The sequence below is a fragment of the Mycobacterium sp. GA-1841 genome (assembly GCF_001954135.1).
In the GTDB taxonomy this organism is placed as follows: Bacteria; Actinomycetota; Actinomycetes; order Mycobacteriales; family Mycobacteriaceae; genus Mycobacterium.
Genome location: NZ_MBEQ01000110.1, coordinates 114,482 through 172,152 on the forward strand (window position 1 = coordinate 114,482; position 57,671 = coordinate 172,152).

52 protein-coding genes and 1 pseudogene (2 of these 53 running past the window's edge) are annotated in these 57,671 nt (G+C 67.0%); 34 read left to right on the forward strand and 19 right to left on the reverse strand.

Annotated elements, in window-relative coordinates; translation table 11 throughout:
- Nucleotides 1-149, reverse strand: partial view of a hypothetical protein gene (locus A5740_RS25215; RefSeq protein ID WP_076198650.1) — the 5' end (the start) only. Its footprint begins 355 nt before the window's first position; 149 of the gene's 504 nt are visible here — the first part of the coding sequence; it begins with the start codon at nt 147-149; its stop codon lies off the left edge, out of view.
- Nucleotides 150-294: 145 nt separating this feature from the next.
- Between A5740_RS25215 and arc the strand changes: the two genes are divergently transcribed.
- Entirely contained in the window at nt 295-2,097 is a 1,803-nt protein-coding gene (gene arc, locus A5740_RS25220; RefSeq protein WP_076198651.1) for a proteasome ATPase, read from the forward strand.
- Nucleotides 2,098-2,100: 3 nt separating this feature from the next.
- Here arc and A5740_RS25225 read toward each other — a convergent pair whose 3' ends face one another.
- Entirely contained in the window at nt 2,101-3,348 is a 1,248-nt protein-coding gene (locus A5740_RS25225; protein WP_076198652.1) for an amidohydrolase family protein, read from the reverse strand.
- Nucleotides 3,349-3,414: 66 nt separating this feature from the next.
- Nucleotides 3,415-4,311: a LysR family transcriptional regulator gene (locus A5740_RS25230; protein ID WP_076198653.1), complete on the reverse strand. Its 897-nt coding sequence runs from the start codon at nt 4,309-4,311 to the stop codon at nt 3,415-3,417.
- Between the two features lie 72 nt (nt 4,312-4,383).
- Here A5740_RS25230 and A5740_RS25235 point away from each other — a divergent pair, with 72 nt between their 5' ends.
- From A5740_RS25235 to prcA, 9 genes are all read left to right on the forward strand, one after another.
- Entirely contained in the window at nt 4,384-5,313 is a 930-nt protein-coding gene (locus tag A5740_RS25235; RefSeq protein ID WP_076198654.1) for a DMT family transporter, read from the forward strand.
- Nucleotides 5,314-5,708: 395 nt separating this feature from the next.
- The gene (gene ectA, locus A5740_RS25240; RefSeq protein WP_076198861.1) at nt 5,709-6,254 is read left to right on the forward strand and encodes a diaminobutyrate acetyltransferase; all 546 of its coding nucleotides are present in this window, start codon (nt 5,709-5,711) and stop codon (nt 6,252-6,254) included.
- Between the two features lie 48 nt (nt 6,255-6,302).
- Nucleotides 6,303-7,589: a diaminobutyrate--2-oxoglutarate transaminase gene (ectB, locus tag A5740_RS25245; RefSeq protein ID WP_076198655.1), complete on the forward strand. Its 1,287-nt coding sequence runs from the start codon at nt 6,303-6,305 to the stop codon at nt 7,587-7,589.
- Nucleotides 7,590-7,602: 13 nt separating this feature from the next.
- Nucleotides 7,603-7,995, forward strand: a complete 393-nt coding sequence (locus A5740_RS25250; protein ID WP_076198656.1) for an ectoine synthase — start codon at nt 7,603-7,605, stop codon at nt 7,993-7,995.
- Nucleotides 7,992-8,870 (forward strand): ectoine hydroxylase, encoded by an 879-nt coding sequence (gene thpD / locus A5740_RS25255; protein ID WP_076198657.1) that lies wholly within the window; start codon nt 7,992-7,994, stop codon nt 8,868-8,870. The genes A5740_RS25250 and thpD overlap by 4 nt, the downstream gene beginning before the upstream one ends.
- A 9-nt stretch (nt 8,871-8,879) precedes the next feature.
- Nucleotides 8,880-10,388 carry a depupylase/deamidase Dop gene (dop, locus tag A5740_RS25260; RefSeq protein ID WP_076198658.1) on the forward strand — a complete coding sequence of 503 codons (1,509 nt, stop codon included), beginning with the start codon at nt 8,880-8,882 and terminating at the stop codon, nt 10,386-10,388.
- A 105-nt stretch (nt 10,389-10,493) separates the two neighbouring features.
- Nucleotides 10,494-10,688, forward strand: coding sequence for a ubiquitin-like protein Pup (locus A5740_RS25265; protein ID WP_055114885.1), 195 nt, complete (start codon nt 10,494-10,496; stop codon nt 10,686-10,688).
- Entirely contained in the window at nt 10,685-11,524 is an 840-nt protein-coding gene (prcB, locus tag A5740_RS25270; protein ID WP_076198660.1) for a proteasome subunit beta, read from the forward strand. The genes A5740_RS25265 and prcB overlap by 4 nt, the downstream gene beginning before the upstream one ends.
- Nucleotides 11,525-12,256, forward strand: a complete 732-nt coding sequence (prcA, locus tag A5740_RS25275; protein ID WP_076198662.1) for a proteasome subunit alpha — start codon at nt 11,525-11,527, stop codon at nt 12,254-12,256.
- Here the strand turns inward: prcA and A5740_RS28860 are convergent, their stop codons facing one another.
- Both A5740_RS28860 and A5740_RS25280 read right to left on the reverse strand, forming a co-directional pair.
- The gene (locus tag A5740_RS28860) at nt 12,257-12,403 is read right to left on the reverse strand and encodes a hypothetical protein (protein ID WP_175616356.1); all 147 of its coding nucleotides are present in this window, start codon (nt 12,401-12,403) and stop codon (nt 12,257-12,259) included. It lies immediately after the preceding gene.
- A gap of 9 nt (nt 12,404-12,412) precedes the next feature.
- Nucleotides 12,413-13,537 (reverse strand): hypothetical protein, encoded by a 1,125-nt coding sequence (locus A5740_RS25280; RefSeq protein WP_076198664.1) that lies wholly within the window; start codon nt 13,535-13,537, stop codon nt 12,413-12,415.
- 222 nt (nt 13,538-13,759) lie between these two features.
- Here A5740_RS25280 and pafA point away from each other — a divergent pair, with 222 nt between their 5' ends.
- From pafA to A5740_RS25315, 7 genes are all read left to right on the forward strand, one after another.
- Nucleotides 13,760-15,118: a Pup--protein ligase gene (gene pafA / locus A5740_RS25285; RefSeq protein ID WP_090510317.1), complete on the forward strand. Its 1,359-nt coding sequence runs from the start codon at nt 13,760-13,762 to the stop codon at nt 15,116-15,118.
- A gap of 18 nt (nt 15,119-15,136) precedes the next feature.
- Nucleotides 15,137-16,126 (forward strand): YafY family protein, encoded by a 990-nt coding sequence (locus tag A5740_RS25290; RefSeq protein ID WP_076198668.1) that lies wholly within the window; start codon nt 15,137-15,139, stop codon nt 16,124-16,126.
- 136 nt (nt 16,127-16,262) lie between these two features.
- Complete coding sequence (locus tag A5740_RS25295; RefSeq protein ID WP_076198670.1) at nt 16,263-17,243, forward strand: YafY family protein; 981 nt, start codon at nt 16,263-16,265, stop codon at nt 17,241-17,243.
- A gap of 30 nt (nt 17,244-17,273) precedes the next feature.
- On the forward strand, nt 17,274-17,513 hold the full coding sequence (gene tatA, locus A5740_RS25300) for a Sec-independent protein translocase subunit TatA (protein ID WP_076198672.1): 240 nt from the start codon (nt 17,274-17,276) through the stop codon (nt 17,511-17,513).
- A gap of 76 nt (nt 17,514-17,589) precedes the next feature.
- A complete protein-coding gene (gene tatC / locus A5740_RS25305; RefSeq protein WP_076198674.1) occupies nt 17,590-18,534 on the forward strand; it encodes a twin-arginine translocase subunit TatC in 945 nt (314 codons plus the stop codon).
- Complete coding sequence (locus A5740_RS25310) at nt 18,524-21,289, forward strand: RNA helicase (protein WP_076198676.1); 2,766 nt, start codon at nt 18,524-18,526, stop codon at nt 21,287-21,289. Before tatC ends, A5740_RS25310 begins: the two co-directional genes overlap by 11 nt.
- 38 nt (nt 21,290-21,327) lie before the next feature.
- Nucleotides 21,328-22,131 carry a DUF4333 domain-containing protein gene (locus tag A5740_RS25315; protein WP_076198678.1) on the forward strand — a complete coding sequence of 268 codons (804 nt, stop codon included), beginning with the start codon at nt 21,328-21,330 and terminating at the stop codon, nt 22,129-22,131.
- 118 nt (nt 22,132-22,249) lie between these two features.
- Here A5740_RS25315 and A5740_RS25320 read toward each other — a convergent pair whose 3' ends face one another.
- Nucleotides 22,250-23,212, reverse strand: coding sequence for a 5'-3' exonuclease (locus A5740_RS25320; RefSeq protein ID WP_076198680.1), 963 nt, complete (start codon nt 23,210-23,212; stop codon nt 22,250-22,252).
- Nucleotides 23,209-24,072 (reverse strand): hypothetical protein, encoded by an 864-nt coding sequence (locus A5740_RS25325; RefSeq protein ID WP_076198682.1) that lies wholly within the window; start codon nt 24,070-24,072, stop codon nt 23,209-23,211. Before A5740_RS25325 ends, A5740_RS25320 begins: the two co-directional genes overlap by 4 nt.
- 86 nt (nt 24,073-24,158) lie before the next feature.
- Between A5740_RS25325 and A5740_RS25330 the strand changes: the two genes are divergently transcribed.
- Nucleotides 24,159-25,283, forward strand: coding sequence for a Xaa-Pro peptidase family protein (locus A5740_RS25330; protein ID WP_076198684.1), 1,125 nt, complete (start codon nt 24,159-24,161; stop codon nt 25,281-25,283).
- Nucleotides 25,284-25,293: 10 nt separating this feature from the next.
- Here A5740_RS25330 and A5740_RS25335 read toward each other — a convergent pair whose 3' ends face one another.
- Nucleotides 25,294-25,719 (reverse strand): F420-dependent biliverdin reductase, encoded by a 426-nt coding sequence (locus A5740_RS25335; protein ID WP_076198686.1) that lies wholly within the window; start codon nt 25,717-25,719, stop codon nt 25,294-25,296.
- 35 nt (nt 25,720-25,754) lie between these two features.
- Between A5740_RS25335 and A5740_RS25340 the strand changes: the two genes are divergently transcribed.
- The 4 genes from A5740_RS25340 to A5740_RS25355 are packed head-to-tail and all read left to right on the forward strand — an operon-like array spanning nt 25,755 to nt 29,240.
- The gene (locus A5740_RS25340) at nt 25,755-26,522 is read left to right on the forward strand and encodes an SDR family NAD(P)-dependent oxidoreductase (RefSeq protein ID WP_076198688.1); all 768 of its coding nucleotides are present in this window, start codon (nt 25,755-25,757) and stop codon (nt 26,520-26,522) included.
- Nucleotides 26,523-26,551: 29 nt separating this feature from the next.
- Nucleotides 26,552-27,766 carry a precorrin-6y C5,15-methyltransferase (decarboxylating) subunit CbiE gene (cbiE, locus tag A5740_RS25345; protein ID WP_254849336.1) on the forward strand — a complete coding sequence of 405 codons (1,215 nt, stop codon included), beginning with the start codon at nt 26,552-26,554 and terminating at the stop codon, nt 27,764-27,766.
- Entirely contained in the window at nt 27,763-28,518 is a 756-nt protein-coding gene (gene cobM, locus A5740_RS25350; protein ID WP_076198692.1) for a precorrin-4 C(11)-methyltransferase, read from the forward strand. The genes cbiE and cobM overlap by 4 nt, the downstream gene beginning before the upstream one ends.
- A complete protein-coding gene (locus A5740_RS25355; protein ID WP_076198694.1) occupies nt 28,518-29,240 on the forward strand; it encodes a cobalt-precorrin-6A reductase in 723 nt (240 codons plus the stop codon). Before cobM ends, A5740_RS25355 begins: the two co-directional genes overlap by 1 nt.
- 458 nt (nt 29,241-29,698) lie before the next feature.
- Here A5740_RS25355 and A5740_RS25360 read toward each other — a convergent pair whose 3' ends face one another.
- The 5 genes from A5740_RS25360 to cobG form a co-directional block, all read right to left on the reverse strand.
- Nucleotides 29,699-30,760: a phosphotransferase family protein gene (locus A5740_RS25360; RefSeq protein ID WP_076198696.1), complete on the reverse strand. Its 1,062-nt coding sequence runs from the start codon at nt 30,758-30,760 to the stop codon at nt 29,699-29,701.
- Nucleotides 30,757-31,407 (reverse strand): TetR/AcrR family transcriptional regulator, encoded by a 651-nt coding sequence (locus A5740_RS25365; protein WP_076198698.1) that lies wholly within the window; start codon nt 31,405-31,407, stop codon nt 30,757-30,759. The genes A5740_RS25360 and A5740_RS25365 overlap by 4 nt, the downstream gene beginning before the upstream one ends.
- An 88-nt stretch (nt 31,408-31,495) precedes the next feature.
- Nucleotides 31,496-33,010, reverse strand: coding sequence for a precorrin-2 C(20)-methyltransferase (locus A5740_RS25370; RefSeq protein ID WP_076198700.1), 1,515 nt, complete (start codon nt 33,008-33,010; stop codon nt 31,496-31,498).
- A gap of 37 nt (nt 33,011-33,047) precedes the next feature.
- On the reverse strand, nt 33,048-33,674 hold the full coding sequence (locus tag A5740_RS25375) for a precorrin-8X methylmutase (protein WP_076198702.1): 627 nt from the start codon (nt 33,672-33,674) through the stop codon (nt 33,048-33,050).
- 9 nt (nt 33,675-33,683) lie between these two features.
- The gene (gene cobG / locus A5740_RS25380) at nt 33,684-34,802 is read right to left on the reverse strand and encodes a precorrin-3B synthase (protein WP_076198704.1); all 1,119 of its coding nucleotides are present in this window, start codon (nt 34,800-34,802) and stop codon (nt 33,684-33,686) included.
- Between the two features lie 353 nt (nt 34,803-35,155).
- On the opposite strand from cobG, the gene cobN reads away from it, so the two are divergent.
- From cobN to A5740_RS25415, 7 genes and pseudogenes are all read left to right on the forward strand, one after another.
- A complete protein-coding gene (gene cobN, locus A5740_RS25385; RefSeq protein WP_175616357.1) occupies nt 35,156-38,770 on the forward strand; it encodes a cobaltochelatase subunit CobN in 3,615 nt (1,204 codons plus the stop codon).
- 20 nt (nt 38,771-38,790) lie between these two features.
- Nucleotides 38,791-39,174 carry a PPOX class F420-dependent oxidoreductase gene (locus tag A5740_RS25390; RefSeq protein WP_076198708.1) on the forward strand — a complete coding sequence of 128 codons (384 nt, stop codon included), beginning with the start codon at nt 38,791-38,793 and terminating at the stop codon, nt 39,172-39,174.
- A gap of 6 nt (nt 39,175-39,180) precedes the next feature.
- Entirely contained in the window at nt 39,181-39,618 is a 438-nt protein-coding gene (locus A5740_RS25395) for a PPOX class F420-dependent oxidoreductase (protein WP_076198710.1), read from the forward strand.
- Nucleotides 39,619-39,624: 6 nt separating this feature from the next.
- Nucleotides 39,625-40,128 (forward strand): FxsA family protein, encoded by a 504-nt coding sequence (locus tag A5740_RS25400; RefSeq protein ID WP_076198712.1) that lies wholly within the window; start codon nt 39,625-39,627, stop codon nt 40,126-40,128.
- A gap of 17 nt (nt 40,129-40,145) precedes the next feature.
- Nucleotides 40,146-41,741, forward strand: coding sequence for an amidohydrolase (locus A5740_RS25405; protein ID WP_076198714.1), 1,596 nt, complete (start codon nt 40,146-40,148; stop codon nt 41,739-41,741).
- Nucleotides 41,731-43,641: an apolipoprotein N-acyltransferase gene (gene lnt / locus A5740_RS25410; protein WP_083654415.1), complete on the forward strand. Its 1,911-nt coding sequence runs from the start codon at nt 41,731-41,733 to the stop codon at nt 43,639-43,641. The genes A5740_RS25405 and lnt overlap by 11 nt, the downstream gene beginning before the upstream one ends.
- 50 nt (nt 43,642-43,691) lie before the next feature.
- Nucleotides 43,692-44,426 (forward strand): annotated as a pseudogene (locus A5740_RS25415) (polyprenol monophosphomannose synthase); the annotation flags it as partial.
- Between the two features lie 74 nt (nt 44,427-44,500).
- Here the strand turns inward: A5740_RS25415 and rbpA are convergent.
- Nucleotides 44,501-44,839: an RNA polymerase-binding protein RbpA gene (rbpA, locus tag A5740_RS25420; RefSeq protein ID WP_011559900.1), complete on the reverse strand. Its 339-nt coding sequence runs from the start codon at nt 44,837-44,839 to the stop codon at nt 44,501-44,503.
- A 124-nt stretch (nt 44,840-44,963) separates the two neighbouring features.
- On the opposite strand from rbpA, the gene A5740_RS25425 reads away from it, so the two are divergent.
- On the forward strand, nt 44,964-45,305 hold the full coding sequence (locus A5740_RS25425; RefSeq protein ID WP_076198718.1) for a hypothetical protein: 342 nt from the start codon (nt 44,964-44,966) through the stop codon (nt 45,303-45,305).
- Nucleotides 45,306-45,310: 5 nt separating this feature from the next.
- On the opposite strand, the gene A5740_RS25430 is transcribed toward A5740_RS25425, so the two are convergent.
- Nucleotides 45,311-45,922: a hypothetical protein gene (locus A5740_RS25430; protein WP_371454809.1), complete on the reverse strand. Its 612-nt coding sequence runs from the start codon at nt 45,920-45,922 to the stop codon at nt 45,311-45,313.
- A gap of 169 nt (nt 45,923-46,091) precedes the next feature.
- Between A5740_RS25430 and A5740_RS25435 the strand changes: the two genes are divergently transcribed.
- From A5740_RS25435 to A5740_RS25445, 3 genes are read left to right on the forward strand one after another with little or no spacing between them, the layout of a single operon-like run.
- Nucleotides 46,092-47,600 carry a carboxylesterase/lipase family protein gene (locus A5740_RS25435; RefSeq protein WP_076198722.1) on the forward strand — a complete coding sequence of 503 codons (1,509 nt, stop codon included), beginning with the start codon at nt 46,092-46,094 and terminating at the stop codon, nt 47,598-47,600.
- A gap of 46 nt (nt 47,601-47,646) precedes the next feature.
- Nucleotides 47,647-49,602 carry a primary-amine oxidase gene (locus A5740_RS25440; protein ID WP_076198724.1) on the forward strand — a complete coding sequence of 652 codons (1,956 nt, stop codon included), beginning with the start codon at nt 47,647-47,649 and terminating at the stop codon, nt 49,600-49,602.
- Nucleotides 49,603-49,647: 45 nt separating this feature from the next.
- Nucleotides 49,648-51,672 carry a phosphotransferase gene (locus tag A5740_RS25445; protein ID WP_076198726.1) on the forward strand — a complete coding sequence of 675 codons (2,025 nt, stop codon included), beginning with the start codon at nt 49,648-49,650 and terminating at the stop codon, nt 51,670-51,672.
- A gap of 78 nt (nt 51,673-51,750) precedes the next feature.
- On the opposite strand, the gene A5740_RS25450 is transcribed toward A5740_RS25445, so the two are convergent.
- The 3 genes from A5740_RS25450 to A5740_RS25460 all read right to left on the reverse strand — a co-directional run bounded on the left by A5740_RS25450 (nt 51,751) and on the right by A5740_RS25460 (nt 54,361).
- Nucleotides 51,751-52,950 carry a lipid-transfer protein gene (locus tag A5740_RS25450; RefSeq protein ID WP_076198728.1) on the reverse strand — a complete coding sequence of 400 codons (1,200 nt, stop codon included), beginning with the start codon at nt 52,948-52,950 and terminating at the stop codon, nt 51,751-51,753.
- Complete coding sequence (locus tag A5740_RS25455; protein WP_076198730.1) at nt 52,950-53,387, reverse strand: Zn-ribbon domain-containing OB-fold protein; 438 nt, start codon at nt 53,385-53,387, stop codon at nt 52,950-52,952. The genes A5740_RS25450 and A5740_RS25455 overlap by 1 nt, the downstream gene beginning before the upstream one ends.
- Before the next feature lie 140 nt (nt 53,388-53,527).
- A complete protein-coding gene (locus A5740_RS25460) occupies nt 53,528-54,361 on the reverse strand; it encodes a hypothetical protein (protein ID WP_076198732.1) in 834 nt (277 codons plus the stop codon).
- A gap of 265 nt (nt 54,362-54,626) precedes the next feature.
- On the opposite strand from A5740_RS25460, the gene polA reads away from it, so the two are divergent.
- Complete coding sequence (gene polA, locus A5740_RS25465; RefSeq protein ID WP_175616362.1) at nt 54,627-57,287, forward strand: DNA polymerase I; 2,661 nt, start codon at nt 54,627-54,629, stop codon at nt 57,285-57,287.
- A gap of 32 nt (nt 57,288-57,319) precedes the next feature.
- Here the strand turns inward: polA and A5740_RS25470 are convergent, their stop codons facing one another.
- Nucleotides 57,320-57,671 carry the 3' portion of a PrsW family intramembrane metalloprotease gene (locus A5740_RS25470; RefSeq protein WP_076198863.1) on the reverse strand. It continues 824 nt past the right edge of the window, so the window shows 352 of its 1,176 coding nt (coding positions 825-1,176); its start codon lies off the right edge, out of view; its stop codon occupies nt 57,320-57,322.

Genomic DNA, 57,671 nt, shown 5'->3' on the forward strand with positions numbered 1-57,671 from the left:
AGAGGCGCGTCGAACACCACGGGCTGGATAACCGGGGTCGTCGACATACCGCTGGATGCAATTGATGTCACACCCGCCGCTGCTCCGCCCACCACGGCGGCGGCTGCAGCTGCGGTGATAAAGCCGGTAACGAGGGTTTTCGGGGTCACGACTGTCCTTTCGATCGGACCAACTGAACTAAGAGGCTAACAGTGCTGCTGGTGTGTCTAATTCCTAGAGCGCACACAATGGCTGAATCGCCGGTAGCGTTGAAGTTGTTACTGCACCAACTTACGGTGCGGGAGGGAGCGCAATATGAGTGAGTCAGAGCGTTCGGATATGTCCGGTGAGGATGCCGCCGAGCTGGAAGCGCTGCGTCGTGAGGCCGCGGCTCTGCGTGAGCAATTGGAGAACGCGGTAGGACCCCAGAGCGGACTGCGCAGCGCCCGCGACGTCCACCAGTTGGAGGCACGCATCGACTCGCTTGCCTCCCGCAACGCCAAGCTCATGGACACCCTCAAGGAGGCGCGCCAACAGCTGCTCGCCCTGCGTGAGGAAGTGGACCGGCTGGGCCAGCCACCCAGCGGCTACGGCGTGCTGCTCGGCACCCACGAAGACGACACCGTCGACGTGTTCACCTCGGGGCGCAAGATGCGACTCACCTGCTCGCCGAACATCGAGACCGCCTCACTCAAACAGGGCCAGACAGTCCGGCTCAACGAGGCGCTCACCGTGGTCGAGGCCGGCAATTTCGAGGCCGTCGGTGAGATCAGCTCCCTGCGCGAAATCCTGGCCGACGGTCATCGGGCTCTGGTGGTCGGGCACGCCGACGAAGAACGCATCGTCTGGCTGGCCGAGCCCCTGATCGCGGCCGCGGACCTACCCGACGGCTACGAGGGCGCGCTCGACGACAACCGGCCGCGCAAGCTGCGTCCGGGCGATTCACTGCTGGTCGACACCAAGGCCGGGTACGCCTTCGAACGTATCCCCAAGGCCGAGGTCGAGGATCTCGTGCTCGAAGAGGTGCCCGATGTCAGCTACAACGACATCGGCGGCCTGGGCCGGCAGATCGAGCAGATCCGCGACGCCGTGGAGCTGCCGTTCCTGCACAAGGAGCTCTACCGCGAGTATTCGCTGCGCCCGCCCAAGGGTGTCCTGCTCTACGGCCCGCCCGGTTGTGGCAAGACGCTGATCGCCAAGGCGGTGGCAAATTCGCTGGCCAAGAAGATGGCCGAGGTGCGCGGCGACGACGCCCGCGAGGCGAAGAGCTACTTCCTCAACATCAAGGGCCCCGAGCTGCTGAACAAGTTCGTCGGTGAGACCGAACGGCACATCCGGCTGATCTTCCAGCGGGCCCGCGAGAAGGCCTCTGAGGGCACCCCGGTGATCGTGTTCTTCGACGAGATGGACTCTATCTTCCGCACCCGCGGCACCGGCGTCAGCTCCGACGTCGAAACCACCGTCGTCCCACAGCTTCTCAGTGAGATCGACGGTGTGGAGGGGCTGGAGAACGTCATCGTCATCGGTGCCTCCAACCGTGAGGACATGATCGACCCGGCGATCCTGCGGCCCGGCCGACTCGACGTCAAGATCAAGATCGAGCGGCCCGATGCCGAATCGGCACAGGACATCTTCTCGAAGTACCTGACCGAGGCTCTGCCGGTGCACGCCGACGATCTCGCCGAGTTCGGCGGTGACCGCGCGCTGACGATCAAGACGATGATCGAGAAGGTCGTGGACCGGATGTACGCCGAGATCGACGACAACCGGTTCCTGGAGGTCACCTATGCCAACGGTGACAAAGAAGTCATGTACTTCAAGGACTTCAACTCCGGGGCCATGATCCAGAACGTCGTGGACCGGGCGAAGAAGAACGCGATCAAGAGCGTGCTGGAGACCGGTCAGCCCGGTCTGCGCATCCAGCACCTCCTGGATTCGATCGTCGACGAGTTCGCCGAGAACGAGGACCTGCCCAACACCACCAATCCCGATGACTGGGCGCGGATCTCGGGCAAGAAGGGCGAGCGGATCGTCTACATCCGCACGCTGGTCACAGGCAAGAGTTCGTCGGCCAGCCGGGCGATCGACACCGAGTCCAACCTGGGGCAGTACCTGTAGTCCTTACCGGTGGTCAGGGACGGTGAACCCGCCGCGGTTGCCCACGGCCACACCGTCTTTGACCACCAACAGGATGTTGTCCGGTACGCCGATGCTGTCGATGTCGGCCAGCGGGTTTCCGCGCACGACCACGAGGTCGGCCACTTTGCCCGCTTCGACGGTGCCCAGCGTCTCGCTGACCCCGCACAACTCGGCACCGGTGCGGGTACCTGCCACGATGGCCTGCATCGGGGTGAGCCCGCCGAACTTCACCAGCAGCCCCAACTCCTTGAGGTTGGTCCCGTGATCGGGGGACAGACCGGCATCGGTGCCGACCGCGATCTTGACTCCGGCCGCTGCGGAGGCTCGAATCGAATCATGGGCCAGCGCATGCCATTTCGCGCTCTTGGCGGCGCCCTGTGGTGACGCGGTGACGGGTGCCATGGTCTCGAGCAGCGTCGGCACCAGGAACGTACCCTGGGCCGCCATCTGGCGGCGCAGGTCGTCGTCCAGTTCGTAGCCATGTTCGACGCTGTGTACGCCGGCCTCGACCGCTGCCTTGATACCGGCCTGGCCGATCGCATGGGCCGCCACCGGACGGCCACCGTAATTGCGGCCTTCCTCGACCACTGCGGCGATCATCTCGCTGCGCATTCCCAGCCACGACGGATCGTCGTTGGGGGAGGAGACCCCGCCGCTGGATGCCACCTTGATCACGTCGGCACCCTGGCGGATCAGCTCCCGGGTGCGCCGTCGCGCCTGCTCGACCGAGTCCACCAGGGAACCGCCGATGAGTGGGGTGACATCGATGCCGGACGGTAGATGGAAATCGGCGTGACCGCAGGTCTGGCTGAGCATGTTGATGGCCACCAACAGCCGCGGCCCCGCCACGAGCCCGTCGGCCACCGCCTCGCGGACTCCGGCGTCGATACCCATCAGGTCCCGTGCGGTGGTGACGCCGTTGAGCAGCGTCACGCGCAGTCGTTCGATGAGCTCGAAGTAGGAATATGACGGCGGTTTGAGCACCCGCTGCAGCGGGCTGCCTTTCGCGCCGGGCAGGCCGAAATGGACATGGCAGTCGAAGAAACCCGGACAGACGGTGTTCCCGCCGAGATCGACCTCGGCTGTCCCGGCGGCGTGCTCGGCAGGCAGCTCGTCCTCGGGACCGACCCAGCTGATCTTGCCGTCCGCGACGAGGACGGCCGCGCCGGTCACCGGATCGGCACCGGTGCCGTCGATCAACGTGGCGTTGCGCATCAGGAAGTTCGTCATCGCGACTACTGCACCAAGCAAACACCGGAACGGCAAGCACCCCGGCCGATGACCGGCGTGTCCGCGTTACGGCATGGCGATTTCGGCGGCTGCGGCAACCAGTTCATCGAGTACGGCAGCCACCGCGGGCCGCGTCCGTGCACCCGCCCGGGTGATCGCCTCCACCTGCCGGGCCAGCGTGATGTCGGTGATCGGCACCCGCACCAGGTCGCGGGCCAACCGAACGTAACGGGGCATCAGGGCGATGCCGGTGCCCGCATGCACGAGCTCTTCGACGACACGGAAATCGTTGATCCGCTGGCTGATCCGTGGCTGTACGCCGGACAGGATGGCGATCGAGTTCAGCACGTCGTCGACCATCAACCCGCCTTCGACGCCGATCCAGTGCTCGTCGGCCAACTCTGCGAGGCGGACCTGGCCGTGGGCGGCGAGGTGGTGGTGGGGAGGCAGGAGGACATCCAGTGGCTCGCGCAGCAACGGGGTTGCCTCGAACCGAGGGCCCCACGTGGACAGAGCGCGCTCATCGCGGTGCACGACCACCACGTCGAAGTCGGCGAGTTGAGCCGGCGCCCGAGATGCCGGGACGTCGACATCGCGTCCGCGCACGTGCACGCCGCGTTCCGCTGCGCGGATGATCAACGGCGCCAACAACATTGCTGCTCCGGAAGGGAAAAAGGACACGCTGACCGTGCCGTGCGGTGTGCTGCGGTAGGCGTCCATCTCAGCTCGGGCGCGGTCCAGCGCGGCCAGCACGGCGTCGGCGTGGCCGACCAGCATCTGCCCGGCATCGGTCAGGCGCACGCGCCTGCCGTCCGGTTCGATCAGCGTCACGCCCGCTTCGCGTTGCAGGATCTTCAGCTGTTGGGAGACAGCCGAGGGCGTCATCGACAGTGCCCGGGCCACGGCGGCGACCGTGCCGTGATCTGCGAGTTCGCGCAACATGCGCAGACGGCCGGCATCCATGAAGAAATACTACATATATTGCTTAAAAAGATTAGCTTGACTGAATGATTGGGCCGCCGCGACGCTGGCCACATGAACCGGCGCTCCCTCGATCTCTCCCTGCTCGTCGTTGCGGCACTGTGGGGGTCGAGCTATCTGGCCACCAAGGAAATCGCCGGGCCGGCATCGGTTTTCCCGATCTTGGCGATGCGGTTCACCCTGGCGGCATCCGCGGTGGCGGCTGTTGTGGCGCGCCGGCTTCCGGGGCTGACCCGTGCGGAGATGGGCGCCGGTGCCGTCGGTGGGACGCTCCTGGCCGGCATCTGTGCCGCCGAGACCTACGGGGTCACGATGACATCGGCCTCCAATGCCGGACTGATCATGGCGCTGACCATCGTTGTCACCCCGGTGCTACAGCGCACACCGGTGAGTCGCTGGTTCTACCTCGCGGCGACGCTTGCGGTGGGCGGTTGCGCGCTGTTGACCGGGTCCGGCGGCCTCACCGCTGGACGGCTGGGTGACCTCGTCATCGTGAGTGCTGCCCTACTGCGGGCGGTACACGTCACCACCCTGGCGCGGCTGTCGGACAATTCCGGAAACGACTCGGCCCGAACGACGTTGGTTCAGCTGGTGACTGTCGCGGTCGTGTCGATGATGTTGTGCGCGGGGTCCGGGCAGTCCGTGTGGGTGACGGCGGCAGAACTCGACATGGCCCAATGGGCACTCGTCGGCTATCTGGCCTTGGGCTGCACGGTGTTCGCGTTCCTGGTCCAGTTGCGGGCGCTGAATGTCGCCAGTCCGGCCCGGGTGAGTCTGCTGATGGGCACCGAGCCGCTGTGGGCGGCAATGCTGGGAGTCGCCATCGGGGGAGACCCGGTCACCGGCATGGGAATCGCCGGGGCCGCCTTGGTGATCGCCGGCACCGGTTGGGGGCGGCAGGTGCTGACGCGCGGGCACGACGGATCACGTGGTGTTGCCCGATCGGGCATGTGGCGACGTGTGGTCGTCTCGGGCCGGCCGTGAATCGGCCCGGCCTTTTCGCCATCCATTGCCGAGGCATTCAGCCGGCAAAAAGTGTGATTTCTATTGGAATTCCGCCGGTCCGGAATGGGTGTGAAATCTCGCACCCTTGTCGTGTTTTCCCGTCGGCGCACCGATGTGGGGTCGTGTCGCGAGTGGCTCGCTCGGCACTGCCGCTGCGGGCAAATGTCACGATCAGATAACGGTGACAAATCTTATGGGAGCTCTAATAATTACGTCATTACCGCAGGTCAACGCCGGTCTTCAGCAAGTTGCCACCCCGCCACACGCGCCCGTGGCGCTTGATCCGGGCAATGGGGTGTGCTTACGTCGATGGCGCCGATGGCTTGAAACTGACGATGCTCGCTGAGAAGTTCGGTGGTGACTTTCAACTCGATATGCATGCTTTACAAAGCGTCCCGGGACGCCATTCCCGGGAAGAATCGCTGCGTCCTCCACGGGCCACCGATGCGATGGGTATCCGCGATATCGTGGAATCCACCGGGGTGCTCGATCTGAATTCGACTTACGCCTATCTCCTGCTGGCGACAGATTTTGCTGCCACGTCAATCGTCGCTGAATGCGATGGTGACCTGCGCGGATTCATCACGGGTTACCACCCGCCCCCGCGGCCGGACATCCTGTTCGTCTGGCAGGTCGCGGTGGCACCGTCCGCCCAGGGCGGCGGGCTGGCCAGCACGATGCTCGACGCGCTCGTGCACCGGGTGCGGGAGCAGCAGAACGGCAGCCCGGTGACCGTGGAGGCCACTGTTGCCCCCGGCAATGCCGCCTCCCGCGCGTTCTTCGGCGCCTTCGCACGCCGCCATGGTGTTCCGATCGTCGAGGATCCCCATTTCGGGCGCGAGCTCCTCGATGCCAATGGGACCCACGAGGATGAGCCCATCTTGCGGATGGGTCCGATCACCACACCTCTGTCTCGCTGAAATCGATTCACCGATAACCAGTTTCATTTTGATTGGAAGGATTTTCCCTTGCTGCTCGCTTCGACAGCGCCGTTGACCGAGTCTGACCTCCCTGACGTGTTCAGCTCCGTGGAGTCCGAGGTCCGCAGTTATTGCCGCAGTTGGCCCACCGTCATGAACAGCGCCTCCGGTACCTGGATGACCGACACCGAGGGCCGCTCCTACATCGACTTCTTCGCCGGTGCAGGAGCATTGAACTACGGCCACAACAACGCCGCGCTCAAACAGCCGCTGTTGGATTACCTTGCCTCCGACGGGATCGTGCACTCGCTGGACATGGCGACCGCGGCCAAGCAGCGCTTCCTGGAGACCTTCGAGCGGCTCATCCTGCGGCCGCGCGGCCTCGACTACAAGGTTCAGTTCCCCGGACCGACCGGCGCCAACACGGTGGAATCGGCACTCAAACTGGCTCGGAAGGTGACCGGCCGCGAGTCGGTTATCAGTTTCACCAACGCATTCCACGGCATGACGCTCGGTGCGTTGTCGGTCACCGGTAACTCGATGAAGCGCGCCGGAGCCGGCATCCCGCTCGTGCACGCCACGCCGATGCCGTACGACAACTACTTCGGCGGCGTCACCGAGGACTTCCAGTGGTTCGAGCGCGTGCTCGACGATTCGGGCAGCGGGCTGAACCGCCCGGCCGCGGTGATCGTCGAAACCGTCCAGGGCGAAGGCGGTCTCAACGTCGCCCGGATCGAATGGCTGCGCGCGCTGGCCGAGCTGTGCCGTAAGCGGGACATCCTGCTGATCGTCGACGACGTGCAGATGGGCTGTGGCCGTACCGGACCGTTCTTCAGCTTCGAGGCCGCAGGAATCGTTCCCGACATCGTCACGCTGTCGAAGTCGGTCAGTGGCTACGGCCTGCCGATGGCGCTCACGCTGTTCCGCCGTGACCTCGACGTGTGGACGCCAGGGGAGCACAACGGCACGTTCCGTGGCCACAACCCCGCTTTCATCACCGCCACCGCGGCGCTGGAAACATATTGGAAAACCGACAAATTCAGTTTGGACACGGTGGCCAAGGGTGAGCTCATCCGGGGCCGGCTGGACGAGATCAGCGCCGCCCACGACGGGGTCAATGCCCGGGGCCGGGGAATGGCCCAGGGGCTGCGGTTCGACGACGCGGAACGGGCGGGCGAGGTGTGCCGGGCCGCCTTCGACCGCGGTGCGCTCATGGAGACCAGTGGCCCGTCCGACGAAGTGGTCAAACTGCTTCCGCCGCTGACGGCGTCGTCCGCAGAACTGTCCGAGGGGCTGGACATCCTCGCCGAGTCCGTCGCCGTCACGCTGGCCTGAGGGAGGCTGAAACATGATTGTTCGCACCACTGCTGAAATCACCGGGACCGACCGCGACGTCGCCGACGGCACCTGGCGGTCCAAGCGCATCATCCTGGCCGGCGACGGCGTGGGCTTCTCGTTCCACGAGACCACCATCGAGGCCGGTTCGGTCAACGAATTCCACTACCAGCACCATGTCGAAGCAGTGTGGGTGATCGAGGGCACCGGCACCCTGACCGATCTCGAAACCGGGCAGCAGTACCCGCTTTCCGACGGAACCATGTACCTGCTCAACAACCACGATCACCACCGGGTCACCTGCGACGAGCAACTACGCATGCTGTGCGTGTTCAACCCCCCGGTGAGCGGACGGGAAGTGCACGACGAGAACGGCGTTTACCCGGCGCCGCAATCGGTCGCATGAGTAGGCGAGACCCCTACCCAACCCGCCTCGACCACGCCATCGAGCCGATACCCCGGCAGGAACCGTCGGTGTGGGGGACCGAGTCCGACGGCCCGCTGAGTCAGACTCACCTGGACGGCTTCTCCGACTACGGCTATCTGGTGGCGCCGGACACGGTGTCCGGTGATTGGCTGCCGCTGCTGCGACACGAATTGGACCGCATCGCAGCCGATCTGGACGACGACGATCCGCGGGTGATCCGCGAGCCGGGTGGGACGATCCGCTCGATCTTCGAACCGCACCTGCTCAGCGACCTGGTGGCCCAAGTCGTCCGGCTCGACACGGTGCTGCCGGTCGCCCGGCAGTTGCTCGGCGGCGATGTCTACATCCATCAGGCCCGGATCAATTTGATGCCCGGCTTCACCGGGACGGGGTTCTACTGGCATTCGGACTTCGAGACCTGGCACGCCGAGGACGGCATGCCGGCGATCCGTGCGGTGTCGTGTTCGATCGCGCTGACCCACAACTATCCCTACAACGGGTCGCTCATGGTGATCCCCGGATCGCACCAGACGTTCTATCCCTGCGTCGGTGCCACACCCGTGGACAACCACGACACATCCCTGGTGTCGCAGAACATCGGCGTCCCGGATCAGACGACCCTGACCAAGGCCGTCGATCAGCACGACATCCACCAGTTCACCGGTCCGCCCGGCACCGCGTTGTGGTTCGACGCGAACCTGCTGCACGGATCGGGGTCCAACATCACGCCGCTGCCGCGGTCGAATGTGTTCCTGGTGTTCAACTCGGTGGACAACGCGCTGACCGAGCCGTTCGCCGCACCGCGGCCGCGACCTGAATACCTGGCGGCTCGGGGTGTGCAGGCCGTCACCTAGGCTGGCCTCATGCAACGGATCATCGGAACTGAGGTCGAATACGGTATCTCGTCGCCGTCCGATCCGACCGCCAATCCGATCCTGACCTCGACTCAGGCGGTGCTGGCGTACGCGGCGGCCGCCGGAATCCAGCGCGGCAAGCGCACCCGGTGGGATTACGAGGTCGAATCCCCGCTGCGCGACGCCCGCGGGTTCGACCTGTCCAGGGCCTCCGGGCCGGCGCCGATCGTCGACGCCGACGAGGTCGGTGCGGCCAACATGATCCTCACCAACGGTGCCCGGCTGTATGTGGACCACGCCCACCCGGAGTACTCGGCACCCGAGTGCACCGACCCCATGGACGCGGTGATCTGGGACAAGGCCGGCGAACGCGTGATGGAAGCCGCCGCCCGCCACGTGGCCAGCGTTCCCGGGGCCGCCAAGCTGCAGCTCTACAAGAACAACGTGGACGGCAAGGGCGCCTCCTACGGGTCGCACGAGAACTACCTGATGAGCCGTCAGACCCCGTTCTCGGCGGTGATCGCGGGCTTCACCCCGTTCCTGGTGTCCCGCCAGGTCGTGACCGGCTCCGGCCGCGTCGGTGTCGGCCCCTCCGGGGACGACCCCGGCTTCCAGCTGTCGCAGCGCGCTGATTACATCGAGGTCGAGGTCGGTCTGGAGACCACGCTCAAGCGGGGCATCATCAACACCCGCGACGAGCCGCATGCCGACGCCGACAAATACCGGCGGTTGCACGTCATCATCGGCGACGCCAACCTGGCCGAGACCTCGACCTACCTCAAGCTCGGCACCAGCTCACTGGTGCTCGACCTGATCGAAGAGGGCCCGAAGTTCGGGCTGGACCTGTCGGATCTGACACTGGCTCGGCCGGTCCACGCCGTCCACGTCATCAGCCGCGACCCGTCGTTGCGGGCCACCGTGGCGCTGGCCGACGGCCGTGAGATGACGGCGTTGGCGCTGCAACGCGTCTACCTGGACCGGGTGGCCAAACTGGTCGACGCCCGTGATCCGGATCCGCGCGCCTCGCACGTCGTCGAGACCTGGGCCCATGTCTTGGACCTGCTCGAACGCGATCCCATGGAATGCGCCGACATCCTCGACTGGCCGGCCAAACTGCGGTTGCTGGAGGGGTTCCGCCAGCGCGAGAACCTCAGTTGGCAGGCGCCGCGACTGCACCTGGTCGACCTGCAGTATTCCGATGTGCGGCTGGACAAGGGCCTGTACAACCGGTTGGTGGCGCGCGGTTCGATGAAGCGTCTGGTCACCGAACAACAGGTGCTCGACGCCGTCGACAACCCGCCCACTGACACCCGGGCCTACTTCCGCGGTGAATGCCTGCGCCGGTTCGGTTCGGACATCGCCGCGGCCAGCTGGGACTCGGTGATCTTCGATCTCGGCGGAGATTCGCTCGTGCGGATTCCGACCCTCGAACCGCTACGTGGAAGCAAGGCGCATGTCGGTGCGCTGCTGGACTCCGTGGACAGCGCCGTCGAACTCGTCGAGCAACTCACGAACTGACGATCTCGACCGGTGAGCTATCCCCGGCAATCCGGGTGGCGACCGGTACTGTGGAAGAACCGGTTGGGCGGTTAGCCCGGCCGATGACAATTGCAGGAGGCAGCGATGGCTCAAGAGCAGACCAAGCGTGGCGGTGGCGGCGGCGAGGATGACGACCTGCCGGGTGCATCCGCTGCCGGGCAGGAGCGTCGCGAGAAGCTGGCCGAAGATACCGACGATCTGCTCGACGAGATCGACGACGTGCTGGAAGAGAACGCAGAGGACTTCGTGCGCGCGTACGTCCAAAAGGGCGGCCAGTGACCTGGCGCGAAAACTTGTCCTTGCCCTTCTCCCAACCCCCCGAACTGTCGTCGTTCTCTGACCTGCTGCGTCGGCAGGCTCCCGAACTGTTGCCGGTCAACCGATTCGCCGATGCCGTGGCCAACCCGACCAACGCGGTTCCGCACGGGACCACGATCGTCGCGATCAAGTACCCCGGCGGGGTGCTGATCGCCGGTGACCGCCGCTCCACGCAGGGCAACATGATCGCCGGCCGCGACGTGCAGAAGGTGTACATCACCGACGATTACACCGCCACCGGTATCGCGGGCACCGCGGCCATCGCGGTCGAGTTCGCCCGGCTCTACGCCGTGGAGTTGGAGCACTACGAGAAGGTCGAAGGCGTTGCGCTGACGTTCCGCGGCAAGGTCAACCGACTGGCCATCATGGTGCGCGGCAATCTCGGTGCAGCACTGCAGGGTTTCGTAGCCCTACCCCTGCTGGTGGGATACGACGTGGACGCGCCGGACGCCGAGAACGCCGGCCGGATCGTCTCGTTCGACGCCGCGGGCGGCTGGAACATCGAGGAAGAGGGCTACCAGTCGGTGGGCTCCGGGTCGATCTTCGCCAAGTCGTCGATCAAGAAGTTGTATCCCCAAGTGGCGGACGCGGATTCGGCTCTGAAGGTGGCGATCGAGGCGCTCTACGATGCCGCTGACGACGACTCCGCCACCGGTGGGCCCGATCTGGTGCGCGGTATCTATCCGACCGCGGTAACCATCGGGGCCGAGGGGGCAGAGGAGATCACCGAGGAACGCATCGCCGAGCTGGCTCGCGAGGTCATCGCGCGCCGGACCCGGTTGGGCGGTGAGGGGTAAATGAGCTTCCCGTACTTCATCTCGCCCGAACAGGCGATGCGTGAGCGCTCCGAATTGGCGCGTAAGGGCATCTCCCGGGGGCGCAGCGTGATCGCCCTGGTCTACGACAACGGTGTGCTGTTCGTCGCCGAGAACCCGTCGCGTTCGCTGCAGAAGATCAGCGAGCTCTACGACCGGGTCGGCTTCGCCGCCGTCGGCCGGTTCAACGAGTTCGACAACCTGCGCCGCGGCGGCATCCAGTTCGCCGACACCCGCGGGTATGCCTACGACCGCCGCGACGTGACGGGCCGCCAGCTGGCCAATGTCTACGCGCAGACGCTCGGCACGATCTTCACCGAACAGGCCAAGCCTTACGAGGTCGAGCTGTGTGTGGCCGAGGTGGCGCACTACGGCGAGACCAAGGCACCCGAGCTGTACCGGATCACCTATGACGGATCGATCGCCGACGAGCCGCACTTCGTGGTGATGGGCGGTACCACCGAGCCGATCGCCGCCGCGTTGACCGAGTCCTTCACCGAGAACGCCGATCTGGGCGCCGCGGTCAAGATCGCGGTACAGGCACTCAGCGCGAGCAGCAACGGCTCTGAGCCACGGGTACTGGGGCCGGCCACCCTCGAGGTGGCGGTACTCGACGCCACGCGACCACGCCGCTGTTTCCGCCGGATCACCGGGGCGGCACTGGAAGCCCTTCTGCCCGAGGTTGATTCGAAAGCATCGGACCCAGCCGAGTAGTCAGTCGCCGCCCTCGAACAACTCACTGGGCTGGGCACTGGTCGGCTGGCTGATGCGGGCCCCCGGGTTGGCGCTGTTGCTGCAACTGCTCGCCGACGCCGTCGGCGCGGGTCCGCGCACGATCGCCCGGTGATGATCCTGAATCAACCTCGTCCTTCAGCCCAACGGGAACCGTAACTTGGCGACTGCCGTTTCATTCCAGACATCTGCGGTGATCTCGTCGGGTCGCACGGCGAATGCCTTACCGCCCTGGTCGAGCACCGTCACCGCGATGTGGGACAGCACGTCGTACCCCGAGTCGTCGTAGTGCAGGGCTCCGGTAGCAACCTCGATCCGACCCAGCACGTCGACGGTGAAGTTGTACACCAGGGTGTCCACCGCGCCGGCAGTCGTGGCCCGGGCGATATCCCCCAGATCTGTGGCCACCAGCCCCCGGCTCAGGTCGTTGCCCAACTCCTCGACCCACGTGCTGGCCCGCTCCGCGTTCAGGACAGGTAGCGACTCGCGGATGGCGCCGTCGATCTGATCGGGTCGCAGCAGATCGGCAGCCCCGGGCACCGACACGATCTGGCGCTTGTGGTCGAGTCCGCGGTACATGTCGAGCAGTGGATCGGTCGCGAACAGATACAGCGGCCGCGTCGACGCGGGATCGAGCTGACCCAGTTCGTTGTCCACCGCCTCGGCGACCCGCTTGGCGTACTGCTCCAGCAGCACCTTCTTGCCTTCATCGCCGACCAGCCGCCGCACATGGCCCCGGTCGCGCACCGTGGCGCGATTGGTCGCTTCGGCCACGTCGGTCGCATATTCACCGGTGAGTTCGAGCTCCTCGGCACGCTTACTTGGGGTGGCCTGCCACAGATTCCAGCCGTCGGCGGACAACGTCAGCGCATATGCCTCCTGCGGCGTGGTGACGGCTCGCACCAGCTGACCGATGTCGAAGTAGCTGCCGACCTGAAGCTGGCTCTCCAAGGCGTTCGGCAACACGTAGACCTCGTGGAAATCATCGGCGATGAAGATGGCCACCGAACGCGACAGACTCAGCCACAGGTCCGATTCGGCGATCTTCTTCCAACGCAACCGCAGCTGTTCCTCCACCGCATGCCGCGCCCCGGAATCGCGGATGGCGCGCAGGGCCCGGTCCACCGCACTCTTGGCGGTCAGCAGGCTCTTGTCGCGCTCGTCGGGCCCGGGCGCGGTTTCGGCGTACACCGTGATGGCGTGCTCGTGTGGCTCGCCGAGGCGGATGAGGTCGGCGACGTCAGGCAGTTCGTATCGGGTCATCGACACTCCTTTGTGCGGACTCGAGTCCACCTTATGCCCGTGATGACCGCTGACCAGGGATAAAAGGCGCAGATGCTTCTGATGGCGGCGGTATGTCGGTTTCGGTGACTGGCAGCGCTGACAAGCCTGCAACGCAGCGTCACCGGTTGGCTGCCGCCACGCTCGGCGCGTAACCGCGCGCTTGCCCACCTTTACCGTCAGCCACCCCGTAAGCTCGATGGCGTGCAGCGACGAATCATGGGCATCGAGACGGAATTCGGTGTGACCTGCACGTTCCATGGCCATCGCCGGCTCAGTCCCGACGAGGTCGCCCGCTATTTGTTCCGGCGGGTGGTGTCGTGGGGCCGCAGTTCCAACGTTTTCCTCCGTAACGGCGCCCGGTTGTACCTCGACGTGGGGTCGCATCCGGAGTACGCCACCGCCGAGTGTGACAACCTGACCCAGCTGGTCACCCACGACCGCGCCGGGGAGCGCGTCCTGGAGGACCTGCTGATCGATGCCGAGCAGCGGCTCGCCGACGAGGGCATCGGCGGCGACATCTACCTGTTCAAAAACAACACCGATTCGGCCGGTAACTCCTACGGCTGCCACGAGAACTACCTGATCGTGCGGGCCGGCGAGTTCTCCCGGATCTCCGATGTGCTGCTGCCGTTCCTGGTCACCCGCCAACTGATCTGCGGTGCGGGCAAGGTGTTGCAGACCCCGAAGGCCGCCACCTACTGCCTGAGTCAGCGCGCCGAGCACATCTGGGAAGGCGTCTCCAGCGCCACCACTCGCAGTAGGCCGATCATCAACACCCGCGACGAGCCGCACGCCGACGCCGAGAAATACCGCCGGCTGCACGTCATCGTCGGCGACTCCAACATGTGCGAGTCCACCACCATGCTCAAGGTGGGCACCGCCTCGCTCGTGCTGGAGATGATCGAGGCCGGTGTCCCGTTCCGTGACTTCTCGCTCGACAACCCGATTCGCGCCATCCGCGAGGTCAGCCACGACCTCACCGGTCGGCGGCCGGTGCGGTTGGCCGGCGGACGGCAGGCCAGCGCCCTGGACATCCAGCGCGAGTACTACAGCCGCGCCGTGGAATACCTGCAGACGCGTGAGCCCAGCACCCAGATCGAGCAGGTGGTCGACCTGTGGGGCCGCCAGCTCGACGCCGTGGAGAGCCAAGATTTCGCGAAGGTCGACACCGAGATCGACTGGGTGATCAAGCGCAAGCTGTTCCAGCGCTACCAGGATCGCTACAACATGGAGCTGTCCGATCCGAAGATCAGCCAGCTCGACCTCGCCTACCACGACATCAAGCGTGGTCGCGGCGTGTTCGACCTGCTGCAACGCAAAGGCCTGGCCGCCCGGATCACCACCGACGAGGAGATCGACGCCGCGGTGAACACGCCGCCACAGACCACCCGGGCCAAGTTGCGTGGTGAGTTCATCAGCGCCGCACAGGAAGCCGGTCGCGATTTCACCGTCGACTGGGTGCATCTCAAGCTCAATGACCAGGCCCAGCGCACGGTGCTGTGCAAAGATCCGTTCCGGTCGGTCGACGAGCGAGTCAAGCGCCTGATCGCCAGCATGTGAGCCTTAAGCTTTCCTCTCGTGGCGGTATCCAAAGTCGAGCGGTTGATGAACCTTGTCATCGCACTGCTGTCCACCCGGTCGTTTCTGCCTGCGGATAAGATCCGCGCCAGCGTCGCCGGATACGCCGACAGCCCCAGCGACGAAGCGTTCTCCCGGATGTTCGAGCGCGACAAGAACGAGTTGCGCGACCTCGGCATCCCGTTGGAAACCGGCCGGGTGTCCAAGTTCGACGCAGGCGAGGGTTATCGCATCAACCGGGATTCCTATGAGCTGCCCCCGGTGCAGTTGAGCGCCGACGAGGCCGCCGCGGTGGCCGTGGCCACCCAGCTGTGGCAGTCCCCGGAGCTGGTCACCGCGACGCAGGGCGCGCTGCTGAAATTGCGCGCCGCGGGCGTGGACGTCGACTCCGAGGGCGCGGGCGTGGCCATCGCCTCGACCGCGACGCTGCCCGGGCTGCGCGGGTCCGAAGAAGTGTTGCGAATCCTGTTGTCGGCGATCGACTCCGGGCACGCGGTGCGGTTCCGGCACCGGGCCTCCCGAAGCGCCGAGCACACCAGCCGCACCGTCGAGCCCTGGGGTGTGGTCACCCACCGCGGCCGGTGGTACCTGGTCGGGCATGACCGCGACCGCGACGACATCCGCACCTTCCGGCTGTCGCGCATCGACGCCGACGTGAGCACCATCGGGCCGGCCGGTGCGGTGGCCAAGCCCGAGGGGGTCAACCTGCGGGAGATCGTCGCGCGTGCGGTGGCCGAACTGCCTACCGGGGAGCAGGCCCGCGTCTGGATTGCCGGTGGGCGTGCCACCGCGCTACGTCGTCAGGCCACCGCGGTCGTGCCGCGCACGCTGGGCGGGCGCGCGGGGGAGGAGATCACCGTCGACATCGGGATGTCGGACCGGCTGGCCCGCGAGATCGCCGGTTACGGCGCCGATGCCGTCGCGCTGGAACCCCCGTCGTTACGCGAGGACGTGGTGAGCCGGTTGCGCGCCCAGAGGGGTACGGCATGAGGGTCAGCGAGGAGCCGGAGGCGGATGGCGCATGAGGGTCAGCGAGGAGCCGGAGGCGGATGGCGCATGAGGGTCAGCGAGGAGCCGAAGGCGGATCGCGCATGAGGGTCAGCGAGGAGCCGAAGGCGGATCGCGCATGAGTCAGGTTTCCACCCGGTTGGTCCGGATGCTCAACATGGTTCCGTACTTCCAGGCCAACCCGAGGGTCACGCGCGACGAGGCCGCCGCGGCGCTGGGCGTCACCCGCAAGCAACTCGACTCCGACCTCGAGCAGCTGTGGATGTGTGGATTGCCCGGGTACAGCCCGGGCGATCTCATCGACTTCGACTTCGAGGGCGACACCGTCGAAGTCACCTTCAGCGCCGGCGTGGACCGCCCACTGCGGTTGACCTCCACAGAGGCCACCGGCGTCCTGATGGCGTTGCGCACCTTGGTCGACGTGCCCGGCATGGTCGATCCCGAGGCGGCGCGCAGCGCCATCGCCAAGATCGAATCGGCCGCAGGCAGCCAACGCAGTCCCGTCGAGGACACCGTTTCGGAGGACACCATTTCGGAGGAGACCGGTGCGGCCGGGGACGTGCGCGCCGCCGTGCGCGACGGTCGCGCCGTGACGTTGGAGTACTACTCGGCATCGCGTGACTCGCTCACCACCCGCACTGTCGACCCGATCCGGGTGGTGCTGATCGGGGAGAACAGTTACCTGGAGGCGTGGTGCCGCAGCGCCGAGGCGGTGCGGATGTTCCGCTTCGACCGGATCGTGTCTGCCCAGCGCCTCGATGATCCCTCGGAGCCGCCCTCACCGGCGGTGCAGGCCGGCACGGACACCTCGCTGTTCGATCCGGACAGTGCCGACCCGTCACTGCCGTCGGCGACCCTGGTGATCGACCGTTCGGCATCGTGGATGTTCGACTACTACCCGCTGCGGATCGTCAACGACCTGCCCGACGGGGCCTGTGAAGCGGTGATGACATACGCCTCACAGGAATGGATGGCACGATTCCTGCTTGGATTCGGCTCGGCAGTGCGGGTGTTGGCCCCCGAACCATTGGCGCAGCGCGTGAAGGAATCGGCCGCCGAGGCGTTGCACGCTTACGAGACTGCCGACACCCGCGGGTAGACTCGGCACGGACGTCTGGAGGTAACCAAATTGGGTGGTCTACAACCCTGGCACTGGATCATTGTCATCGCGGTGTTCGTGCTGCTTTTCGGCGCCAAGAAGCTGCCGGACGCCGCTCGGTCGCTCGGCAAGTCGATGCGGATCTTCAAGTCCGAGATCAAGGAGATGCAGTCGGATTCTTCGGCCGAGGCACCACCGGCCAAACCGATTTCCTCCGAGCGTGTCGAGGCACCGGCGCCTGAGCAGTCCCCGGACCGTCACACGGCCTGACCGGTCCGGCAACCGATCGCGGTCATCGCCCCGCGATGTCGCTTCGTGCCATCTACCAGGCCTCTAAAACACTCCTGTGACCTCCGGATTCATTAAAAAGCTCGATCCGCGCCGCCGCCGTTCGCGGGTCAACCCCGACGGCACCATGTCGTTGGTCGACCACCTCCACGAGCTGCGTACCAGGCTGCTCATCGCGGCGGCCGCGGTTGTCGTGACCACGATCTTCGGATTCCTCTGGTACACCCACGGCATCTTCGGGTTTCACAGCCTCGGTGAGTGGCTGCGCGGCCCGTACTGCGCGCTGCCCCAGTCCGCGCGCGCCGATATCACCCCGGACGGAGGCTGCCGTCTGCTCGCCACGGCGCCGTTCGACCAGTTCATGCTGCGTCTGAAGGTGGCGTTGGCCGCCGGCGTGGTGCTGGCCTGTCCGGTGTGGCTGTACCAGTTGTGGGCGTTCATCACACCCGGCTTGTACAAGAAGGAACGTCGGTTCGCGATGGCGTTCGTCAGCGTCGGGGCAGTGCTGTTCATCGCCGGCGCGGTCCTGGCGTATGTGGTCCTGGCGACGGCGCTCGGTTTTCTGCTGACCGTTGGCAGCGATGTCCAGGTGACGGCGCTTTCCGGCGACAAGTACTTTGGGTTTCTGATCAATCTGCTGTTGGTGTTCGGCATCAGCTTCGAATTCCCGTTGCTGATCATCATGCTCAATCTGGTCGGCATGCTCACCTATGAGCGGCTGAAGGCGTGGCGACGCGGTCTGATCTTCGGGTTGTTCGTCTTCGCCGCCTTTGCCACACCGGGTTCTGACCCTTTCACCATGTTGGCATTGGCCTGCGCGCTGACCCTGCTGCTCGAGTTCGCCATCCAGATCGCCAGGCTCAACGACAAGCGCAAGGCCCGCCGCGAGGCGCTCGAGGTGCCCGAGGACGAGGCCGCACCGATCCCGTCGGCGGAACCCGTCGAGCCGGCCACCCCGGTGAGTGCACCCTCGCGGATCGACATCGACGACGATGCCACCTGAGTCGGGTGACCTCCACGGTGGTGAACTGACCAGGTTCACCACCGAATACCCGTTCGCGCTCGACGATTTCCAGGTGCGCGCCTGCCGTGCGCTGGAGGGCGGACACGGCGTGCTGGTCTGCGCGCCCACCGGAGCGGGCAAAACCGTGGTCGGCGAGTTCGCCGTGCACCTGGCGCTGGCAGCCGGCGGAAAATGTTTCTACACCACCCCGATCAAGGCCCTGAGCAACCAGAAGCACAACGATCTGGTGGCCCGCTACGGCGCGGACAAGATCGGGTTGCTCACCGGCGACCAGTCCATCAACGGTGATGCCGACATCGTGGTGATGACCACCGAAGTGCTGCGCAACATGTTGTACGCGAACTCTCCTGCGCTGCATGGGCTTTCCTACGTGGTGATGGACGAGGTGCACTTCCTGGCCGACCGGATGCGCGGCGCGGTGTGGGAGGAGGTGATCCTGCACCTGCCCGAGGAAGTCCTGCTGGTCAGCCTGTCGGCCACGGTCAGCAACGCCGAGGAGTTCGGCGGCTGGATCCAGACGGTGCGCGGGGACACCACCGTCGTCGTCGACGAGCACCGGCCCGTCCCGTTGTCCCAGCACATGCTCGTGGGCCGGCGGCTGTTCGATCTGTTCGAGGGCACGAACAGTACGCTCGTCGACCCGGACCTGTTGCGCCACATCAGCCACCGGCGCGAGGCCGACCGGCTGGCCGACTGGCAGCCCCGCGGCCGGGGACGCGGCGGCGGCCGTCCGCAGCTGTACCGGCCACCGAGCCGGCCCGACGTGATCGCCACCCTCGACGCCGAGGGACTGCTGCCCGCCATCACCTTCGTGTTCTCCCGGGCCGGCTGCGATGCCGCGGTACAGCAGTGCCTGCGCGCACCGTTACGGCTGACCACCGACGAGGAGCGCAGTCGAATCGCGGCGATCGTCGACCGGCGGTGCGCCGACCTGGCCGAATCCGATCTGATCGTGCTGGACTATCACCAGTGGCGTGAAGGTCTGCTGCGCGGGTTGGCCGCCCACCACGCCGGGATGCTGCCGGTGTTCCGGCACACCGTCGAGGAGCTGTTCACCGCGGGTTTGGTCAAGGCCGTGTTCGCCACCGAGACTTTGGCGCTGGGGATCAACATGCCGGCCCGCACCGTCGTGCTCGAGCGGCTGGTGAAGTTCAACGGAGAGCAGCATGTGCCGTTGACCCCGGGGGAGTACACCCAGCTGACCGGACGGGCCGGGCGGCGCGGAATCGACGTCGAAGGCCACGCCGTGGTGCTGTGGCGGCCCGACGACAGCAACGCCGAACCCGCCGAAGTGGCGGGCCTGGCCTCGACCCGGACCTTTCCGCTGCGCAGCTCGTTCGCTCCCAGCTACAACATGACCATCAACTTGGTGCAGCAGATGGGTCCCGAACAGGCCCGCAAACTGCTGGAGCGATCGTTTGCCCAGTATCAGGCGGACCGGTCGGTGGTTGGCTTGGTGCGCGGCATCGCTCGCGGTGAGCGGATGATGGGCGAGCTGGCCGCAGAACTCGGCGGAAAGGACGCGCCGATCCTCGACTACGTCCGGCTGCGGTCCAAGATCGGTGAGCGCGAGCGGGCGCAGTCGCGGGCCTCGCGCCTGCAACGGCGCCAGGCCGCCACCGATGCGTTGGCTGCGTTACGACGTGGCGACATCATCACCATCACGCAGGGCCGCCGCGGCGGACTCGCCGTGGTGCTGGAGGCAGCCCAGCGCGACAGCGATGACCCGAGACCGCTCGTGCTGACCGAACATCGTTGGGCCGGCCGGATTTCGTCGGCCGATTACTCGGGCGCGTCGGCCCCGTTGGGCACGATGAGCCTGCCCAAGCGGGTGGAGCATCGTCAGCCACGCGTGCGTCGGGACCTGGCCTCGGCGTTGCGGTCGGCCGCGGCAGATCTGTCGGTGCCGTCGAAACGGGCGAGTCGGGGCGCCGGGGCCCCCGAGCGTGACGTCGATCCGGAATTGGCCGGTCTGCGTGACCAACTGCGTCACCACCCGGCGCATCAACTGGCCGATCGTGAGGCCAAGGCCCGGATCGCCGAACGATATCTGCGCATCGAACGCGACAACGCCCAGATTCAGCAGAAGGTCAACGCGGCGACGAACTCGTTGGCCCGCACGTTCGACCGGATCGTGGCGCTGCTGCGTGAACGCGGGTTCATCGAAGACGACAACGAAAGCGAGTCCGGCTCGGGCCTCAAGGTCACCGACGCCGGACGACTGCTGGCCCGCATCTACAGCGAGAGCGATCTGCTGGTGGCCGAATGCCTGCGCGGCCGGTTGTGGGAAGGTCTGCAACCGGCGGAGCTGGCGGCGGTGCTCTCGGCGGTCCTGTTCGAGTCCCGCGGGGACGCTGCAGGCAGTGTGCTGGGAGTCGACGTCCCGACCGAGGGGCTGCGGCGTGCCCTGGCCCAGACCCGCCGGATGTCGGCGGGCCTGCGTGGTGATGAACAACGACACCGCCTGGCACCGAGCCGCGAACCCGACGAGGGCTTTGTCACCGCGGTCTATCGCTGGGCCAACACCGGTGATCTGGCCGTCGCGTTGGAGGCTTCCGACGTGAGCGGCTCGGGCGCCGCGCTGTCGGCCGGTGATTTCGTACGCTGGTGCCGTCAGGTGCTCGATCTGCTCGACCAGGTGCGCAATTCCGCACCGACATCGAACCTGCGCAATACCGCGAAACGCGCTGTCAACGACGTTCGGCGCGGCGTTGTAGCTGTTGATGCGGGGTAGGGTGTTTTGGCGACACCCGAACAGGATCAAGGAGAATCATGAGCGGACCGCAGGGATCTGACCAGGGACAGCAGTGGCCCGGTCAGCAGCCTGAGCCCGGCAACGACCAGCCTTCGGGTGCCGAGGCCTGGCAGCCGCCCACCCCTGGTTCGGACGATGCCGCGACGCACACCCCGGCCTGGCAGCCCCCGGCGTACACGCCGCAGCAGTATCCCTCGTACCAACCGCCTGCGCAGGGTGTCCAGCAGCCGGATTATTCGCAACCGCAACAGCCTCAGCAGCCGCAGTACCCCGGGACCGAGCAGTACGGTCAGCAGGCGTACCCGCAGCCCGGCCAGCCGCAGCAATACCCTCAGGTGCCCGGATACGGGCAACCGCCCCAGTTCGGGCAGCCGGGGCAGCCCCCGCAATACGGGCAGCCGGGACAATACGGCCAGCCCGGCCAGTACGGCGTTCCCGGCCAGTTCGGACAGTACGGTGTGCCGGGTTCTGAGGAAGGCTCCAAGCGTTCGCTGGCTATGATCGGTGGCATCGTCGGCGGCCTGGCGGTCCTGTTGCTGGCCATCATCGCGGTGACCGCGTTCTGGCTGCCCGGCTGGGCGGTCACCACCAAGCTCGACATCGACAAGGCGCAGAGCGGCGTCGAGCAGATTCTCACCGACAAGACCAACGGCTACGGCGCCACCAAGGTCACCGGCGTCAAATGCAACGACGGCGAAAACCCCACGGTCAAGAAGGATTCGACGTTCGACTGCGAGGTGACGATCGACGGCACCAAGCGCAAGGTCACGGTCACGTTCAAGGACGACAAGGGCACCTACGAGGTGGGGCGGCCCAAGTAGCCCCACTGGCGGTGTGCCCACCGTTGGCCGCCGGTCTGCCCTGGCCGCCGCTTTCCACCGCAGGGTCGCTGCGCCGCGCTGTGAACGACCCTGCGGTGGAAAGCGGTGACGACGACCGTCAGTGCCCGGGCAGTTGGTCCAGCGCCGCCTGCAGCCGGCCGATCGACGAGGTGACCCCGTAGGCGGCGGCCAGATCGGCCACCCGGGCCGGATCGCCGGCGGCCAGCGGCAGTTCGTCGGTGGCCGTCGACAGCGTCACAGGAGCGTCCGTGGCCACCCGCACCACCGGCTCGGCCGCGGCGATGTAGTCGGCGGCGGCCAGCAATTTGGTCCGATGTGCTTTGGACAGTGAGGATTTCGGATCCTCGACGGCCGCCTGGATGCCCTGCAGCGAGCGGTGCCGGGCCAACAGCGTGGCGGCGGTCTTCTCGCCGATACCGGCGACACCGGGCAGTCCATCCGATGGGTCACCGCGCAGCAGTGCCAGCTCGGCGTAGGCCGGTCCGGCCCGATCGATGGGCACCCCATAGATGTCGGCGACCTCGGCCGGCCCATACTTCGTCGCCTTGGCCAAGCCTCGGCCGATGTAGAGCACCCGCACGGCGGGAACGGGTTCGTCGCGGACCAACTGCAGCAGGTCGCGGTCACCGCTGACCACCACCACCGGGTCGCGCTGTTCGGCGGTGGCCAGCGTGCCCAGCACGTCGTCGGCTTCGAACCCGGGCGCCCCGGCCGTCGCGATACCGAACGCGTCGAGCAGGTCCATGATCATGTCGACCTGGGGGCTGAGGTCGTCGGGAACCTCCTCGACGTCGGGAGTACCGTCCGGACGGGGTTCCTCGACCCGATGTGCCTTGTACGACGGCACCAGATCCACCCGCCACTGTGGCCGCCAGTCGTCGTCGCGGCACACCACCAACCGTCGCGGCCGCTCCCGGGTCACCAGCGTGGCGATCGAGTCGAGGAACCCGCGTACCGCATTCACGGGGCGGCCGTCGGGTGCCTTGATCGAAGACGGCACACCGAAGTACGACCGAAACCACATGCTGGCCCCGTCGAGCAGCAATATCGGGTCGCTCATGACACCTTCCCGAACACATACGACGCGGCGGTGACGGCTTTGCCGCCCGCACCCTCATCGTGCAGGGTAGCCCGGACCGCGACGGTGCCCGCCGCGCCGGGAAGCACCTGGGTGTCGACCCGGAAGGGGCCCGTCTTGCCCCGCGCCAGGAACATTACATGCGACGAAAGGCCCTGCAGTGCATCGGATTTCGCCGCGACCGCAGCAGCATCTGCGGCAGCGGTCTCCAGGATCACGAACTGCGGGCCGATGTGCAGCGCGGCGTCGGGAGAGGCCACCTCGACCGCCAACTCCGGCAGGGTCCAGTGCCCGGCCCCGTCTCCGTCGTCGCGTTTGCGGCCGCCGAACACCTGCCACAGCGGTGGCAGATCAGGACTGTCGACGACGTCGATCGGATCGACCGGCATCTTCTGCAGACCCTCGGGCGGAATGCCGATGGAGACTCCCTGCCCCTCGGTGAGTGCCACGACCCGGGCCGGGTTGTCGGCGTCGACGATGACCGAACGGCTGTAGGCCATCTGCCTGCCCTGCTTGAGTACCTCGGTGTCGACACGTATGCGCTTGACATCGCGGGCCGGATCGAGGACCTGACAGGAATGCACGACCGGGTTCGGCACTGCTTGCAGATCGCTGACCCCGCCGCTGTCGGGCGAGGAGATGCCGAGCACGGCCAACAGCAGCCCTCCGGTGGAATTGCGCATGTCGCGGCGCAGCGTCACGGTGTCGTCGGCCGGGCCCAGGTCCATCGAGGAGTAGGTGCGGCCCAGGTATCGGTAGCTCAGCAGGCCACCCCAACGCTTCTGCAGCTCGGCGGCGTACGCCTGCGGATCGTCGGTGAGATCGCGGATATCACGCAACATTCCAGCGACAGTAGCCGGTGTGCGTCGCGGGGCCGGGCGGACACTCGGACTGATGCCACCGCGGCACAGCCGTTAGCCTCGAAACCATGACCGAAAGCCGATTCAGCACCGATGTCTATGCCCACCGGCTCGCCGCGGCCGCGACCGCCGCAGCCGATGCCGGTTTGGCCGGTCTGGTCATCACCCCCGGCTATGACCTGCGGTACCTGACCGGATCTCGGGCGCAGACCTTCGAACGTCTGACGGCCCTGGTGCTGCCCGCCGTCGGCGATCCCACGATCGTGGTGCCGCGCCTGGAACTGGCCGCCCTGCGTGAATCGGCGGTCACCGAACTCGGTGTGACGGTTCGCGATTGGGTGGACGGCCAGAACCCGTACCAGATGGTGGTCGACGCTCTCGGCGGAACCGGCGTGAAGACAGCGGTCACCGATGCGATGCCCGCGCTGCACCTGCTGCCGCTTGCCGGACTGCTCGGGGTGGTCCCGGTGTTGGCCACCGACGTGCTGCGGCGCCTGCGGATGATCAAGGATCCGGCCGAGATCGACGCCTTGCGCAAGGCCGGCGCGGCAATCGACCGCGTGCACGCGCGGGTTCCGGAGTTCCTGGTGCCCGGCCGCACCGAGGCCGACGTGGCCGCCGACATCGCTGAAGCGATTGTGGCCGAAGGCCATTCGGAGGTGGCGTTCATCATCGTCGGCTCAGGACCCAACGGTGCCGACCCGCACCACGAGTGCTCGGATCGTGAGTTGCGCGCCGGCGACATCGTCGTCGTCGACATCGGCGGACCGTACGAGCCCGGGTACAACTCCGATTCCACCCGCACCTATTCTCTCGGCGAACCGGATCCGGACGTGGCGCGGCGCTACGCGGTGCTGCAGCGGGCCCAGAACGCCGCCGTGGCCGCGGTGCGGCCCGGGGTGACCGCCGAACAGGTCGACGCTGCCGCTCGCGACGTGCTGGCTGCCGAGGGGCTGGCCGAGGCATTCGTGCACCGCACCGGACACGGCATCGGATTGTCTGTGCACGAGGAGCCCTACATCGTGGCCGGTAACGATCTGCCGTTGGAGGTCGGGATGGCGTTCAGTGTGGAACCCGGCGTGTACTTCCCCGGCCAGTGGGGCGCCCGGATCGAAGACATCGTCGTGGTCACCGACGACGGCGCGCTGTCGGTAAACAACCAGCCACACGATCTCGTCGTGGTGCCGGTGTGAGCCAGTCGGGCTAGCTTTCGCCGCGGTCCAGAAGCTCGGAAGAGCCCAGCACCCGTTCGATGCGGACCTCGATCACGACGCGGTTCGGGTTGATCCGCGGGGTGCGGTAGCGCTGGGCATAACGCAGTTCGGCATCGCGGACCGCGTCGGGCTCACTCCGCACGGTGGACTTGCCTTCCAGCGACAGCCAGCGGGCGCCGTCGACCTGGCTGAGCACCGCGATGCCGCGCTCATGCGCGTTCACTGCCTTCTGCGACCCGCCGTTGGTGATCACGCGCGCGATGTGGGTCTTGGGATCGAAGGTGAAACCGACCGCCACCACGTGCGGAGAATTGTCCGAGCGCAACGTGGTCAGCATTGCCAGATGACGTTCGGTGAGGAACGCCAGAGCCTCATTGGTGAGCTTGGTGGTCGCCTTGCCACGAGATGTAGCCATCGGGGTCCACGTTAGCGCAGGACATAATCGCTGCCATGGAGGACACGGCAGACTCGGCTGACACGGATCGCCGTGTCGTGGTGATTTTCGGGGGCCGCAGCGAGATCGGTGTCGAACTGGCTGTTCGGCTCGCTGCGGGCGCGGTGGTCGTGCTGGCCGCCCGCCGCGCCGACCAGCTCGACGAGCTGGTCGCCGCGGTCCGGGCGGGCGGCGCGGTCGAGGTGCACACGCGTGAGTTCGACGCCGACGCCGTTGCCGGACATGCCGGCCTGGTCGAGGCGATCGAAGCCGACCATGGGCCGATCGACACCGCGGTGCTGGCCTTCGGGGTGCTGGGCGATCAGGACCGGGCCGAAGCCGATCCCGCCCACGCGGTGGCCGTCGTGCACACCGACTATGTTGCCCAGGTCAGCCTGCTCACCGTGCTCGCTTCGCGCATGCGCGCCGCTGGTCGGGGCCGGTTGGTGGTGTTCTCGTCGATCGCCGGGGCGCGGGCTCGCCGGGCCAACTTTGTCTACGGTTCGGCCAAGGCCGGTCTGGACGCGTTCGCCAGCGGCCTGACCGACGCCCTGCACGGCACCGAGGTGCAGCTGTTGATCGTGCGACCCGGTTTCGTGATCGGCCGCATGACCGAGGGCATGGAGCCCGCCCCGTTCTCCAGCACGCCGGCCCAGGTGGCAGACGCCACCGCCACCGCACTGGCCCGGGGCAAACGCGCCGTGTGGGTGCCGTGGGTGATCCGGCCGATGATTTTCGTGACGCGGTTTGTGCCGCGGCCGGTCTGGCGCAGGATGCCGCGATGATGAGCGCTTGCGCGAAGAACAGAGGGCCGATGAGCGTTCACGCGAAGAGCAGACAGCAGATGACGGGGACGATCACGGTGGTCGGTATCGGGGCCGACGGGATGGCGGGGTTGTCGCAGACCTCCCGCGACGAGCTGGCGAAAGCCACCGTCGTGTACGGCTCGCCACGCCAACTGGACCTGCTCGACGACGCCGTGACAGCCGACCGTCGCGAATGGCCTTCGCCGATGCTGCCCGCCCTGCCGACGCTGTTCGACGGTGACGCTGACGTGCACGTGGTGGCCAGTGGAGATCCGCTGCTGCACGGTATCGGCGCAACACTCATCCGGCTGTTCGGCGTGCAGCGGGTTCGGGTGCTGCCGCACGTGTCGAGTGTCACGCTGGCGTGCGCTCGGATGGGCTGGGCGGTCACCGACACCGAGGTGATCAGTCTTGTCACCGCCGCGCCGCATACCGCGGTCCGTCGCGGCGGGCGAGCGATCGTGCTGTCGCGCGACGCGCAGACCCCGCTGACGCTGGCTCGGTTGCTGAGCGAATCCGGCCGGGGTGATACGGAATTGAGCGTGCTGGAGCAGTTGGGCGGCCCGGGGGAGAAGCGGTACGACGGCACAGCCCGGGACTGGGTGGCGGCCGCCCCGGCTGATTTCGACGATCTCAATGTGGTGGCGGTGCATTATCTGCCCGATGAGCGACGGGCCCACGCGCTTCCCGACGACGCGTTTGCCCACGACGGGCAGCTCACCAAGCAGTCCATCCGCGCGGTCACCCTGGCGGCGCTCGGGCCCCGGCCCGGCGAACTGCTGTGGGATGTCGGTGCAGGTTCGGGCAGCATCGCGATCGAATGGTCGCGCAGCGCACCCGGTTGCGCCGCGGTGGCGTTCGAACGTGACGAACAGCGCCGCGAGCGGATCCTCGGTAATGTCGCCGCCTTCGGGGTCCGGGTGGAGGTGCGCGACGGTGCGCCGGAGTCCCTTGACGGTGCGCCCGAGCCCGACGCGATCTTCATCGGTGGCGGCATCACCCAACCCGGCTTGCTGCAGGCCTGTTTCGACCGGCTGCCCTCCGGCGGGCGGCTGGTCGTCAACGCGGTGACGTTGGAATCAGAAGCGGTTGTCGCGCAGTGGTATTCGAAGGAAGGTGGCGAAGTGCGGCGTTATCAGCACTATCAGGGCGGTGCGATCGGCGGGTTCACCGGCTGGCGCCCGGCGCTGCCGGTGACGCAGTGGGCGGTGGTCAAGCCATGACGGTGTACTTCATCGGCGCCGGGCCCGGCGCCGCCGATCTCATCACCGTGCGCGGTGCGCGGATCCTGGGAAGCTGCCCGGTGTGCCTGTATGCCGGGTCGATCATGCCCGACGATCTGTTGGCGCTGTGCCCGCCGGACGCGAAGATCGTCGACACCGGGCCGCTGAACCTGGAGCAGATCATCGACGAGGTGGTGGCCGCGGACAAGGCGGGCGTGGATGTGGCGCGGCTGCATTCCGGTGACCCGTCGATCTACAGTGCGCTGGCCGAGCAGTGCCGCCGCCTTGACGACCTGGGCATCAGATACGAGATCGTGCCCGGTGTCCCGGCATTCACCGCCGTCGCGGCGGCGCTGCGCCGGGAGCTCACGGTTCCGGGGGTGGCCCAGACCGTCACCTTGAGCCGGGTGGCCACACTGTCCACGGCGATGCCCGAGGGTGAGGACCTGCGCACCCTGTCGGCACCGGGGGCGACATTGGTGCTGCACCTGGCCGCCGCCCAGATCGACAACATCGTCCCGCAGCTCATCGATGGCGGCTACCGTCCCGAAACACCCTGTGCCGTGGTGGCGTTCGCCAGCTGGCCGCAGGAGATCGTGTTGCGGGGCACGCTCGCCGACATCGCCGGGCAGATGCACGCCGCCGACGTGACCAAGACCGCGGTCATCGTCATCGGGGACGTGCTTGCCGCCGAGAGGTTTTCCGACAGCTACCTGTACTCGTCGGGCCGACGTCGTGGTGCCACCCACTGATGAGACTGCTCTTGCTGGGCGGTACCGGTGAGGCCCGGGCCCTGGCCGCCGCGCTGCATCCCGCAGTCGAGGTGATCAGCTCGCTGGCCGGAAGGGTGCCCGATCCCGCCCTTCCGGTGGGTCCGGTACGCATCGGCGGGTTCGGCGGTGTCGACGGGCTGCGCCGCTGGCTCGTCGACGAGCGCGTCGACGCCGTCGTGGATGCCACGCATCCCTTCGCCGCGACGATCACCGCCAACGCCGCGCAGGCCTGTGCCGATCTCGGGGTGCCCCATCTGGTGCTGGCCCGCCCGGCGTGGGCGCCGGGTGACGCCATCCTCGTGGCGTCGGACCGCGCGGCGGCTGAAACCGTTGCCGAGAACGGCTATTCGCGTGTCTTCCTGACCACCGGGCGATCCGGAACACGTGCCTTCAAAGGCGTCGACGCCTGGTTTTTGATCCGCGCCGTGACCGCGCCGGATCCCGAGACCCTGCCCACCGATCATCAGCTGCTGCTGTCGCGCGGACCGTACGACTACGACGGAGAGTTGGCCCTGTTGCGCGAGTACGGGATCGACGCGCTGGTGACCAAGAACAGCGGCGGCGCGATGACTGAGCCGAAGCTGCGTGCGGCCGCGACCGCGGGGGTGCCGGTGGTGATGGTGGACCGGCCGCCGCTACCGGTCGGGGTACAGACGGTGGCGACGGTCGAGGCGGCGGTGGCTTGGGTTCGGGATAGATGACTGGTGTCACGGCACTCTGGTCACCTCGCTCGCAGGTTCCGAGCGGGTATCCGATGTGCCCGCCTATGTGCGACTTTTCAGCGACAATCGCCACACCGTCAACGCAGGTACCGTCAAACCCATTGTGGATCGCGGGTTTTGACGCACATGTCTCACTGGCCGCATCAGTATCATCCGTCCAATGCCCGACTGTCAGCGACTCTGTCGCTGATGGCTGGACAACCCAAAAACGGTGACTGGTGGGGATTTTGAGATCTGGGTGGCGTGAGTAAACATCGGTCGAGTGGCCAGCGATGCCGCTGGTATCTATGTGACGATAGTCGCTGAAAAGTCGCGCATAGGCGGGCAAGTCGGCATCCGCCCCCTCCCGCCCGACACGCCGAAGGCCGGCGTGAGCGTAAGGTCGGCTCCGACGTCGGTGGTGGTGCCAGGTCGACGAGGGTGGCGGGTAACAACAGCTAGGCGTTGATCAGACCCAGGGTGCCGAGTTCGCGGATCGCCTGGCAGCCACGCTGGGCCATCACCACCATCATGTCGTCACCACGTTCGGTGGAGGTGGCGAACGCGGTCCCCAGCACGGTGATCAGCGGAGCCTGGAGCATACCCAAACGGTAATCCTGCCAACATGTCTCGCGGTCATAGCCGGTGACGCCGTGGGACAGCAACCGGTCGTGGTATGCCCCGACCAGATCGGCTTCCGCCGCGGCCCGGACGGCCGGATCGAGGCTGGTCGCGGTGAAGTAGGACAGATCGCGGGCCGGTAGACCGGACCCGAGCGTCTGCCAGTCCACCACGGTGATCCGGCTGCGGTCGGGATCGAACAACATGTTGTCCAGACGGTAATCGCCGTGCAGGATGGCGAATCGATCCGGTTCGGCCAACAGCCACGGCGTCACCATCGACATCGCCGCGCGCAAGGTGTCCTGATCCTCGGTGTTCAGGCGGCTCCCGAGTTTGTCCAGGGTGATGTCGGCGGCCATCTTGGCCACGTCACCGAAACCCTTGGCGGAGTCGGGTTCCGGCTTGGGCATGGCGATACCGGGGAAGTTGGCCCATTGCGGGTCGGCCCAGGTCGGCCCGTGCAGGTCGGCGAGCGCCAGCACTGCGAGGTTGGCCTCGGCCGGCGTGCACCCGGCAATCTGGTCACCCTGTTCTGCCGGAGCCAGATCGGCCAGCAGTAAAACGAAATCAGCTCCCTCACCGGCGATTTCGCAGTGGTGACAGTGCGGTACCGGGATCTGGACGTGGCCGGCGACGTTGGTGTAGAAGGCGTGTTCTGAGCGGTAACCGATGGAGACCCGGTCACGCACCGTCTCATCTTGCGACGGCAGTTTGATCGCGAAGGTTGCCGGCAGAGGGGTGTGTCCGCGGTAGGTGACCGATACCCGGTAGGTGGCGCCGGTCTGTCCGGTGCCGATCGGCGCAGTCTGCACCGTGTCCACCTCGGCGCCCAGGATCTGCGACAGCCACCTGGCGGTCACTTCGGCGGGCTTGCTCGGAATGGACACCGCGGCCGTCATCGGGACGCCGCCGTTTCACTGACCGTGCCGTAGATCGTGCCCATCCACATCGCTTCTGCACCTTCCAGTAGTTGGTGACGGGCCAGCGACCCGCCGATGATGATTCGTTCGACCAGTCGATCGTTGAGTTCCATCAGCAGGCTGGCCAGCACCCGTGGGTCGGGGCCGTTGGGAGCGCGGCCATCGGCACGTTCGGCGGTGATCACCGCGGCGACCGTGGGTACGAATGACTCTCGGGCCTCGTCCCACATGTCGCGCACGGCACTGTTCGCTGCGCGGGCCTCCCACATCGCCTGGAACAGATAGCGGTGGTCTTCGGCAGTCTGCAGCACCGCTTCCAGCGTGTCGCGGACGCGGGAGCGGGGTGGTTGGGCAGTGTCGGCCAGGATCGTGTTGGCCGCCAACAACGCCTCGTGCATCGGCTCGAGCAACGCGGCCACCGCGGCGGCCTTGTTCTCGAAATAGAAGTAGAAGGCGGAGCGTCCCACCCCGGCCTGCCGGGCCACCTCGGCGATGTTGAGGGCGTCGAATCCCGTCTGCTTCAAGTGCTCATCGAGCGCGGCAAGGATCGCGGCGCGGCGTTGGTCGCTGCGTTGCGGTTGCCGGCGGTCCAGCGGTGACCGCGTGGGTGCGCCCGGTGATGTCACGGCTCTCCCTCGAACGGGTGTGACGCCGGACACTATCGGGCTTTCTGACAGCAGTCAATAAAAATCGACGCGAGTCAGTGCGCTGGGGTCAGCCGGGATAGTGGCGCGGGGTGAAGACCCGGTCCTCGGTGGTGTCGCCGGCAGCCGAGCCGCTGTACCACTGGGTCTGCGACGAGCCGACGATCAGCATCGTGCGCATGTCCACCTGGGCCGGATCCAGATCGGCCAACCGCACGACGCTCACCCGTTCACCCGGGCCGGGTTCGGCGCCGGACACGGCGCGCGCGACGACCACCGGGGTACTCGGGTCGCGGTACTCCAGCAGCAGGTCGCGCATGGCGCCCACCTGCCAGGTGCGGGTCTTCGACGCCGGGTTGTAGATCGCCAGCGCCAAATCGGCCCTGGCCGCCGCCCGCAGCCGTTCGACGATGACGTCCCACGGCTTGAGCCGGTCGGACAGGGAGATGACGGCGTAGTCGTGGCCGAGCGGAGCGCCCACCCGGCTGGCGACCGCCTGGGCCGCCGTCATCGCCGGAATCACCCGGACCTCGACACCGGGCCACTGTTTGGCCTCTTCGAGAACCGCGGTGGCCATGGCGAACACTCCCGGATCACCGGAGGACACCACAGCGACCGTGCGGCCTTCCTGGGCCAGCTTGCAGGCCAGTTGCGCGCGGGCCGGCTCGTCGGTGTTGTCGCTGGGGTGGTGATGCTGGCCGGCGCGGGCCCCGACGCGATCGAGGTAGGGGCCGTAGCCGATCAGGTCGGTCGCGGCGGCGAGCTCGCGTCGGCTCTGCGGGGTCATCCAGTCCGAGTCGCCGGGGCCGAGACCGATCACCACCACGCTGCCTTGCGGCGAAGTGGACCGGCACCGGCCGGGGACCATGGCCAGCGAGAAGTACGGCACCTTGACGTCCGCACCGCCATCGCTGCCCACCTCGCCGGCCGGTGAGACCCGCTGGCGGTCGGTACTGGCCCGCTCGACGTAGTAGGCCTCATCCAGTCGTCCGGTCGACGACAGCGCCTCGCGAACCCGGGTATAGGAGCGGCCCAGTTTGAGCACCACCGCTGCGTCGGTGTCGGCCAGACGCCGTTCCAGCTCAGCCGTGGGCAGGGTGCCCGGCAGGATCGTCAGCACGTCATCACCCTGTACCAGCGGGGTACCGGTGGCAGCCGATGCCGCGCTCACCGAGGTGACGCCGGGAACGATGACGGCATCGAACCGTGCGGTGAGCCGGGTGTGCATGTGCATGTAGGAGCTGTAGAACAGCGGGTCGCCCTCGGCCAGCAGAGCCACGTCGCGGCCGGCCTCCAGATGTGCGGCGATGCGCTCGGCGGCCGCGGCGTAGAAATCCTCCATCGCGCCGACATACCCGCCGGGATGGTCAGTGGTCTCGGTGGTGACGGGATAGACCAGGTGTTCTTCGATCTGGCCGGCCCGCAGATACGGCTCGGCGATGCCCCTGGCAATGCTGTGGCCATGTTTGGCGCTGTGGTAGGCCACCACGTCGGCGGCCCCGATGAGCCGCGCTGCCTTGACCGTGACGAGTTCTGGATCGCCCGGGCCGAGGCCGACGCCGTAGAGAGTGCCGCGTTTGGTCATCGTTCGCCTTCTGCTCGTTCGGCAAGCCTCACGGCGCTCACTCGTGTTCACTCGCAATCGCATTGACGGCGGCCGCGGCCATGGCGCTGCCGCCGCGCCGGCCGGTCACCACCAGATAGGACATTCCGCGCGGCCGATCGATCAACTCCTGCTTGGACTGGGCGGATCCGACGAATCCGACCGGCCCGCCCAGCACCGCCGCCGGCACCGGGGCCCCTTCGTCGAGCAGTTCCAGAAGACGGAACAGCGCCGTCGGCGCATTACCGATGGCCACCACCGCGCCACCGAGGCGGTCCACCCACAGGTCGACCGCGGCCGCGGAGCGGGTGCTGCCCAGTTTGGCGGCCAACTCAGGCGCGCGAGGATCAGCCACCAGGGAGACGACCTCGTTGTCGGCGGGTAGCCGGGAACGGGTGATGCCTGCGGCGACCATCGAGGAATCACACAACACCGGCGCGCCGGCCGCCAGCGCGGCATGCGTCCGGGTCACGACGTCGTCGCGATAGGCGACATGATCGGCGACATCCACCTGACCGCAGGTGTGGATCAACCGGACCACCACCCGCGACACGTCATCAGGGAATCGCGACAGATTCGCTTCGGCGCGGATCGTCGCGAACGACTGCCGGTAGATCTCGGCGGCGTCACGGGTGTAGTCGAGCACCCGAACACCCTAATGGGAGGGGAAGCGCAGCCGGTATCCGTCCTCGCAGGCGATCAGGACCTCGGCCGCGGGAGGGCTGCCACAGGCCCGTTCACAGCCGACGAAATGCCGGTGGGCGTCCGAGGGAGTGTGTACCGCGTCGGCCGCGTCGGCCCGCACATCTGCTGCCGACTTGGCGCACCCGGGGCTACCGGTGCAGGCGCTGACCCGCAGCCATGGCGACGCTTCGTCGAACACCAGGCCCAGCGGTGCCAGCACGCGCAACGCGGTGTCCGCGATGTCCTCGGCGACGTCGCACACCAGCACCGAGCGCCAGGGTGTGATGACCAGCGGCGCCTCGATCGCGGCCAGGAAGTGGGCGACGCGAGCCTGCAGCACGCCCAGTGGCACCGCGGCCCCCAGGGCGACGTGCCCATCCCGTTGTTCGATCCAGCCGACCGGCGGTGTCAGGGTGGTCGGCCACCTGGCCCCGGCCGGGGCGCTGGGAGCGAGTCCATCCAGCAGTGCCGCGTGGTCGTCGAGTTCGGTTATCCGCCAAGCGTTCTCGCGGATGGCGACGAACCGTCGGGCGATGTCGATCAGAGTGTCTACGACGTCGCCGGTATCCAGTCGCACCCCGGTGTCGCGTCCGGCCAGCAGCAGCGCGAAGCTGCCGTCGTCGTGTGCGTGCACGCCGGCATCGGCATCGATTCCGGACACGTCGCCACGGCCGTCGTCCAAGCTGAACCAGAACCGGCCGGGCAATCCGGCCAGCGCGGGATCGGCCTGGATGGCCTGGTCGAGTGCACCGACCAGGGGGCGGACGTCGGTGATGCCGCCGCATCGGCCCGACAACGGCGACGCCACGATGTTGCGGGCCCGTTCATGGGTCGGTGACGGCAGCAGGCCGGCTTCGGTCAACACCGAGGCGGCCGCGCCCGTGTCAGTCAGCGCCCGGATCTGGAGGTTTCCCCGGGACGTGAGTTCCATTGCCGGAGAACCAAATTGTTCGGCAACCTCGGCCACGGCGACCAGTTGACCGGGTGTGATCGCCCCGCCGGGCAGTCGAACCCGCACCAGCGCACCGTCGGCGGCCTGGTGCACCGTGAGTGCGCCGGGGCAGGCGTCTTGGTCGCGGGTCCTGGGCATAGCACCGTCCATCCTACTTTCGCGGCTGGTTGTGACATCCGTCACTGGTTCGGAAACCTGTTCGGTCGCTTACAGATCGGTTCATTTTCCGGCCGCCGGACGTACCTTTTAGGGGCATACCCGGGACCGCCGGTACCGGGAAGCCAAAAGCTTGACCAGAGGCTTCTGACGAAAGGAGCAATCATGCTCGCCTTCGGTGTATTCGCGGTATTCGTGCTGGTGCTCGTCGCGGCGGCCGGTCTGCCCTACCGGCAGTCCTGGCACGACCGCTTCGGCGAGACCCAGCCCTGACGCTCGACCACCTGTACCGCACCGGCCACCCGATCGGGTCGCCGGTGCGGTACGAATGGGGGGTGCAAGCTCCCACCGTCCTGTTGTTGTCGACCTCGGACACCGATCTGATCACTGCCCGGGCCAGCGGGGCTCACTACCGCTGGGCCAACCCGTCACGACTGGTCAGCGGCGAACTCGAAGAACTTCTCGAAGGTGCCGACATCGCGGTGATCCGCATCCTCGGCGGCTATCGGGCGTGGCAGGACGGCATCGACACGGTGGTGGCCAGTGGCCTGCCGACCGTGGTGGTCAGCGGGGAGCAGTCCCCGGATGCCGAGCTGATGGGGCACTCCACCGTCCCGCAGGGCGCCGCCCTGCAAACGCACGTCTATCTGGCTCAGGGTGGTATCGAGAACGCGGCGAACCTTCATTCTTTCCTGTCCGACACCCTGCTGATGACCGGATTCGGATTTGCGCCGCCGGTGACCACCCCGAATTGGGGTGTTCTGGAGCGTTCCGCCACTGCAGCGACTGACGGCGGGCCCATGGTGGCCGTCCTGTACTACCGGGCTCAGCAACTGGCCGGAAACACCGGCTACGTCGAATCCCTGTGCAGCGCCATCGAGAAAGCCGGCGGGCGCGCGTTGCCGGTGTTCTGCGCCTCGCTGCGCACCGCCGAGCCCGAACTGCTCGAGCTGCTCGGCACCGCAGATGCGCTCGTCACCACCGTGCTCGCCGCCGGTGGCGCGACCCCGGCAGCGGTCGGCGCCGGAGGTAACGACGATTCCTGGAACGTCGCTCACCTTGCCGCACTGGACATTCCGATCCTGCAAGGGCTGTGTCTGACCAGTTCGCGCGACCAATGGTCGGATAACGACGACGGCATGTCGCCGTTGGACGTCGCCACCCAGGTCGCCGTCCCCGAGTTCGACGGCCGCATCATCACGGTTCCGTTCTCCTTCAAGGAGATCGACTCCGAAGGATTGATCTCCTACGTCGCCGACCCCGAGCGTTGCGCCCGGGTCGCCGGCCTGGCCGTTCGGCACGCCCGGCTGCGGGCCATCCCGGCCGCCGAAAAGCGGGTGGCCCTGGTGTTTTCGGCCTATCCCACCAAGCATGCCCGTATCGGAAATGCCGTCGGTCTGGATACCCCGGCCAGCGCGGTGGCACTGCTGCGCGCCATGCGCGAGGCCGGCTATGACATCGGTGACATCCCGGGAATCGACTCCGGCGATGGGGACGCGCTGATCCACGCCCTGATCGAACGCGGCGGGCAGGACCCGGACTGGTTGACCGACGAGGCATTGGCCGCCAACCCGATTCGGGTGCCCGCCAAGGACTATCGTGCCTGGTTCGCGACGCTGCCCGCCGAACTCGCCGACGCCGTCGTGGAACACTGGGGCCCGCCGCCGGGTGAGCTGTTCGTCGACCGCAGCCGCGACCCCGACGGCGAGATCGTCATCGCGGCCATCCAAGCCGGCAACGTGGTGCTGATCGTGCAACCGCCGCGTGGCTTCGGCGAGAACCCCGTCGCCATCTATCACGATCCCGACCTGCCGCCCAGCCATCACTATCTGGCCGCCTACCGCTGGCTGGACTCGTCGTTCCCCGGTTCGTTCGGTGCGGATGTGGTCGTGCACCTGGGCAAACACGGCAACCTGGAATGGTTGCCCGGCAAGACCCTCGGCATGAGCGCAGCCTGCGGCACCGATGCCGCCCTTGGTGATCTGCCGCTGATCTACCCGTTCCTGGTCAACGATCCGGGGGAGGGCACCCAGGCCAAGCGCCGGGCCCACGCCACCCTGATCGACCACCTGATTCCGCCGATGGCCCGCGCCGAGACGTATGGCGACATCGCCAAACTCGAGCAGCTGCTCGACGAGCACTCGACCGTCTCGGCGCTGGACCCGGGCAAGTTGCCCGCCATCCGCCAGCAGATCTGGACGTTGATGCGCGCGGCCAAGATGGATCATGATCTGGGTCTGGAGGACCGTCCCGACGAGGACTCCTTCGACGACATGCTGCTGCACGTCGACGGCTGGCTGTGTGAGATCAAAGATGTCCAGATCCGCGACGGGCTGCACATCCTGGGCCAAAAGCCCACCGGGGCTGGCGAACTCGACCTGGTGCTGGCCATCCTGCGGGCCCGGCAGTTGTTCGGCGGTGAACAGACGGTACCCGGGTTGCGCCAGGCTCTGGGCCTGACCGAGGATGGTAGTGACGACCGTGCGGCTGTCGACGCCGCCGAGGCCGGTGCCCGTGAACTGGTGGCCGCGCTGCAGGAATCTGGTTGGGACGCTTCTGCGGTGGACCGCATATGTGCCGAAGCGGTGGACCGCATCACCGACAACTCCGAGGTGGCCCGCATCTTGCGGTTCGCCGCCACCGAGGTGGTGCCCCGGCTGGCCGGCACCGACGGTGAGATCGACCAGGTGCTGCGCGCCCTGGCCGGTGGCTTCATCGAGTCCGGGCCGTCCGGTTCCCCGCTGCGGGGCCTGGTCAACGTGCTGCCCACCGGACGCAACTTCTACTCGGTGGACCCCAAGGCAGTGCCGTCGCGGCTGGCCTGGGAAACCGGTGTGGCGATGGCGGATTCGCTGCTGGACCGCTACCGCACCGACTATGGCCGCTGGCCGGAATCGGTGGGACTCTCCGTCTGGGGTACCTCGGCCATGCGGACCGCCGGTGATGACATCGCCGAGGTGCTGGCCCTGCTGGGCGTGCGGCCGGTGTGGGACGACGCCTCGCGCCGGGTGGTGAACCTCGAGCCGATCGAGCTGGCCGAGCTGGGCCGGCCCCGCATCGACGTCACGGTGCGCATCTCCGGGTTCTTCCGCGACGCGTTCCCGCATGTGGTGACCATGCTCGACGACGCGGTGGCCTTGGTGGCCGGCCTCGACGAGCCGGCCGAAGACAATTACGTGCGCGCCCACGCCCAGGCCGACCTGGCTGAACATGGTGATCAAAGACGAGCTACCACAAGGATTTTCGGCTCCAAGCCGGGAACCTACGGGGCCGGGCTGCTACAGCTGATCGACAGCCGCAACTGGCGCGACGATGCCGACCTGGCCGAGGTGTACACCGCCTGGGGCGGCTTCGCCTATGGTCGGGACCTGGACGGGCGGCCGGCGTCGGAGGATATGAACCGGGCCTACCGGCGAATCGCGGTGGCCGCCAAGAACACCGACACGCGCGAACACGACATCGCTGATTCCGACGACTATTTCCAGTACCACGGCGGCATGGTGGCCACGGTGCGGGCGCTGACCGGGCAGGCCCCGGCGGCCTACATCGGCGACAACACCCGTCCCGACGCCGTCCGCACCCGCACACTGTCGGAGGAAACCAACCGCGTCTTCCGTGCCCGGGTGGTCAACCCGCGCTGGATCACCGCGATGCGCCGGCATGGGTACAAGGGTGCGTTCGAGATGGCGGCCACGGTCGACTACCTGTTCGGTTACGACGCCACCGCCCATGTGATGGCCGACTGGATGTACGAGCGGCTGTCGGCCGAATACGTGCTCGATGACGAGAACCGCAAGTTCATGTCCGAATCCAACCCGTGGGCGCTGCACGGCATGGCCGAGCGGCTGCTGGAGGCCGCCGGCCGCGGCATGTGGGCCCAGCCCGAGCAGGCCACGCTCGACGGGTTGCGCCAGGTGCTGCTGGAAACCGAGGGTGAGCTCGAAGGGTAGCCAGACAGTAGATTCGTTCCATGGCTCTCACCTTCGCCGACGTCGCCAAGGCCGATTACGTCCTGCTGACCACTTTTACGAAAGACGGCAGGCCCAAGCCGACGGCGATCTGGGCCGCACCGTCGCCGGACGGACTGGTGGTGATCACCCAGGAGAAGTCCTGGAAGGTCAAACGGATCCGCAACACCCCTCGGGTCACCGTCGCAGTGTGTGATGTGCGGGGCAACCCGAAGAGCGAGGCGGTCGAGGCCGTCGCCGAGATCCTGCCGAAATCCGCCAACGGCGCCACCTACTCCGCAATCGGCAAGCGCTACGGCCTGCTCGGCAAGACCTTCAACCTGTTCTCGAAGCTGCGCGGCGGAATGCAGAACAATGTTTCGATCCTGCTCAAACCGGTGAACTGACCCGCCATGGCCCCCACCTTCGAGGACGTCTACCGAGAGAAGTACCTGCTGCTGACCACGTTCACCAAGGACGGCAGACCCAAGCCGACCGCGGTGTGGGGCGTTCCCGACGGCGACAAGTTGGTGATCATCACCGACGACGGGTCCTGGAAGACCAAGCGCATCAACAACACTCCTCGCGTCACCATCCAAAAATGTGGTGTCCTCGGCGCGCCCAAGGGAGAGCCGGTGGAGGCCGTCGCCCGCAACCTCCCGAAGGCCGAGACCCGGCGCGTGTTCAACGCCGTCGTCAAGCGGTACTGGAACCATGCCTGGTACTTCGTGCCGCAGGCGCTGTGGCGCGGCGGCATCGACAAGGTGCACAGCGCGATCGAGGTACGCGCCGCGGACACCTCGCAGCCCTCCGCTGCCGGACCGGAACCGAACCGACCGCCGGATCGTTGATCGGATGTGGCTATGCGGCTGTTCCTCATCTACGCGATCGTCGAGATGGCGGTCGTCGTCGCGCTGACCGCGACGATCGGTTTCGGATGGACGGTCCTGGTGCTCGCAGCGACGTTCGTCCTCGGTTTGGCGCTGGCGGGTTCGCAGCTCAAACGGCAGATCCGTCGCCTACAGGCCGGCCTGTCGGGCGGTTTGACCGAGTCTCGCGGCGCAGTGTCCGACAGTCTGCTGGTCGCGCTGGGCACCATATTGGTGGTGATTCCGGGTCTGGCCAGTTCGATCGCGGGTGCGTTGCTGCTGCTGCCGCCGACCCGGTCCGCTGCCCGGCCGCTGCTGGCCGGGTTGGTTGCCCGACGGATGCCGCTCATCATCACCGCACCTGCGGGTTTCGGTCGGCCCACCGGTACCGCCGCGTATCGACGCGGCGGGGGCGACTACATTGACGGCGAAGTCATCGATGTAACCGACGCCATGGAAGCGGACCCATACCGCCTGCCTCCCAAGGCCTAACCGCCACCCGAAAGAGCTTGACCACACTTCTGATCAACGGGCGCATCCACAGCCCCAGCTACCCCGACGCGACCGCATTGGCCGTGCGCGACGGCGTAGTGGCATGGCTGGGCAGCGATGAGGTCGGCCGGTCGGAGTTCCCCGACGCCGACATCGTCGACCTCGACGGGGGATTCGTCGCACCGGCGTTCGTCGACAGTCACGTTCATCTCACGGCCACCGGGCTGAACCTGCACGGCCTGGATTTGCGTGGCGCCACCTCACTTCGACACTGCCTGCAACTGCTCGACGAGTACGCACGTGCGCACCCCGACGGCCCGGTGTGGGGACACGGTTGGGACGAGTCGGCATGGCCCGAGCGCAGCGGACCCAGCACCGCGGATCTGGACGGGGTACTCGGGGACCGTCCGGCCTATCTGGCCCGCATCGACGTACATTCGGCGGCTGCGACGAGCACGCTGCGCCGGCTGGTGCCCGGCCTGGTCGAGGCAGCCGGATTCGATCCACAACGTCCGCTCACCGCCGACGCGCACCATCTGGTGCGGGCAGCAGCGCGCGAGCAGCTGACTCCGCAGCAGCGCAACCAGGCGCGCGTCGCGGCCCTTGACCACGCGGCCGGACTGGGTATCGCCGCAGTCCACGAGTGCGCGGGCCCCCAGATCGGCGGGCTGCTCGACTGGCAGGAACTCCACGCCCTGCAGCACGGCGTGGAGGTCATCGGATACTGGGGTGAACCAGCCACCGACGCCGAGCATGCCCGACATCTGATCGCCGAGACCGGGGCCCGGGGCCTGGCCGGGGATTTGTTCGTCGACGGCGCCCTCGGCTCACGCACCGCCTGGCTGCAGGCGCCCTATCAGGACGCGCCGGACACGTGCGGCAACTCTTATCTCGACGCCGAGGCCATCACCACACATCTACAGGCCTGCACCGAGGCCGGGCTCCCGGCCGGATTCCATGTGATCGGCGATGCCGCCGTCGCGACTGTCATCGCCGGGCTTGCGACGGTGGTGTCACGGCTGGGCGCGCCGGCCGTGGCGCGCTGCGGCCACCGCCTGGAGCATCTGGAGATGGTCGATGCCGCCCAGGCCGCCCAATTGGGCGCGTGGGGTGTGGTGGCCAGCGTGCAGCCGAATTTCGATGCCCTGTGGGGCGGTGACCACGGCATGTACGCCCAACGTCTCGGTGTGGATCGAGTTCACCGGCTCAACCCGTTCGCGCTCCTGGCATCCGAAGGCGTGCCGCTCGCGTTCGGCTCCGACAGCCCCGTCACCGGCATGAATCCGTGGCAGTCAGTGCGGGCGGCGATTTCGCACCGCAGTGCGGGCAGCGCGATCTCGGCGCGTGCGGCGTTCGCTGCGGCCACCCGCGGCGGGTGGCGGGCCTGCGGTGTGCGCGACGGGGTCAGCGGCACCCTGATCCCCGGCGCCCCGGCCAGCTACGCGGTGTGGGACGCCGACGAGCTGGAGGTCAGCGCGCCGGCCAACGCGGTCCAGCGTTGGTCCACCGATCCACGCTCACGGGTGCCGGCCTTGCCGCGGTTGTCCGCCGACGCGGAACTTCCGCGCTGCCGCCTGACAGTCCACCGGGGTGTTGTCATCCATGGGCAGTGAACGTCCCCGAGGTGCTTCGGGCCGGGCGCGCCCGAAGCGGCCGCGCCCGAACGAGACCACCGACGTCATCCCGGCGATCGAGGACGACGAGCTTGCCGAGCTCGATGAACTCGATGACGAGAACTTCGACGAGTTGGACGAGGGAGCCACCGGTGACCCCGTCGCCGACATCGATCCCGACGACGAGCCCGACGACCGTGGTTACCGTCTGACTGCGGCGGGCACACCGGATCGCTGGTCGGTGCTGGCGGTGCGGGCGTCGAGATTCGGGCGGGCCACCGTGCGGCGGTGGGCACAACTGTCGGCCGCGGTCGGTGGCGGATTGACGATGTGCCTGAGCTATCCGCCCACCGGCTGGTGGTGGGCGTCGGTCGTCGGCGTGGCCCTGCTCGGCTGGGTGTTGACCCTGCGCTCCACCACCCGCGCCGGCGGTTTCGGCTACGGAACGCTCTTCGGTCTGGCGTTCTATGTGCCACTGCTGCCGTGGATCGCCAGTTTTGTCGGGGCGGTGCCCTGGCTGGCCCTGGCGGTGGTGCAGGCGTTGTTCTGTGGGTTGTTCGGCCTGTCGGCGGTGGTGGTCAGAGCGCTGCCCGGTTGGCCGGTGTGGCTCGCCGCGCTGTGGGTCGCCCAGGAATGGCTCAAGTCGAGCGTACCGTTCGGCGGATTCCCTTGGGGCGTGGTCAGTTTCGGTCAGACGAACGGACCGCTGCTGCCGATCGCGCGTCTCGGGGGTGCGCCGCTGTTGTCCTTCGCGGTGGCGCTGGTCGGATTCAGTGGGACGCTGCTGGCGCTGGAGGTCGTGCAGTGGTGGCGTCACGGTCACAAACCCGGCTTCCCGGCTCCCGCGGTGATGCTGCCGGGTCTGAGCATCACCGTGGTGCTGCTGGGCACGGCGCTGCTGTGGCCGCAGGTCCGGCATTCCGGCATCGGCGCGGGCGACGAGCAGACCGTCACGGTGGCCGCGGTCCAAGGCAACGTGCCCCGGCTCGGCCTGGAGTTCAACGCCCAGCGCCGCGCGGTGCTGGACAACCACGTCAAAGAGACGCAGCGACTGGCCGACGATGTGCGGGCCGGCAAAGCCGCCCAGCCCATGTTCGTCGTCTGGCCCGAGAACGCCTCCGACATCGATCCCATGGCCAATGCCGACGCCGCCGCACAGATCACCGCGGCAGCCGATGCGATCGGCGCGCCGATCCTGGTGGGCACGGTCACCAAGGCCGACGGCTACACCGCCGACAACCCCGTGGCCACCAACACCGTGATCGTGTGGGACCCCGAACACGGACCCGGTGAACGGCATGACAAGAAGATCGTGCAGCCGTTCGGCGAGTACCTGCCGTGGCGTGATTTCTTCAAGCATTTTTCGTCGTACGCGGATCGGGCCGGCTATTTCGTCCCAGGGGAGGGCAACGGCGTGGTGCACGCGGCCGGGGTGCCGATCGGCGTGACCACCTGCTGGGAAGTGATCTTCGACCGGGCCGCGCGCGAGGCGGTTCGCAGCGGCGCCCAGGTCCTGACGGTTCCCACCAACAACGCCACGTTCGACGAGAACATGAGCGCTCAACAATTGGCGTTCGCCAAACTGCGGGCCGTCGAGCACGATCGGTACGTCGTCGTCGCCGGGACCACCGGCATCAGCGCGGTGATCGCCCCGGACGGGCGTGAGCTGGCCCGCACCGAGTTCTTCCAGCCCGCCTATCTGGACAGGCAGATCCGGTTGAAAACCGAGCTGACGCCGGCCACCGAGTGGGGTCCGGTTCTCCAAGTGGTACTGGTCACGGTCGGTCTGGGAGCAGTCGGGGCGGCACTGGTCGTTTCCATACTGCACAATGGAGGGTTCGTGCAAAGAAAGTTGAGGCGTCGCACCGCGAGGGCCCGCGACGATGAAGGAGTCTCATGACAGTCCCTGGTGACGGAGCGCGCGCACACGGGGGATCCAGCCCTCGCCAGGATGGTGAACGCCCCAGTCAACGTGCCCTGGTGATCATTCCCACGTACAACGAGCGGGAAAATCTGCCGCTGATCGTCGGGCGGGTGCATCACGCCAACCCGGAGGTGCACATCCTGGTCGTCGACGACGGCAGCCCCGACGGCACCGGCCAGTTGGCCGACGAATTGGCGCTGGCCGATCCGGACCGGGTTCATGTCATGCATCGGACGAGCAAGGCCGGCCTGGGGGCGGCCTATCTGGCCGGGTTCGCCTGGGGTCTGGGCCGCGGCTACGCGGTTCTGGTCGAGATGGACGCCGACGGTAGTCACGCCCCGGAGGAGCTGACCCGGCTGCTGGACGCGGTCGACGCCGGCGCGGATCTGGCCATCGGCTCGCGGTACGTGCCCGGCGGCACGGTGCGCAATTGGCCGGTGCGGCGGTTGGTCCTGTCGAAGACCGCCAACACCTACTCGCGGCTCCTTCTCGGTGTCGGCATCCACGACATCACCGCCGGATACCGCGCCTACCGGCGTGAGGTGCTGGAGAAGATCGACCTGTCCGCGGTCGATTCCAAGGGTTACTGCTTCCAGATCGACCTGACCTGGCGCGCCATCAACAACGGGTTCAAGGTCGTCGAGGTGCCCATCACGTTCACCGAGCGTGAGCTCGGGGTCTCGAAGATGAGTGGTTCCAACATTCGCGAGGCCATGTTCAAGGTCGCCGAGTGGGGCATTCGCGGTCGCCTGGACCGCGCCCGAGGTGTCGTGCGCTGAGACACAAAAAACCGCGAGCCTGCACTCAAGTGCAGGCTCGCGGTTTTTTGAACGGTTCAGCTCCCGCGACGCTTGGTCTTGATCAGGTCGAGCCGCTCCTTGAGCAGCTCTTCGAGCTCCTCGACGGAGCGCCGCTCCAGCAGCATGTCCCAGTGGGTACGCGGCGGCTTGACCTTCTTGGGCTCCGGCACGTCCCCTTCGATCAGGGTGCCTTCGAGACCGTTACGGCACAGCCAGGTGCCGGGGATCTCGGCGTCGTCGGCGAATGGAACGTCGAACTCTTCACCGTTGTCGGTGCGGTAGCGCGCGACCTGACGCGGAGCCAGGTCATGGTTGCGGTCGGTCTCGTAGCTCACAGCTCCGAGGCGACTGCCTCTCAAGACGCGATCAGCCATCGTCAATACTCCTTATCAGGCGATTTGGTCCGGACATATCAACGCAGCGCGGCGTTGCCAAGTTCCCGACTCGACCGTCCATGATACGCCGATCACAAAGCGCCTCCGTCTACAGTCTTGACCCATGGCGACCGGTAACCGCAGACGCGACCGTCCGCAGCCGTGTCGATGGTGCGGACGCGACGTCGCCGACGCGCAGATGGGGCGTCGTCGTCAGTACTGCAGGCAGTCGTGCCGGCAACGCGCCTACGAGCAACGCGCCATGGTCAAGGGCACCTCGCTGGCCCCCGATTCGGTGGTGCTCTCCGCGGACGAGGCGGCGCAGCTCTCGGATCGGGTGTATCAGGTCAAATGCGCGGCCGAGGACGTCGCCACCGCAGTCGAGGAGGGCGCAGGCACCGACGAACTGCGCCAACTGTGCGACGCGCTGATGGAGGCCGCGAAGGCGGCCGACGGTTGGCGCTGATCGCGCTAATCGGGCGGGCAGCTGAGCTGGCGCCCGACGCCCACCGGCGGCGGCACCGGCTTGAGGCAACCCAGCGGCTCGACGCCTGAGGAGTTCACCAGGATCGCCGACTGATGCGCATAGTTGACGCACACCAACGTGGTGGCGTCCGCGCGGCAGCGGTAGTCACCGAAGGCCAGTGAATCGCCCGCGGGCAGTTCCGCCCCGTCGCCGTAACCGAACCGGCCCGGATCCCCGTGCAGCGAGCCGATATCCACCGTTTCGCCGGCGAAATCCACCCAGCCCGGAATCCACTGCCCCTCGACGTCGGACGGTTTCGACGGCAGACCGTCGGCATGGATCAGGCACGCCAATTGGCCGTCGAGATTCTTGTCGGTGGCACAGCGAGCCGAACCCGACGGTGCGACGAATGCGATGTCGTCACCGAGATCGGTGGGCTGCCCCTCACGGGTGGCCGTGTGGAAGCCGGCCGGATCGGCCGGCTTGCCCGCTTCGATCCATTTGATCACCCGGCTCATCGGTGTTCCCGGGGCCGGTGCCGTGGTGGGCAGCGGCGAGGTGGTGGTCGGTGTGGGTTTGGTGCTCTTGGTCGGTGTGGCACTGGCCGGAGCCGACATTCGGGGATGCGAGGTCGGCTGGGACTCGTGCCCTCCTCCCGGCGAGCAGGCCGCCAAGAGAACAGCAGCCCCTACAGTCACAGCGATACGCATACCCGCAAGGCTAGCGGGCGCGTGCCACGCCCACTGCCTGCCCGCCCTCGCCGCTGTCGTTCGATACGGTCGACCTATGCACGAACGTACCGTCCGGGCAAAGATCAACACCGGCATCGTCGAAGGCTTCACGCGCGACGGCGTACATCGTTGGCGCTCCATCCCTTACGCCAAACCACCCGTGGGTCCTCTGCGGTTGCGGGCGCCGGAACCGGCGCAACCGTGGCCCGGTGTCCGTTATTGCCACGGGTTCGGTTACTGCGCACCTCAGCAACGTCGCTACACGCTTGTCGGCGTGGGCAAGTACCAGCCGATGGGGGAGGACTGCCTGACGCTCAACGTGGTGACCCCGGAGAAGCCCTCCCACGAGCCGCTGCCGGTGATGTTCTTCGTCCACGGTGGTGGCTACATCATGGGCAGTTCGGCGACTCCCATCTACGACGGAGCCGCACTGGCCCGTCGCGGCTGTGTCTTCGTCTCGGTCAACTACCGGCTCGGCATGCTCGGCTGTGTCGAACTGTCGTCGTTGTCGACCCCGGAGCACCCGATCGACGACAACCTGTTCCTGCGGGATCTGGTGTTGGCCCTGCGGTGGGTGCGCGACAACATCGCGGTGTTCGGTGGCGATCCGCAGAACGTCACGATCTTCGGCGAGAGCGCAGGTGCGCATGCGGTCGCCGCCCTGCTCGCGGTGCCTGAGGCCAAAGGCTTGTTCGCCCAGGTGATCTCACAGAGCCCGGCCAGCGGGATGGTCAGCTCCGCGGCCGCGGCCGCCCGGCTCGCCGACCAGCTTGCGCAGTTGGTCAGTCCGGGTGCGGGATCGCCGGCCGCCGCACTGATGGCGGCCCGTCCGGCCGAGTTGGGACGCGCGCTGGAAACGTTGATCATGCGCGGCCAGACCGACATGCCGGGGGCGTTTCCGGTCGGTCCGACGTTCGGCACCGAATACCTGCCCGTCGATCCGGTGACGGCGATGGCCGAGGGCAGCGCACACCGACTGCCGCTGATCGTCGGAAACAACGCCGACGAGGGCCGGCTGTTCACCCGATTCATGCCGTTGTTGCCGACCAACGAGCCGATGATCGAGAAGTTGTTCGCCGGAAGTGATCCGGAGGATCGTCGGCGGATCGTGGCGGCCTATCCGGACTACCCGAGCAGCGCCGCCTGCGTGCGACTCGGCGGTGACTTCGCGTTCGCCTCGGCCACCTGGCAGATCGCCGAGGCGCACAGCAGGCACGCGCCCACCTATGTGTATCGCTACGACTATGCGCCGCGGACCTTGCACTGGGCCGGCCTGGGCGCCACCCATGCCATGGAATTGCTTGCCGTGTTCGACACGTACCACACGACATACGGTGCGCTGCTGACCGCGGTGGGCGATCGCAGAACCGCTCGACGGGTCAGCCGTGACGTGCAGCGCCGGTGGCGGGAGTTCAGCCGGACCGGCACCCCCGGGGACGGCTGGCCGGCCTATGACAGCGACGAGCGATCGGTCTTGGTGTTCGACCGACGACCGCGGGTGGAATACGACCCACGGGCCGAGCGGCGGCAGGCTTGGGAAGGGTTCACGCTCGCCGAGCGCTGACCTCTTCGGGCGGCTCTCGGTGATTTCGCCGCCGGGACCCGTTCGGGTGTGGTTGCGTGGTCACGTGGAGCATCCTCTGGACCCGCTGTCGGCCGACGAGTTCCGCGCGGTGGCAGCGATATTGCGCCGTGAACATGGAGTCGGTGGCGGCTGGCGGGTGGCCTCGGTGGAACTCGTCGAGCCGTCGAAGGCGGATGTGGCGGCTTTCGACGCCGGTGGCACGGTGCCGGCCCGGCGGGCCGCGGTGATCTGTCTGGACCGATCGGCCAATGCCACCTACAAGGGAGTGGTGTCCTTGACCGAGGACCGGGTCGAGAACTTCGACCACGTCCCGGGCGTGCAGGCCAACTTCACCGTCGACGAGTTCGTCGAATGCGACGAGGTGTTGCGGCGGCATCCCGACGTGATCGCCGCGTTGGCGCGACGTGGCATCACCGACCTGGACAACGTGTTCATGGACACCTGGACCTACGGTGACGCGGTCGTCCCACCGGAGTACCGCGATCGCCGGCTCGGCTGGTCGGACACCTGGTACAAGAAGGCCGCCGGGGCCAATCCGTACGCGCACCAGGTCAGCGGTCTGCACTGCGTCATCGACGTCAACACCATGGAGGTGTTGCGGGTCGAAGATGACGGCAGCGCTGAAATGCCCGATGTGATGGGCGAATACGTACCACACCACATCCCCGAGCGGATCCGGGCCACCTCACGGCGCGAGCCGCTCAAGCCGCTGAACATCACCCAACCCGACGGGCCGTCGTTCACCGTGGACGGCAACCTGCTGCAGTGGCAGAACTGGTCGTTGCGGGTGGGGTTCAACCATCGTGAGGGCATGACGCTGCACACCGTGCGTTACCGCGACGGCGAAGCGAATCGCTCTGTGGCACATCGGATGTCATTCGCCGAGATGGTGGTGCCGTACCGGGATTCCTCGGTCGATCACTACCGCCGCACCGCGTTCGACATCGGGGAGTGGGGGCTGGGCTTCATGACCACCTCGCTGGAGCTCGGCTGCGACTGTCTCGGCGAGATCCGTTATCTGGACGCGGTTCTGCACGACAGCACGGGTGAGCCGTACACCATCACCAACGCCATCTGCATCCATGAGGAAGACAACGCCGTGCTGTGGAAGCACGTCGACCACGACGCCGGCGCCGAGGTGCGGCGAATGCGCAGGCTCACCCTGTCGTTCCACGTGACCGTCGCCAACTACGAGTACCTGGTGTACTGGCGGCTCTATCAGGACGGCAGCATCGAGTGTGAAGTCCGGGCCACCGGCATCATGGTCACCACACCGTTTCCGGCCGGGCCGACACCGAAGAACGGCACGCTGGTCGACGAGCGCACCTACGCCCCGTTCCATCAGCATTTCCTGATCGCCCGACTCGACCTGGACATCGACGGCACCGACAACACGGTCTACATGACCGAGTCCTACACCGAGCCGATCGGCCCGGACAACCCGCACGGCCTGTCGCTGGTGGTGGCCAACCAGGCGCTGCGCACCGAGCAGGAAGGCCGTCAGGACGTCAACTTCGCCAGCCAGCGGGCGTGGAAGGTGGTCAACACCAACGTCGTCACCGGCCTGGGCGGGCATCCGTCGTACAAACTCGTACCGACCGGGGCGATCCCGGCGATGTTCGATCCGTCCTCCCCGGTGCTGCAGCGGGCCAACGTGATCGGCCACACGCTGTGGGTGACGCCGAACCGGCCCGACGAACGCTGGCCGGCCGGTGAGTTCGTCAACCAGTCGGCGAAGGACACCGGGCTCGGGGAGTGGACGAAGGCCAACCGGTCGATCGAGAACACCGACGTCGTGCTCTGGTACGTCTTCGGCATCCACCACATCACCCGCCCGGAGGACTGGCCGGTGATGCCGGTGGACGTGGTGTCGTTCTGGCTCAAGCCCTTCGGGTTCTTCGACCGCAACCCCGCGCTCGATGTTCCGGCCGCCCCGCCCGACGCCTGCACCCACGGTCACGCCAAGGCGGCGCACCATTAGTTGACACCTGTCATATGTGACCCGGGACACTGCTAGGTTGCCTGTGTGCATCCGACTCAGACCGCCGTACTGGAACGCCCCGACGACCTGACCCGTGAGTGGCTCACCGCCGCCATCGGCGCCGGCCAGGTCAGCGGATTCACCTTCGAGCGCATCGGCACCGGGCAGATGAGCGAGTGCTACCGGGTGTCCTTGTCGTATGTCGAGGGGTCGTATGTCGAGGGGTCGTATGGCGAGGGCGCCTCCGGCCCGGCTTCGGTCGTGTTGAAAGTGGCCGCCACCGACCCCAACAGCCGTCAGACCGGGCTGGCGATGGGCCTGTACGAACGCGAGGTGCGGTTCTACGCCGACATCGCGCCCGCCCTGACCGGCGGTCCGGTGGCGCCGTGTTACCACGCCGCGTTCGACCCGCAGACCGGTGCGTTCGACCTGCTACTCGGTGATGCGATGCCGGCCGTCGTCGGCGACGAGATCCGTGGCGCGACAGCCGAACAGGCCACGGTGGCGCTGACGGAACTCGGACGCGTGCACGCGTCGGTGCACGATCTCGCCGTCCTGGACGAGGCTGAGTGGCTCAACCGTGAGGCACCGGTGAACCAGGCGCTGATCTCGGGTCTGTATGCGGCCTTCGTCGAGCGCTACGCGGAACTGATCACACCTCAACAGCGCGAGGTGTGTGAACGGCTCGTCGACAGTTTCGACGCCTACCTCGCCGAGGAAGGCGCACCGCAGCGGCCGCAGGGCCTGGTGCACGGCGACTACCGGTTGGACAACATGTTGTTCGGCGGCGACGGTGCTGACCGGGCCCTGACCGTGGTCGACTGGCAGACCGTCACCAAGGGGCCGGCGTTCACCGACGTCGCCTACTTCATCGGCTGTGCGCTCGCCGTCGAGCAGCGGCGTGCTCACTATGACGACCTGCTCGGCGCCTATCACCAAGCGTTGGGGCCGGACACGACGCTGACACTGGGGCAGGTGCGCGAAGGGGTGCGCCGGGCGAGCTTCTTCGGCGTGATGATGGCGATCATCTCCTCGATGCTGGTGGAACGCACAGAACGGGGCGACCAGATGTTCATGACGTTGCTCGACCGGCACTGCAGCCATGTGCTGGACACCAACGCCCTGGACATCCTTGCCCCACCGGCGACGCCGGAGCCTCTGGTGCCCGCGGTCGAGGACGAGTACGCACATCGGCCGGGCCCCGAAGAGCTGTGGAACGAAAGCTGGTACTTCGATTTCGTCGATGCCGACGCGGGTCTCGGCGGCTGGGTCCGGCTGGGGTTGATTCCCAATCAGGACACTGCGTGGATCAATGTGCTGTTCTGCGGTCCGGGCATGCCGACCATCGCGCTCAACGACTTTCAGGCGCCGCTGGCCGAGCCGGCCGCGGTCAAGGGCGAGGACGTCGAGTTGCGGTTGCACGTCGACGAGCCGCTTGAGGTCTACCGGCTCACCGCCACCGGAACCGGTCAGGCGTATGACGATCCGTCGGCGTTGCTGCGCGGTGAGGCCGGGCGTCCGATCCCGGTGACGATGGAGTTGACCTGGACCACCGCGGGCACGCCGTATCAGTATCGGATCACCCCGCGATACGAGTTGCCGTGCACGGTCTCGGGGACGGTGATCATCGGCGATCAGACCCATACCGTCGACACGGTTGCGGGTCAACGCGACCACTCGTGGGGTGTCCGGGACTGGTGGTCGATGAACTGGGTGTGGAGTGCGCTGCACCTCGACGACGGCACCCACCTGCACGGCGTGGACATCCAGATCCCGGGGATGCCGCCGATCGGTATCGGCTACAGCCAGCGCGCCGGTGAACCGCTTGTCGAATTGCAAAGCGTGACAGCTGAATACGCGTTGGGTGCCGACGATCTTCCGGTGTCCACGACGCTGTCGCTGCAACCGGGCGACATCGAGGCGAGCGTCGAGATCGTCGCGCACGCGCCGGTGTTGCTGACCGCCGCCGATGGCCGGGTCAGCCAGTTCCCACGGGCATGGGCGAAGGTGCGCACCGCCGACGGCCGCAGCGGTGTCGGCTGGCTGGAGTGGAACCGCAACCTGGGCTGATCGCTCTTGCGCCGAACGTGAAGAAGTGTGCGAGTTTTCGAGAAAAACTCGACATCTTCTTCACGTTCGGCGCTGGGATCAGCGTGCGACGATCACCGAGGAGCCGTGGCCGAACAGGCCCTGGTTGGCGGTCACGCCGACCTTCGCACCTTCGACCTGCCGGCCGGTGGCCTGGCCCTTGAGCTGCCAGGTCAACTCGCACACCTGCGCGATGGCCTGTGCCGGAATGGCCTCGCCGAAGCAGGCCAGACCGCCCGACGGGTTGACCGGCACTCGGCCGCCGATGGTGGTGGCACCGGAACGCAGCAGCTGCTCGCCTTCACCTTTCGGGCAAAGTCCCAAGTGCTCGTACCAGTCCAGCTCCAGCGCGGTGGACAGGTCGTACACCTCGGCCAAGCTGACGTCCTCGGGGCCGATACCCGCCTCCGCGTAGGCGGCGTCGAGGATCTGATCCTTGAACACCCGCTCCGGGGCCTGCACGACCGCGGTGGAATCCGTTGCGATGTCCGGCAATTCGGGCAGGTGCTGCGGGTACTGCGGCGTCACCGTCGAGATCGCGCGCACCGACGGCACACCCTCGACTGATCCGAGGTGCTTCTCCGCGAACGACTTCGACGCCACGATCAGCGCAGCCGCGCCGTCGGAGGTGGCGCAGATGTCGAGCTGGCGCAGTGGGTCGGAGACCACCGGACTGGCCAACACGTCCTCGATCGCGGATTCCTTGCGGTAGCGCGCATTGGGGTTCTGCAGGCCGTGGCGCGAGTTCTTGACCTTCACCTGGGCGAAGTCCTCGGCCGTCGCGCCGTAGAGGTCCATGCGGCGCCGGGCCAGCAGCGCGAAGTACACCGGGTTCATCGCGCCGAGCAGGTGAAAGCGCTGCCAGTCCGGGTCGTTCTTGCGTTCACCGCCGACGGGCGCGAAGGCTCCCTTGGGCGTGGTGTCGGCGCCGATCACCAGGGCGACGTCGCAGAAGCCGGCCAGGATGTGGGCGCGGGCACTCTGCAGTGCCTGCGAGCCCGAAGCGCAGGCCGCGTAGCTCGACGACACCGGAACGCCGTTCCAGCCCAGCTTCTGGGCGAACGTCGACCCGGCGATGAAACCCGGGTAGCCGTTGCGGATGGTGTCGGCGCCGGCGACCAATTGAATCTGGCGCCAGTCCAAACCGGCTTCGGCCAGGGCCGCGCGAGCAGCGACGACGCCGTACTCGGTGAAGTCGAGTCCCCACTTGCCCCACGGGTGCATGCCCGCGCCGAGGATGTACAGCGGTTCCGGGCTCATCAGGGGATCCTCCAGGCGTGGGTGGTGCGCTCGACGCCCTCGTCGTCGGTGTAGAGCGTCATGGTGGTCAGCTCCATCTCCATGCCGACCTTGAGATCGGCGGCCAGCGTGCCCTCGACAACCTTGCCGAGCACGATCAGGCCCTCGTCGGCCAGCTCGACGGCGGCGATCGCGAACGGTTCGAACGGGTCCGTCTTCGGGTATGGCGCGGGCGGCAGGTACCGGTTCTCGGTGTAGCTCCACACCTTGCCGCGGCGGGACAGCGGGACCAGATCCAGAGTGTCGCTGTCACACGCCGGGTTAGGGCAGTTGTTCTCACGCGGCGGGAACACGTAGGTGGCGCACTGGGTGCACTTGCCGCCGATCAGATGCGTGGCACCGGCGTCGTCGGTGGCGAACCACCCTTCGATCGCGGGTTGCGAAGATGCTGCTGGCACAGGGGCAGCCTAAACGATCATCAGGGCAGAACTGAAACGTGTTGCAGTTTTGTCCCGGTGAGTGGTGCAGCCGGTTGCCGGAGACGGTTTATGCGACGGATTGCGGTCACGGCTAAGCAGCAATCCGCGGCGTAGCTGCATCAGCCCGTGGGTTGCAGGTATCGAGCGCGGGCCAGGGCCGCTTCGGTTCCGAGCTCCACACGTAGCTCTGGGTTTTCGACGTAGGTCCGCACGTAGCTATACAGAACGTAAGGGTCGACATCGAATTGTCGACAGTCGAATACGACCGAAGGTAGTGGTGGGAGGCGGTCGATGCGCCAGAGCCGTGTTGTGTAACGGGGGTTCCAGTCAGTTTCGATGTACGCCATCACAACGATGGCTGGGTGCCCGAAGGACGACGTCGGTGTGATGTGCCGAATGGCCGACCAATCTAGCTGCGTCTCGAAGCTGCGTCCGCGTTGGAAAATTCCCTGACTCGTCAGTGTGACGCCACCGCGGCGGACGCGTCCGGAGGCCACGACTGCAATGAAGGACGCGAAAACGATGCCTAGGGTGCCGATCACCACCGCGAAGCCGGGAAACCCCTCATCTTGGTAGATAACTGTCTCGATCGCGGCCGTCGCGCAAAGCAGAGTGCCGCAGCCCATCAAGGCAACCAGGATCGTGAACTGCCAGCCTGAGTATCGGATTTCCGTCCCCGGAACGCCATCCCGGTCTGTCGTCCGGATCGTCGCCGAAAGGTGCAAGCGGCGGTACCGGCTCACGAGGGCGAATGCGACGATGAGGGCGATAAACAGTGCGAAGAGCAAAAAATATTTGAGTGCAATAACGTTGCCGGCCGCGGCAATCATGATTCCGAACAGGAACGAAAACGCGGATATGGCACTCAGCCCGATGGCGGAGAGGTGAAACTTCACACCGTCATGGGTGTCCGTCCACCCTGTGGGAATGTCTTGATGTTCAGAAGATTGCATCCCACGTCCTTTCGGCAAGTCTCCGACGGCCTTGCCAGTGCCGGCTCTCCGGCGCGGCGCCGATGATCGTCTGAAGTTTATGTGGCGGATTGCAGCCACGGCTGAGCAGCAATCCGCCGCGTAAGTGCCCACCACCGACTCTCGATCAAGATGGCTCGCGGCCGTCTACCCGTCGGTGCTCCCGCATAGAGTGAGGGCCGTGAGCCCCGCGAAGACCGAGACGAAGAACGCGCCGAAACCCGCCGCCGACGACAAGCCCACCCTGATGCTGCTGGACGGCAATTCGCTGGCTTTCCGGGCGTTCTATGCGCTGCCCGCCGAGAACTTCAAAACCCAGGGCGGGTTGACCACCAACGCGGTCTACGGGTTCACCTCGATGCTGATCAACCTGCTCCGTGACGAGCAGCCGAGCCACGTCGCCGCGGCGTTCGACGTGTCCCGGCAGACGTTCCGTAAGGACAAGTACCCCGAGTACAAGGAAGGCCGCTCGGCGACACCCGACGAGTTCCGGGGCCAGATCGACATCACCAAGGAGGTCCTCGGCGCACTGGGCATCACGGCGATGGCCGAGCCCGGGTTCGAGGCCGACGACATCATCGCCACGCTGGCCACCCAGGCTGAGCAGGAGGGCTACCGGGTGCTGGTGGTCACCGGCGACCGCGACTCGCTGCAGTTGGTCACCGACAACATCACGGTGCTCTATCCGCGCAAGGGGGTCAGCGAGCTGACTCGCTTCACCCCGGATGCGGTGGTGGAGAAGTACGGCTTGACCCCGGCGCAGTACCCCGATTTCGCGGCCCTGCGTGGGGACCCGAGCGACAACCTGCCCGGCATCCCCGGCGTGGGCGAGAAGACCGCCACCAAGTGGATCGTCGAATACGGCTCCTTGCAGGAGCTGGTGGACAACGTCGAGAAGGTCAAGGGCAAGGTCGGTGACGCGCTGCGGGCCAACCTGTCCAGTGTGGTGCTCAACCGGGATCTCACCGAGTTGGTGCGCGACGTCCCGCTGGCCCAGACGCCCGACACCTTGCGGATGCAGCCGTGGAACCGCGACCAGATCCACCGGCTGTTCGACGACCTGGAATTCCGGGTCCTGCGGGACCGGTTGTTCGAGACGCTGGTCGCCGCCGAACCCGAGGTCGAGCACGGGTTCGACGTGCGCGGCCGCGCCCTGGAGCCCGGTGAGCTGGCGGCCTGGCTGGCCGAGCACAGCCTGGGCAACCGGTTCGGGCTCGCCGTGGTGGGCACCCACCTGGCATATGACGCCGACGCCACCGCGCTGGCCATCGTGGCGGCCGACGGCGACGGCCGCTACATCGACACTGCGACGCTGACCCCCGAAGACGAGGAGGCACTGGCGCGCTGGTTGGCCGATCCGGGTCCGCCCAAGGCGCTGCACGAGGCCAAGCTGGCCATCCACGATCTGGCCGGCCGGGGTTGGACGCTGCGCGGTGTCACCTCCGACACCGCGCTGGCCGCCTACCTGGTGCGGCCGGGGCAGCGCAGCTTCGCCCTCGACGACCTGGCGGTGCGTTATTTGCGTCGCGAACTGCGTGCGGAAACGCCTGAACAGCAACAGCTTTCGCTGCTCGACGATTCCGAAGGGGTCGACGAGCAGGCGGTGCAGACGCTGATCCTGCGGGCCTGTGCGGTGCTGGACCTGGCCGATGCGCTCGACGAAGAACTGGCCCGCATCGACTCGTCATCACTGCTGGGGCGGATGGAGTTGCCGGTGCAGCGGGCGCTGGCCGAGATGGAGTCGACGGGCATCGCTGTCGACCTGGACAAACTGCAGGAGCTGCAGAGCGAGTTCGCCGACCAGATCCGCGACGCCGCCGAGGCCGCCTACGGCGTGATCGGCAAGCAGATCAACCTCGGGTCGCCCAAGCAGTTGCAGACGGTGCTGTTCGACGAGCTCGAGATGCCGAAGACCAAGCGCACCAAGACCGGATACACCACCGACGCCGACGCGCTGCAGTCCCTGTTCGACAAGACCGGGCATCCGTTCCTGCAGCACCTGCTGGCCCATCGCGACGCCACGCGGCTCAAGGTGACCGTCGACGGCCTGCTCAATGCGGTGGCCTCCGACGGGCGGATCCACACCACGTTCAACCAGACCATCGCGGCCACTGGCCGGCTCTCCTCGACCGAGCCCAACCTGCAGAACATTCCGATCCGCACCGAGTCGGGCCGGCGGATCCGTGACGCGTTCGTGGTCGGCAGCGGCTATGCCGAACTCATGACGGCCGACTACAGCCAGATCGAGATGCGCATCATGGCGCACCTCTCCAAGGACGCGGGCCTGATCGAAGCGTTCAACACCGGAGAGGACCTGCACTCGTTCGTGGCGTCGCGGGCCTTTTCGGTGCCGATCGACGAGGTCAACCCGGAACTGCGCCGCCGCGTCAAAGCCATGTCGTACGGCCTGGCCTACGGGCTCAGTGCCTACGGCCTGGCCAGCCAGCTCAAGATCTCCACCGAAGAGGCCAAGGTGCAGATGGAGCAGTACTTCGACCGGTTCGGCGGCATCCGCGACTACCTGCGCGACGTGGTCGATCAGGCCCGCAAGGACGGGTTCACCTCAACCGTCCTGGGCCGTCGCCGCTATCTGCCGGAACTCGACAGCAGCAACCGCAACGTGCGTGAGGCCGCCGAACGGGCCGCGCTCAACGCGCCGATCCAGGGCAGCGCCGCCGACATCATCAAGGTCGCGATGATCAACGTGGATGCTGCGCTCAAGGAAGCCGGGCTGAAGTCCCGGATGTTGCTGCAGGTCCACGACGAGCTGTTGTTCGAGGTGGCCGAGGGGGAGCGGGACACCCTCGAGGCGCTGGTGCGCGAACATATGGGCAACGCTTACCCGCTGGATGTGCCGTTGGAGGTGTCGGTGGGGTACGGCCCCAGCTGGGATTCCGCCGCGCATTAGCGGCGCATGGGCTGGAGCCGCGCCTCAGCGGCTCAGTACCGGACCGGCGCCTGGTAGTGCATCATCCAGTGCAGGATCGGGGCGGCTGAGCGGGCGGCGGCGACGGCGTACACCTCTTCCTGCTGCAGCGCGAAGACCTGTGCATCCCCGAAGCCGCGGTCGATGCGGTCGCGGACGAAGGCCAGTTCGACGACCGCGGCGGCGAACGCGCCGACGGCCTTGCCGGCCGGGCGGCCACCGGCCAGGGTCGCCTGCCGGATCGCGCCGTGGCGGGTTTTCAACGAGCCGAGCCAGGTGGCCTCGTTGTGCGTGATCAGTCCGGCCGCGACCATGCCGGGCAGTTTGGCGGCCACCACGTGTTGTTCGCGGCGTCGGCTGAGGACG

Excerpts from the sequence above, each read along its gene's own strand:
- arc (WP_076198651.1), top strand. The coding sequence starts at position 295 with ATGAGTGAGTCAGAGCGTTCGGATATGTCCGGTGAGGATGCCGCCGAG.
- A5740_RS25225 (WP_076198652.1), bottom strand. The coding sequence starts at position 3,348 with ATGACGAACTTCCTGATGCGCAACGCCACGTTGATCGACGGCACCGGT.
- A5740_RS25230 (WP_076198653.1), bottom strand. The coding sequence starts at position 4,311 with ATGGATGCCGGCCGTCTGCGCATGTTGCGCGAACTCGCAGATCACGGC.
- A5740_RS25235 (WP_076198654.1), top strand. The coding sequence starts at position 4,384 with ATGAACCGGCGCTCCCTCGATCTCTCCCTGCTCGTCGTTGCGGCACTG.
- ectA (WP_076198861.1), top strand. The coding sequence starts at position 5,709 with ATGCATGCTTTACAAAGCGTCCCGGGACGCCATTCCCGGGAAGAATCG.
- A5740_RS25250 (WP_076198656.1), top strand. The coding sequence starts at position 7,603 with ATGATTGTTCGCACCACTGCTGAAATCACCGGGACCGACCGCGACGTC.
- thpD (WP_076198657.1), top strand. The coding sequence starts at position 7,992 with ATGAGTAGGCGAGACCCCTACCCAACCCGCCTCGACCACGCCATCGAG.
- dop (WP_076198658.1), top strand. The coding sequence starts at position 8,880 with ATGCAACGGATCATCGGAACTGAGGTCGAATACGGTATCTCGTCGCCG.
- A5740_RS25265 (WP_055114885.1), top strand. The coding sequence starts at position 10,494 with ATGGCTCAAGAGCAGACCAAGCGTGGCGGTGGCGGCGGCGAGGATGAC.
- prcA (WP_076198662.1), top strand. The coding sequence starts at position 11,525 with ATGAGCTTCCCGTACTTCATCTCGCCCGAACAGGCGATGCGTGAGCGC.
- A5740_RS25280 (WP_076198664.1), bottom strand. The coding sequence starts at position 13,537 with ATGACCCGATACGAACTGCCTGACGTCGCCGACCTCATCCGCCTCGGC.
- A5740_RS25295 (WP_076198670.1), top strand. The coding sequence starts at position 16,263 with ATGAGTCAGGTTTCCACCCGGTTGGTCCGGATGCTCAACATGGTTCCG.
- A5740_RS25310 (WP_076198676.1), top strand. The coding sequence starts at position 18,524 with ATGCCACCTGAGTCGGGTGACCTCCACGGTGGTGAACTGACCAGGTTC.
- A5740_RS25315 (WP_076198678.1), top strand. The coding sequence starts at position 21,328 with ATGAGCGGACCGCAGGGATCTGACCAGGGACAGCAGTGGCCCGGTCAG.
- A5740_RS25320 (WP_076198680.1), bottom strand. The coding sequence starts at position 23,212 with ATGAGCGACCCGATATTGCTGCTCGACGGGGCCAGCATGTGGTTTCGG.
- A5740_RS25325 (WP_076198682.1), bottom strand. The coding sequence starts at position 24,072 with ATGTTGCGTGATATCCGCGATCTCACCGACGATCCGCAGGCGTACGCC.
- A5740_RS25330 (WP_076198684.1), top strand. The coding sequence starts at position 24,159 with ATGACCGAAAGCCGATTCAGCACCGATGTCTATGCCCACCGGCTCGCC.
- A5740_RS25335 (WP_076198686.1), bottom strand. The coding sequence starts at position 25,719 with ATGGCTACATCTCGTGGCAAGGCGACCACCAAGCTCACCAATGAGGCT.
- A5740_RS25340 (WP_076198688.1), top strand. The coding sequence starts at position 25,755 with ATGGAGGACACGGCAGACTCGGCTGACACGGATCGCCGTGTCGTGGTG.
- cbiE (WP_254849336.1), top strand. The coding sequence starts at position 26,552 with ATGAGCGTTCACGCGAAGAGCAGACAGCAGATGACGGGGACGATCACG.
- cobM (WP_076198692.1), top strand. The coding sequence starts at position 27,763 with ATGACGGTGTACTTCATCGGCGCCGGGCCCGGCGCCGCCGATCTCATC.
- A5740_RS25355 (WP_076198694.1), top strand. The coding sequence starts at position 28,518 with ATGAGACTGCTCTTGCTGGGCGGTACCGGTGAGGCCCGGGCCCTGGCC.
- A5740_RS25360 (WP_076198696.1), bottom strand. The coding sequence starts at position 30,760 with ATGACGGCCGCGGTGTCCATTCCGAGCAAGCCCGCCGAAGTGACCGCC.
- A5740_RS25370 (WP_076198700.1), bottom strand. The coding sequence starts at position 33,010 with ATGACCAAACGCGGCACTCTCTACGGCGTCGGCCTCGGCCCGGGCGAT.
- cobG (WP_076198704.1), bottom strand. The coding sequence starts at position 34,802 with ATGCCCAGGACCCGCGACCAAGACGCCTGCCCCGGCGCACTCACGGTG.
- A5740_RS25390 (WP_076198708.1), top strand. The coding sequence starts at position 38,791 with ATGGCTCTCACCTTCGCCGACGTCGCCAAGGCCGATTACGTCCTGCTG.
- A5740_RS25395 (WP_076198710.1), top strand. The coding sequence starts at position 39,181 with ATGGCCCCCACCTTCGAGGACGTCTACCGAGAGAAGTACCTGCTGCTG.
- lnt (WP_083654415.1), top strand. The coding sequence starts at position 41,731 with ATGGGCAGTGAACGTCCCCGAGGTGCTTCGGGCCGGGCGCGCCCGAAG.
- rbpA (WP_011559900.1), bottom strand. The coding sequence starts at position 44,839 with ATGGCTGATCGCGTCTTGAGAGGCAGTCGCCTCGGAGCTGTGAGCTAC.
- A5740_RS25425 (WP_076198718.1), top strand. The coding sequence starts at position 44,964 with ATGGCGACCGGTAACCGCAGACGCGACCGTCCGCAGCCGTGTCGATGG.
- A5740_RS25430 (WP_371454809.1), bottom strand. The coding sequence starts at position 45,922 with ATGTCGGCTCCGGCCAGTGCCACACCGACCAAGAGCACCAAACCCACA.
- A5740_RS25435 (WP_076198722.1), top strand. The coding sequence starts at position 46,092 with ATGCACGAACGTACCGTCCGGGCAAAGATCAACACCGGCATCGTCGAA.
- A5740_RS25450 (WP_076198728.1), bottom strand. The coding sequence starts at position 52,950 with ATGAGCCCGGAACCGCTGTACATCCTCGGCGCGGGCATGCACCCGTGG.
- A5740_RS25460 (WP_076198732.1), bottom strand. The coding sequence starts at position 54,361 with ATGCAATCTTCTGAACATCAAGACATTCCCACAGGGTGGACGGACACC.
- polA (WP_175616362.1), top strand. The coding sequence starts at position 54,627 with ATGCTGCTGGACGGCAATTCGCTGGCTTTCCGGGCGTTCTATGCGCTG.